Annotated in this window: 44 protein-coding genes; 15 read left to right on the top strand and 29 right to left on the bottom strand. The window is 67.9% G+C overall.

From position 1 onward, the window contains the following. The first annotated feature begins 203 nt into the window (after nt 1-203). From KRX52_RS10590 to KRX52_RS10580, 3 genes are read left to right on the top strand one after another with little or no spacing between them, the layout of a single operon-like run. Nucleotides 204-626, top strand: coding sequence for a nucleotidyltransferase substrate binding protein (locus KRX52_RS10590; protein WP_217681706.1), 423 nt, complete (start codon nt 204-206; stop codon nt 624-626). After that, the gene (locus tag KRX52_RS10585) at nt 623-946 is read left to right on the top strand and encodes a nucleotidyltransferase domain-containing protein (protein ID WP_217681705.1); all 324 of its coding nucleotides are present in this window, start codon (nt 623-625) and stop codon (nt 944-946) included. The genes KRX52_RS10590 and KRX52_RS10585 overlap by 4 nt, the downstream gene beginning before the upstream one ends. Before the next feature lie 22 nt (nt 947-968). Then, nucleotides 969-1,388: a secondary thiamine-phosphate synthase enzyme YjbQ gene (locus KRX52_RS10580; RefSeq protein ID WP_217681704.1), complete on the top strand. Its 420-nt coding sequence runs from the start codon at nt 969-971 to the stop codon at nt 1,386-1,388. Nucleotides 1,389-1,581: 193 nt separating this feature from the next. Here KRX52_RS10580 and KRX52_RS10575 read toward each other — a convergent pair whose 3' ends face one another. Both KRX52_RS10575 and KRX52_RS10570 read right to left on the bottom strand, forming a co-directional pair. Then, nucleotides 1,582-3,084 carry a calcium-binding protein gene (locus KRX52_RS10575; RefSeq protein WP_217681703.1) on the bottom strand — a complete coding sequence of 501 codons (1,503 nt, stop codon included), beginning with the start codon at nt 3,082-3,084 and terminating at the stop codon, nt 1,582-1,584. A 352-nt stretch (nt 3,085-3,436) separates the two neighbouring features. Beyond that, nucleotides 3,437-3,955 (bottom strand): CAP domain-containing protein, encoded by a 519-nt coding sequence (locus tag KRX52_RS10570; protein WP_217681702.1) that lies wholly within the window; start codon nt 3,953-3,955, stop codon nt 3,437-3,439. Between the two features lie 441 nt (nt 3,956-4,396). Here KRX52_RS10570 and KRX52_RS10565 point away from each other — a divergent pair, with 441 nt between their 5' ends. Next, the gene (locus KRX52_RS10565) at nt 4,397-5,155 is read left to right on the top strand and encodes an FRG domain-containing protein (protein WP_217681701.1); all 759 of its coding nucleotides are present in this window, start codon (nt 4,397-4,399) and stop codon (nt 5,153-5,155) included. Nucleotides 5,156-5,247: 92 nt separating this feature from the next. Then, a complete protein-coding gene (locus tag KRX52_RS10560; protein ID WP_217681700.1) occupies nt 5,248-6,336 on the top strand; it encodes an FUSC family protein in 1,089 nt (362 codons plus the stop codon). An 8-nt stretch (nt 6,337-6,344) separates the two neighbouring features. On the opposite strand, the gene KRX52_RS10555 is transcribed toward KRX52_RS10560, so the two are convergent. The 7 genes from KRX52_RS10555 to uvrD form a co-directional block, all read right to left on the bottom strand. Then, nucleotides 6,345-6,758: a hypothetical protein gene (locus tag KRX52_RS10555; protein ID WP_217681699.1), complete on the bottom strand. Its 414-nt coding sequence runs from the start codon at nt 6,756-6,758 to the stop codon at nt 6,345-6,347. A 76-nt stretch (nt 6,759-6,834) separates the two neighbouring features. Continuing rightward, entirely contained in the window at nt 6,835-7,689 is an 855-nt protein-coding gene (locus KRX52_RS10550) for an EamA family transporter (protein ID WP_217681698.1), read from the bottom strand. Between the two features lie 113 nt (nt 7,690-7,802). Further along, nucleotides 7,803-9,539 (bottom strand): cation:proton antiporter, encoded by a 1,737-nt coding sequence (locus tag KRX52_RS10545; protein ID WP_217681697.1) that lies wholly within the window; start codon nt 9,537-9,539, stop codon nt 7,803-7,805. 225 nt (nt 9,540-9,764) lie between these two features. Beyond that, a complete protein-coding gene (locus KRX52_RS10540) occupies nt 9,765-10,172 on the bottom strand; it encodes an SMI1/KNR4 family protein (protein WP_217681696.1) in 408 nt (135 codons plus the stop codon). 134 nt (nt 10,173-10,306) lie between these two features. Continuing rightward, nucleotides 10,307-11,197, bottom strand: coding sequence for a Tim44 domain-containing protein (locus KRX52_RS10535; protein WP_217681695.1), 891 nt, complete (start codon nt 11,195-11,197; stop codon nt 10,307-10,309). 109 nt (nt 11,198-11,306) lie between these two features. Next, the gene (locus KRX52_RS10530) at nt 11,307-12,410 is read right to left on the bottom strand and encodes a TRAP transporter substrate-binding protein (RefSeq protein WP_217681694.1); all 1,104 of its coding nucleotides are present in this window, start codon (nt 12,408-12,410) and stop codon (nt 11,307-11,309) included. A 68-nt stretch (nt 12,411-12,478) separates the two neighbouring features. Further along, a complete protein-coding gene (uvrD, locus tag KRX52_RS10525) occupies nt 12,479-14,656 on the bottom strand; it encodes a DNA helicase II (protein ID WP_217681693.1) in 2,178 nt (725 codons plus the stop codon). Between the two features lie 138 nt (nt 14,657-14,794). On the opposite strand from uvrD, the gene KRX52_RS10520 reads away from it, so the two are divergent. Continuing rightward, a complete protein-coding gene (locus KRX52_RS10520; RefSeq protein ID WP_217681692.1) occupies nt 14,795-16,936 on the top strand; it encodes a putative bifunctional diguanylate cyclase/phosphodiesterase in 2,142 nt (713 codons plus the stop codon). 164 nt (nt 16,937-17,100) lie between these two features. On the opposite strand, the gene trhP is transcribed toward KRX52_RS10520, so the two are convergent. Beyond that, complete coding sequence (gene trhP, locus KRX52_RS10515; RefSeq protein WP_217681691.1) at nt 17,101-18,477, bottom strand: prephenate-dependent tRNA uridine(34) hydroxylase TrhP; 1,377 nt, start codon at nt 18,475-18,477, stop codon at nt 17,101-17,103. A 163-nt stretch (nt 18,478-18,640) separates the two neighbouring features. Here trhP and KRX52_RS10510 point away from each other — a divergent pair, with 163 nt between their 5' ends. Then, on the top strand, nt 18,641-19,459 hold the full coding sequence (locus KRX52_RS10510; protein ID WP_217681690.1) for an endonuclease: 819 nt from the start codon (nt 18,641-18,643) through the stop codon (nt 19,457-19,459). A 151-nt stretch (nt 19,460-19,610) separates the two neighbouring features. Here the strand turns inward: KRX52_RS10510 and KRX52_RS10505 are convergent, their stop codons facing one another. The 9 genes from KRX52_RS10505 to zwf form a co-directional block, all read right to left on the bottom strand. Then, complete coding sequence (locus KRX52_RS10505; RefSeq protein WP_217681689.1) at nt 19,611-19,829, bottom strand: HP1242/YdcH family protein; 219 nt, start codon at nt 19,827-19,829, stop codon at nt 19,611-19,613. Between the two features lie 182 nt (nt 19,830-20,011). Continuing rightward, a complete protein-coding gene (locus KRX52_RS10500) occupies nt 20,012-20,506 on the bottom strand; it encodes a hypothetical protein (RefSeq protein ID WP_217681688.1) in 495 nt (164 codons plus the stop codon). Between the two features lie 156 nt (nt 20,507-20,662). Beyond that, a complete protein-coding gene (locus tag KRX52_RS10495; protein ID WP_217681687.1) occupies nt 20,663-21,208 on the bottom strand; it encodes a hypothetical protein in 546 nt (181 codons plus the stop codon). 56 nt (nt 21,209-21,264) lie between these two features. Beyond that, nucleotides 21,265-22,197, bottom strand: coding sequence for a phosphatidate cytidylyltransferase (locus KRX52_RS10490; protein ID WP_217681686.1), 933 nt, complete (start codon nt 22,195-22,197; stop codon nt 21,265-21,267). A 1-nt stretch (nt 22,198) separates the two neighbouring features. After that, nucleotides 22,199-22,891: a lysophospholipid acyltransferase family protein gene (locus KRX52_RS10485; RefSeq protein WP_437439698.1), complete on the bottom strand. Its 693-nt coding sequence runs from the start codon at nt 22,889-22,891 to the stop codon at nt 22,199-22,201. A 54-nt stretch (nt 22,892-22,945) separates the two neighbouring features. Then, nucleotides 22,946-23,569: a CDP-alcohol phosphatidyltransferase family protein gene (locus tag KRX52_RS10480; protein WP_217681685.1), complete on the bottom strand. Its 624-nt coding sequence runs from the start codon at nt 23,567-23,569 to the stop codon at nt 22,946-22,948. Nucleotides 23,570-23,664: 95 nt separating this feature from the next. After that, nucleotides 23,665-24,555 (bottom strand): universal stress protein, encoded by an 891-nt coding sequence (locus KRX52_RS10475; RefSeq protein WP_217681684.1) that lies wholly within the window; start codon nt 24,553-24,555, stop codon nt 23,665-23,667. Between the two features lie 112 nt (nt 24,556-24,667). Further along, complete coding sequence (locus KRX52_RS10470) at nt 24,668-26,098, bottom strand: aspartate kinase (RefSeq protein ID WP_217681683.1); 1,431 nt, start codon at nt 26,096-26,098, stop codon at nt 24,668-24,670. A 133-nt stretch (nt 26,099-26,231) separates the two neighbouring features. Continuing rightward, entirely contained in the window at nt 26,232-27,662 is a 1,431-nt protein-coding gene (gene zwf / locus KRX52_RS10465; protein ID WP_217681709.1) for a glucose-6-phosphate dehydrogenase, read from the bottom strand. Between the two features lie 137 nt (nt 27,663-27,799). Here zwf and hexR point away from each other — a divergent pair, with 137 nt between their 5' ends. Beyond that, nucleotides 27,800-28,669, top strand: coding sequence for a transcriptional regulator HexR (gene hexR, locus KRX52_RS10460; protein WP_217681682.1), 870 nt, complete (start codon nt 27,800-27,802; stop codon nt 28,667-28,669). Nucleotides 28,670-28,693: 24 nt separating this feature from the next. Here the strand turns inward: hexR and KRX52_RS10455 are convergent, their stop codons facing one another. Further along, nucleotides 28,694-29,686, bottom strand: coding sequence for a cytochrome-c peroxidase (locus KRX52_RS10455; protein ID WP_217681681.1), 993 nt, complete (start codon nt 29,684-29,686; stop codon nt 28,694-28,696). A gap of 115 nt (nt 29,687-29,801) precedes the next feature. Beyond that, on the bottom strand, nt 29,802-30,794 hold the full coding sequence (locus tag KRX52_RS10450; RefSeq protein WP_217681680.1) for a cytochrome-c peroxidase: 993 nt from the start codon (nt 30,792-30,794) through the stop codon (nt 29,802-29,804). A gap of 230 nt (nt 30,795-31,024) precedes the next feature. Between KRX52_RS10450 and KRX52_RS10445 the strand changes: the two genes are divergently transcribed. Further along, nucleotides 31,025-31,237 carry a PA3496 family putative envelope integrity protein gene (locus tag KRX52_RS10445; RefSeq protein WP_217681679.1) on the top strand — a complete coding sequence of 71 codons (213 nt, stop codon included), beginning with the start codon at nt 31,025-31,027 and terminating at the stop codon, nt 31,235-31,237. A gap of 76 nt (nt 31,238-31,313) precedes the next feature. On the opposite strand, the gene KRX52_RS10440 is transcribed toward KRX52_RS10445, so the two are convergent. Then, nucleotides 31,314-32,243 carry a LysR family transcriptional regulator gene (locus KRX52_RS10440; protein ID WP_302850366.1) on the bottom strand — a complete coding sequence of 310 codons (930 nt, stop codon included), beginning with the start codon at nt 32,241-32,243 and terminating at the stop codon, nt 31,314-31,316. A 158-nt stretch (nt 32,244-32,401) separates the two neighbouring features. Here KRX52_RS10440 and KRX52_RS10435 point away from each other — a divergent pair, with 158 nt between their 5' ends. The 4 genes from KRX52_RS10435 to acuI all read left to right on the top strand — a co-directional run bounded on the left by KRX52_RS10435 (nt 32,402) and on the right by acuI (nt 37,397). After that, a complete protein-coding gene (locus KRX52_RS10435) occupies nt 32,402-33,817 on the top strand; it encodes an acetyl-CoA carboxylase biotin carboxylase subunit (protein WP_217681678.1) in 1,416 nt (471 codons plus the stop codon). Nucleotides 33,818-33,826: 9 nt separating this feature from the next. Beyond that, on the top strand, nt 33,827-35,638 hold the full coding sequence (oadA, locus tag KRX52_RS10430; protein WP_217681677.1) for a sodium-extruding oxaloacetate decarboxylase subunit alpha: 1,812 nt from the start codon (nt 33,827-33,829) through the stop codon (nt 35,636-35,638). An 88-nt stretch (nt 35,639-35,726) separates the two neighbouring features. Beyond that, on the top strand, nt 35,727-36,359 hold the full coding sequence (gene acuR, locus KRX52_RS10425; protein WP_217681676.1) for an acrylate utilization transcriptional regulator AcuR: 633 nt from the start codon (nt 35,727-35,729) through the stop codon (nt 36,357-36,359). A 54-nt stretch (nt 36,360-36,413) separates the two neighbouring features. Continuing rightward, the gene (acuI, locus tag KRX52_RS10420; protein ID WP_217681675.1) at nt 36,414-37,397 is read left to right on the top strand and encodes an acrylyl-CoA reductase (NADPH); all 984 of its coding nucleotides are present in this window, start codon (nt 36,414-36,416) and stop codon (nt 37,395-37,397) included. Between the two features lie 180 nt (nt 37,398-37,577). Here acuI and KRX52_RS10415 read toward each other — a convergent pair whose 3' ends face one another. After that, the gene (locus KRX52_RS10415; RefSeq protein ID WP_217681674.1) at nt 37,578-38,123 is read right to left on the bottom strand and encodes a gamma carbonic anhydrase family protein; all 546 of its coding nucleotides are present in this window, start codon (nt 38,121-38,123) and stop codon (nt 37,578-37,580) included. A gap of 81 nt (nt 38,124-38,204) precedes the next feature. On the opposite strand from KRX52_RS10415, the gene prlC reads away from it, so the two are divergent. Further along, nucleotides 38,205-40,256, top strand: coding sequence for an oligopeptidase A (gene prlC, locus KRX52_RS10410; protein ID WP_217681673.1), 2,052 nt, complete (start codon nt 38,205-38,207; stop codon nt 40,254-40,256). Then, nucleotides 40,253-40,534: a YheV family putative zinc ribbon protein gene (locus tag KRX52_RS10405; RefSeq protein ID WP_217681672.1), complete on the top strand. Its 282-nt coding sequence runs from the start codon at nt 40,253-40,255 to the stop codon at nt 40,532-40,534. Before prlC ends, KRX52_RS10405 begins: the two co-directional genes overlap by 4 nt. A 137-nt stretch (nt 40,535-40,671) precedes the next feature. On the opposite strand, the gene KRX52_RS10400 is transcribed toward KRX52_RS10405, so the two are convergent. The 6 genes from KRX52_RS10400 to KRX52_RS10375 form a co-directional block, all read right to left on the bottom strand. Further along, nucleotides 40,672-41,577 (bottom strand): AEC family transporter, encoded by a 906-nt coding sequence (locus KRX52_RS10400; RefSeq protein ID WP_217681671.1) that lies wholly within the window; start codon nt 41,575-41,577, stop codon nt 40,672-40,674. Between the two features lie 93 nt (nt 41,578-41,670). Continuing rightward, nucleotides 41,671-43,653: a DUF7844 domain-containing protein gene (locus KRX52_RS10395; RefSeq protein ID WP_217681670.1), complete on the bottom strand. Its 1,983-nt coding sequence runs from the start codon at nt 43,651-43,653 to the stop codon at nt 41,671-41,673. Then, the gene (locus KRX52_RS10390) at nt 43,653-43,970 is read right to left on the bottom strand and encodes a DUF2388 domain-containing protein (protein WP_217681669.1); all 318 of its coding nucleotides are present in this window, start codon (nt 43,968-43,970) and stop codon (nt 43,653-43,655) included. Before KRX52_RS10390 ends, KRX52_RS10395 begins: the two co-directional genes overlap by 1 nt. Nucleotides 43,971-44,091: 121 nt before the next feature. After that, complete coding sequence (locus tag KRX52_RS10385; RefSeq protein WP_217681668.1) at nt 44,092-44,409, bottom strand: DUF2388 domain-containing protein; 318 nt, start codon at nt 44,407-44,409, stop codon at nt 44,092-44,094. A 210-nt stretch (nt 44,410-44,619) separates the two neighbouring features. Next, complete coding sequence (gene scpC / locus KRX52_RS10380; RefSeq protein WP_217681667.1) at nt 44,620-46,116, bottom strand: succinyl-CoA:acetate CoA-transferase ScpC; 1,497 nt, start codon at nt 46,114-46,116, stop codon at nt 44,620-44,622. Between the two features lie 188 nt (nt 46,117-46,304). Next, nucleotides 46,305-46,441 (bottom strand): NAD(P)(+) transhydrogenase (Re/Si-specific) subunit beta (locus KRX52_RS10375; RefSeq protein ID WP_217681707.1); only part of this gene is annotated, 137 nt, incomplete at its 5' end.

Below are 46,441 nucleotides of genomic sequence, written 5' to 3'. Positions count from 1 at the left end.
TTGCCAAATCGATGCCGATTCGCTTAAGTTTCATGGTGACTCCCTCCTCCGGTGACTGCTGTTTTCAGCAACTTCAGTCTGGCGCATTGACGCCGTTAGGAGGGGGGAGTCCATTTCATTGCCCTACGGTACTACCCGTGCGCGCAGGCCCGCCCACCCCCTTGCTACACTCCCGCCTCAGAGCAGACCTTGCGGAGAGCACCATGAGCGCACCGGACATTCGCTGGCAGCAGCGCCTGTACAACTTTCGCCGGGCACTGGCCCAGCTAGACGACGCCATGGCGCTGATGGCCGAGCGTCCACTGTCGAAGCTGGAAAAGCAGGGAGTAATCCAAGGCTTCGAGTACTGCTACGAGCTGGGCTGGAACACGCTGAAGGACTTTCTGGTCTGGCAGGGTATCGAGGGGCTGGTCGGCTCGCGCGATACCATCCGTGAAGGCTTCAGTCGTGGCCTGATCGCCGACGGCACCGGCTGGATGCAGATGCTCACCGACCGCAACCGCACCTCGCACACCTACAACGAGGAAACCGCCGAAGCGATCCTGAGCAACATCCAGCAGCAGCATCACCCGCTGCTGCGCGCGCTGGAGCAGGTGCTGGGCGTCCGCGAGGAGCCGCAGGCATGACCCCGGACTACGGCCTGCCGGCAGAGGCCCTGCAGGCGATCCGTCGGGTGCTGGCCGCCCACCCCGGCGTCTACGCGGCCATCCTCTACGGCTCCCGCGCCCTCGGTCGCGAACGCCCCGGTTCGGACATCGACCTCACCCTGCAGGGCGACGGTCTGCAGCACCGCGACCTGCTGGATATCGAGCTGGCGCTGGACGACCTGCTGCTGCCGTGGAAGATCGACCTGTCGCTGCTGGCGCATATCGACAACCCGGCGCTGCTGGAGCACATCCGGCGCGTGGGGCAGAAGCTCTACGAGCGCGAAGCGCCGACCCCGTGAATCCGAAAGGGAACACCGCCCCATGTGGCACCAATACCGCTTCCAGCTCAAACCCCGCCGTCGCGGCTTTCATCTGGTGACGGACGAGATCCTCTCCCACTGCCCGGCGATCCGCGAGATGCGCGTCGGGCTGATGCATGTGTTCATCCAGCACACCTCGGCCTCGCTGACCCTCAACGAGAACGCCGACCCCACGGTGCGCAGCGACTTCGCGGCCTGGTTCGACCGCGCCGTACGCGAGGACGAGCCGTACTACCAGCACACCCTGGAAGGCAGCGACGACTTGCCGGCGCACATCAAGAGCAGCCTGCTGGGCAACAGCCTGAGCCTGCCGGTCACTGACGGCCGGCCGAACATCGGCACCTGGCAGGGCATCTACCTGGGCGAGCATCGCGAGCACGGCGGGGCGCGGACGCTGGTGGTGACCTTGCACGGGGAATGAGCTGCGCAAATGGTGTCGAGCAAACGCAGCCTTATCCACCGATCTGTCTCGGCCGCAGGGCAATCACTAAGCGACCTACCCTCACTCGCAGATCCGCTGTGCAGATCGAGCAGCTCCTCGACAGCCGGACTGGAGCAGATCCGCCTGAAGTTGCTCACGCTCCTGCTCCAGCAGTGATCGCCACTTTCAGTCGCTAGGCGAACTGGAAGTCATCGAACGCAATCAGTTTGGCCCCTTCACCCTTGATGCCGGCGATCTGGATGGCCGCATCTGCTCCCGAACCGTCGGCGTCGTAGTACAGCGCGCCCGTGGCTGCGTTGTAGACGAGGTAGTCATCGCCATCCGCAGCGGCCGAGCCCAAGGTGAGGTTTTCCACGGCGGCACCGGCGAGCTGGGTGAAAACGCTGGTATCCAGCGCCAGGATGTCCCCCTTGGCGAAGTCCTGGATCCGGTCGATGCCGCCCACGGCCAGGTTGCTGAAGACGAAGATGTCGTTGTCACTGCCGCCGGAAAGCACGTCGGCACCCTCGCCGCCATCAATGCGGTCGGCACCAGCGCCAGCGACGACCTTGTCGTTTCCCGAGCCGGCGAGGATGTCATCGTCGCCGGCACCGGAATTGATCCGATCATTGCCGGCCCCGGCCAGGATGCTGTCATTGCCTGAGCCGGTGGTGATGTTGTCGTTCCCGGCGCCGGTATCGATGCTGTTGTCGCCATCACCAGCGACGATCTTGTCGTTGCCTGCCCCGGTGACGATCTCGTCGTGCCCGGCGCCGGTGGTAATCCTGGCATTGCCCTCAAGATCGGAGATGGTGTTATTGCCGGAAAGGTCGTTGATCTTGTCCTGGCCGGCGCCGCCATCAATGGTGTCGTTGCCATCACCACCGAACAGCTGGTCGTTGCCGGTGTTTCCGAAGATCGTGTCGTCGCCCGCTTCGCCGTAGATCTTGTCGTTACCGGCCCCGCCGTCAAGGAAATCGCCTCCGGCGGTTCCGGTGATCTTGTCGCTGCCCGTCGTGACAAACGGCATCAAGCCATCGAACCCCTGGCTATCCAGTGCCCCGCCCAGGGCCACAGCGTCGATATTGGCACCGGTAACTTTTCCGGAAACCACCGGATCGGCTAGTTGGCCATCGACAAAGTTGACCTGGCCCCACTCGACGCCTTTGATCTTGCCACCCCAGATGTCGCCCTGCGAGTTCATGGACACCTGTCCGGTGAACCTGACGTAATCGAACCCGCCCGGCCCGGAGCCATTCGCGGAGAGCATGTAGAACTCTTTTACACTGCCGGATATGCCGGTATCCGTAACCCCCAGTGACCCACGAAAATCGAGCTCATAGCCACCGACATCGCCTAGCCAGGCCTCCTTGACCGTGATCGGCGGGAAGCTCACCTGATCGGCCCTGAGGGTAAATCGTCCACGGAAGCCCAGATCGAGAGTGCCACTATCCAGATCGAACTCGCGGATGGTGATGCGATCCGGGCCTATGCTGCCGGCGAACCAGATGTTTGTTCCATCACTGAAGTTCAAGCTGTATCCACCAGCATACGGCTCGTAACTCGTGGGCTCGGGCAACTGGTCGAGCAGAGTGAGGGCCTGGCTACCGGAGCTTTCGATGCCCTGCCAGAAACTGGAAAAATCGAAGCCGGGATCGAAAACCCCGGTATTGGTAATGCCGATCAAGGTTGCCATGACGATTGCCTCGCAGTGACTGGCCAGCCGCTTCAACCCTTGCAGAAACGCTCATCCGATGTGTGCAACGGGATGACCGCTAGAGCGGCGATTTAGGGTCACCGATACCCGGCTCGGTACGACAACGAGCGACGGTCGGCACTAGTGCGCTTGATGGGAGGCTTGTTCCCGCTAAAGCCCCGCTGCATCAGAAAGCCCCATCGTCGCCGGACCGGCTGCCCACACCGCTTGGGTATCGCCAATTGACCTTGCTCAGCTTAGACCACCAGTGCACCCACGCCCGGCAAGCTCAGCAGCGGCATCCTTGCGGGCAGCCTGATACCGCCACGATAGTTCTCACCACACTTTTGCCTCAGTACGGCGCCCGGCCCAGATAGTTGCCCTTCGGCTCGTAGTTGCACACCACGATCATCTGGTCGTCGCACTCGCTGACGCCGCAGCCGAGGCGGCGGGTGTCGCCCCAGACCATCTGCGTGTAGTGGCCGCTGGGCGCCCAGTTGTGCGGGCGCAGCGGGCCGCCGCGGTACAGCCTGCGCTCCCGCGCCCAGGCTAGGGCGGCGTCTTCCACCTCGTAGTAGCTGGCGGTGCCGGTGTAGAGGTTTTCCCCGTAGCCCGAGCCGCGGCTGTGCTGCATGCGGCAGCTGCGGTCGGCGAGGTGGTCGGCCCAGCGCTGGGCGGTCTTGGCGACCTGCGGCGACCATTGCAGGGGTCGCACGCCGACATCCGCGCGCGCCCGGTTGTGTACGCGCAGCAGGTCTTTCACCGCCGCCGGGTGGAGGCGCGAGCCGTTCGCGCCGGGGGCGGCGGGGCAGGCGAGCAGCAACAGGGAGGCAACGCAGAGCGACAGGTAGCGGGCAGGGCGGCTAGGCATGGGGGAGTGCTTCGAGTGGGTGGTGATGATGGGAACGGATTTGTTGGCTGAGCGCAGACAGCAAGCAGCCCGCCGCGTTCCCGGCACTCCCCCCTGCGGCGCAAATACTTGCGCAACGCCGCCCGGGTCACGTTTGAGCGTCCGTGCCGCGCGCCAGCAGGCCCGCGTTACGCAGGCAGTGAGGAAAAGCCGCTGCTGGCGCGCGAAGACCATGGCTTTTTCATGCCTGGCACCGCCCCGCCCTGTGCCGCTGGGCTTAAAATGCGCCGAATACCTGCCCGCGTGCACCGGCCGCTATCCCGACGCTGGATGGTCGGCACGGGGGTTCGCGCAACAGCGCCATTTCGCTGCACATCACCGGGCATGACAACGCGGGGCGGATCACGACGTGTGTGGTTGTGACCGGCTCTCATGCCGCACTCAGAAGACAAGGGCTCGATCATGGGCGACGCAAATCAGCCGCGCTGGAAGTCCAGCAAGGTCAAGGACGGTATCGAGGAAATCCACATCAGGAAGTGGAATTACTTCATCGACTACATTCAGGAAGCCTTTTCGCCCGGGTCCGGCTGGGTCTATCGCGGGCACCGCAAGGACTACTACAAGCTCGAGTCGACCATCGACCGCAAGATCGTCGACAAATCGAAGACCACCCAGCTGCGCCAGGATCAGCTCAACCGCTTCAAGATGGCCATCCGCGGCAAGCGCGGGGCGAACCCGCCGCAGTACGACGAGCCGCTGGAGTGGTGGGCGCTCGGTCAGCACTTCGAGTTGCTGACGCCGCTGGTCGACTGGACCCATTCGCCCTATACCGCGGCGTTCTTTGCCTTCGCCAATACCGGTAAGGACGACACCCGCAAGCGGGTGATCATTGCGCTGAACAAGAGCGAAGTGGAAGGTCGTCCCGAGCTGGCCAGGATGGTGCGCTTCTACACGCCGTTCTCCGACGAGAATGCGCGGGTGCTCGGCCAGAACGGGCTGTTCTCCTATTCGGACTCCGGGGAGGAGCTGGAGGCGGTGATCGCCCACGAGTTTGCCGGCTCGAACGCTGCCATCATCAAGAAGATCCACCTGCCCAACGCCGAGCGGATCAGCGTGTTGCGCGGCCTCGAGCAGATGAACATCAACCACCTGACGCTGTTCCCCGACCTCAGTGGGGCGAGCAACTATGCCAACATGCAGTTCGAGCTTTACTCCAACTAGCCCCGTGGCGGGCCGGCGCGGCCTTGCCGCACGGCGGTAAGCGGGGCGCAGGATGGCAGGGCGGCTTGCGCTGCCGAGGATGGGGAGACGAGATGCACGGCAAATGGACTGAGCTGAATCGACTGCTGCAGGCCCAGTGGCGCCAGCTGCTGACCATCAACCCCAGCGACCGGCCCTGGCAGATGCCCTTCGCCGCGGCGCTGGCCACCGGGCTACCGCTGCTGGTCGGCGCCTGGTTCGACCGCCTGGACTACGGGCTGGTCTCCTCGCTCGGCGGGCTGGTGTTCCTCTACCTGCCCGGCACGCCGCTGTATCACCGCATGGTGACGCTGATGGCCTGCTCCTTCGCGATGATCGCCTGCTACACGCTGGGGGTGATGAGCCACTTCTTCCCGCTGCTGATGATGCCGGCGCTGGTGTTCGTCAGCATCCTGGTTAGCATGGTCTGCCGTTTCTACGGTCTGGGGATGCCCGGCAGTCTGTTCTTCATCATGGCCGCGTCGATCGGCGCCTATACCCCGCTGGACGTGTTGCAGGTGCCGCTGATGGTCGGGCTGATCTCCATGGGTAGCCTGCTGGCTTGCCTGATCGCCTTCTTCTACAGCCTCTACATCCTGCGCGTGCAGACACCCAAGCCGGTGCCGCCGCTGCCGGCGCCGACCTTCGACTTCGTGGTGTTCGACTCGGTGTGGATCGGCATCTTCGTCGGCGTTTCGCTGGCCGCCGCCCAGGCCCTGCAACTGGAGAAAGCCTACTGGGTGCCGGTCAGCTGCCTGGCGGTGATCCAGGGCGCGTCGCTGCAGGCGGTGTGGAACAAGCAGTTGCACCGCGTGCTGGGTACCGCCATCGGCCTGCTGGCGGCCTGGGGGTTCCTGTTGCTGCCGCTGGACAAGTGGAGCATCGCCCTGCTGATGATGCTGCTGTCCTTCGTGATCGAGGTCGCGGTGGTCAGGCACTACGCCTTCGCCGCCATCTTCATCACCCCGCTGACCATCCTGCTCGCCGAAGCTGCCACCCTGGGCCACGGCTCGGCCGGCGCGCTGATCGAGGCGCGCTTCTACGATACCGCGCTGGGCTGCTTGGTCGGCCTGATCGGAGGTATCTGCCTGCACAGCCCGCGCTTTCGCGCAGTGATGGGGCGGCAGATGCGCCGGCTGGTGCCGGCACGCTTCGGCGGCTAGGCGACGGGCTAGAGGAAGATGCCCAGCAGCTTGCTCGCCGCCCAGAGTCCATGCAGGCTCACGCACAGCCGCGCCAGCAGGGTCCAGAGCTTGCGTCCAGTGTTGTCCGCGCAGCGCCAGACCACCGGCAAGGAAAAGGCCACGAAGCCGAGGATCGGGGTCGCGATCAGCAGCACCAGAACCGTCTCGGTGCCGAGCCCGATCGCGCGCTTGAGAGCGATGGCGACATCCACAAACAGGGAGGTCCGCACACCGAAAGCCATCGCCAGCGAGAGTAGGAGCGAGCCCAGCACATAGACCAGCCAGAAGGCCTTCCACAGCGGCTGGCTGCCGTCCAGATAGCCGAGCAGTCCTTTCCTCGGGAGCGCTGCCGAGTCCAGTGCGCTGGCTGCGGGAGTGCGATAGGGTTCGTTGCTGATCATCGGGGCATCCTTGCCTGGCCTGGGAGTCATCGCGGCCGACACTATCCCATCGGCCGCCGCCCGGCCAGTCACCGCCTCACGCCAGGCGCCGCCCCAGGCGGTTGAGCCACAGCGAGGCGAGGATCACCGCGCCGCCGGCGGCCAGGCGCGGCAGGTCGGCGTCGCGGTTCCAGATCAGCAGGTTGACCAGCAGACCGGCCGGCACGTGCAGCTCGTTCAGCACCGCCAGGGTGCCAGCATTCACCCGCGTGCTGCCCTTGACCCACCAGAACATGCCCAGCGCGGTGGCGAACAAGCCCATCCACAGCAGCACGCCCCACTGCACTGCGGTGTGCGGCAGCTTGGCCGGGTTGCCGAACAGCAGGAACGAGGGCAGGGCGAGGACCAGCGCGCCGAGGAAAAAGTGGCCGAAGTAGCGCTGCAGCGGCTGCTCGACCGGATAGCGCGCCAGCAGCTGGCGGCACAGCACCTGGCCGGCGGCGAAGGTGGCGTTGGCCAGCTGCAGGAGCAGGAAGCCGAGCAGGTAGTCGCCCTCCAGCGGCTTGAAGCGGATGATCGCCCCGCCGCCCACCGCCACCACGGCGGCGAGCAGCGCCCAGGGGTTGAAGCGTCGCGCCAGGGCGTCGTCGAGCAGGGTCACGTAGATCGGCGTGAGCACGGTGAACAGCAGCACCTCGGGCACCGTCAGCACGCTGAAGCTGCGGTACAGGCACAGGTAGGTGACGCCGAACTGCAGCGCGCCGGCCAGCCAGAAGCCGGCCAGCAGCCGCCCCGGCAGGCCGCGCCAGACGGTGAACGGCAGGAACACCAGGGCGGCGATCACCACCCGCGCCAGCACGGCGAAGTCGCTGTCCACCTGGCCGGCCAGGTACTCGCCGATCAGGCTGAAGGAGAAGGCCCACAGCAGGGTGACGATCAACAGGTAGGGCATGGACTGCGCGCCTTGCGACGAAACGGGCGCGGATCATAGGCCGCGGTGGCAGGGAGCGTCGAGCCGGGCGTCGTCGCCGCACCCAGGTGGCGGCGACGATGCTGCCGGCCGGTTCAGGCGGCTGAACCGTGGCCGTTGCTGTCCGCCTGGGCGGCCTCGGCCGGCGCGAACTTGGAGAGGATGTGCGCCTGCATGCCGCGCGCCAGCTCCTCCTCGTCGAAGAACACCGTGCCGAGGTTGTCGCTGCGGAAGATCTCCACCGCCGCGGCGCTGTGGGTGCGGATCGCCACCTCGATGGCCGGGTTCAGCGTGCGGGCGATTTCCACCATGCGCTGCACATGCAGCGGGTCGGGGGTGGCGATCACCAGCATGGCGGCGGTGGCGATGTGCGCCTGGATCAGGGTCGCCGGGTCGATGGAGTCGCCACTCACCGCGGCGATGCCCTCGTGGCGCAACTGCTCGACGCGCTCGCGGTTCTGCTCGACCACCACGAAGGGAATCTGCCGCTCGGCCAGCGCACCGCTGATGCGCCGGCCGACGCGGCCGTAGCCGACCACCACCACCTGGCCGGCCAGGTAGTGCTGCGCGGTGCTGGTCGGCAGCACCGCCAGCGGGTCCTCGCGGTGCTCGAGGTGGCGGGCGACGGACGAACGACGCAGCGCCAGCTCCTTCAGCGGCTTCACCGCAGCGAACACGAAGGGGTTGAGGGCGATGGAGATCAGCGCGCCGGCCAGCACCAGACTGAGGCCTTCCTGCGGCAGCAGGCCGAGCGACAGGCCGAGGCCGGCGAGGATGAAGGAGAACTCGCCGATCTGCGCCAGGCTGGCGCCGACGGTCAGCGCGGTGTTCAGCGGGTAGCGGAACAGCAGCACCAGCGCCATCGCCGCCAGGGTCTTGCCGACCACGATGATGGCGACCACCGCCAGCACGTGCAGCGGCTCCTCGACCAGCACCTTGGGCTCGAACAGCATGCCGACCGAGACGAAGAACAGCACGGCGAAGGCGTCGCGCAGCGGCAGCGACTCCTCGGCGGCGCGGTGGCTGAGGTCGGACTCGCGCATCACCATGCCGGCGAAGAACGCGCCGAGGGCGAAGGACACGCTGAACAGCGCCGCGGCGCCGTAGGCGATGCCGATGGCCACGGCGATCACCGCCAGGGTGAACAGCTCGCGCGAGCCGGTGCGCGCCACTTGCAGCAGCAGCCAGGGCAGCACGCGGCGCCCGGCCACCAGCATCAGCGCGATGAAGGCGCCGACCTGCAGCAGGGTCTGGCCGATGGTCAGCCACAGCGGCCCGCTGGTCTGGTCGGCGGACGGCGTATCGCCGAGCACGCCGGCCAGCGGCGGCAGCAGGACCAGCAGCAGCACGGTGGCCAGATCCTCGACCACCAGCCAGCCGACGGCGATGCGCCCGTTCATCGAATCGAGGATGCCGCGTGCCTCCAGCGCCTTGAGCAGCACCACGGTGCTGGCGCAGGACAGCGACAGGCCGAAGACGAGGGCGGCACCCGTGCTCCAGCCCCACCAGGTGGCGACCCCCATGCCCAGCAGGGTGGCCACGGTCATCTGCACCACGGCGCCGGGCAGGGCGATCTTCTTCACCGCCAGCAGGTCGTCGAGGGAGAAGTGCAGACCGACGCCGAACATCAGCAGCATCACGCCGATCTCCGACAGCTGGGCGGCCAGCTCGACGTCGGCGACGAAGCCCGGCGTGGCCGGGCCGATGAGGATGCCGGCGAACAGGTAGCCCACCAGCGCCGGCAGTTTCAGCTTCTCGGCGAGGAAGCCGAAGATCAGCGCCAGGCCGAAGCCTCCGGCCAGGGTGGTGATCAGGGGTATGTTGTGTTCCATCCGCGCTCCTTCGACGCTGTGGCCTCCCGGCCAGAATTGAATGTCGGCAGGGTTACAGGATCGCGGCAGGATGGCCGAGGGTCGAGCGGAAATTGCCGGAAATTGGTACAGGATGTTAGGCGGGCGGAGGCTGTATGCAGAATGGTGGCCCCGCGCCGGGCAAGGGCTGCGGGCGGGGCGGCGGTGTTGCGGGCGGGGGCGTTTGTCGGCTTGGCGACAGGGCGCTCAGGCGCCTTCCAGCCAGACCTCGTCGATCCACTGCCACACCGAGTCCCACTGCTGGTCCTCGTTGATCTCGCCGTCTTCCCACAGCAGCACCTGGCCCTCCGGGTCGACCGCGTAGTAGCGCCCGCGGTCCTCGCACAGCGGCACCAGGTAGCGCGGCAGGCCTTCGTGCCAGGCGCGGGCGGTCACGTCGGGCAGGTAGGTGTGCGAGTGCGGGTCGCTGGCGGTCACCGGCTCCAGGTGGCCGTAGACTACGTCGCTGGCCTTGAGCAGGTACTCGCGCAGCTCGAAGGGCAGGTGGATGAGGATCTGCTCCTGGATCTCCACCAGCGTGTCCTCGTCCGGCAGCTCCAGCGGTACCGGCACCGGCTCGTTCAGCTCGCGCAGTCGGTCGATCACTTCTTCCACGGCAACAGCCCTCTTGTTGGAATCGGGGGAATGGCAAATTGGGGTGCTTTATAGCGCAACGGCGGGCCGCTCGCGACCGGCCGAAACGACAAGACCCGGGCGAGGCCCGGGTCTTGTCTGCACTGCGCTGCGGATCAGCCGTTCTGGCGGATGCCGGCGATCAGCCAGGGCTGGTTGTCGCCGTCGGCACGCTCCATGCGCCAGCTTTCGCTGAAGGCTTCGCCCTGGTCGAAACGCGAGCTCTTGGATATGCCGGCGAAGGTCAGGGTGGCGATGGTCTTGCCGCCCTGCGGTTCGATGCCGTCCAGCTGCACCTGCAGGTTGTCGACGTAGGTGGACTGGAAGCCGTCGCCCAGGCTGGCGCGCTCCTGCTTGAGGAACTCGAGCATCTGCGGGGTGACGAACTCGGCGATCTTGTCCATCTCCGCGGCGTCCCAGTGCTGCTGCAGGTTCATGAAGTGCTCGCGGGCGATGCCGACGAAGCGCTGCTCGTCGAACCAGGCCGGGGCCTGGAAGGTGCGCGCCGGCTGCGCGGCGCCGCCACCGAACACGGTGTTGGCGGCCGGCGCGTACTGCGGCTGGGCCGGTGCCTGGTAGGCCTGGGCGTTGCCCATGCCGGCGTAGGCCGGGGTGGCGCCCTGGGCCTGCAGCTTGCGGCGGGCGAAGGCGCGGAAGGCCATGAAGGCGAGCAGGACCAGGCCGCCGATCATCAGGAAGTCGAGCAGCTGGAAGCCTTCGAAGCCGTCACCCATGAACATCGAGGCGAGCAGGCCACCGGCGGCGATGCCGGCCAGCGGGCCGAGCCAGCGCGAGGCGCCGCTGGGCTTGGCCATGGCACCGGCGGCAGCGCCGGCGGTCGGTGCGCTGGGCACCGGGGCGGCCTGCTGGGTCTGGCGCTGCTGGGTCTGGTGCGTCGGGGTGGAGCCGAACGACTTGCCGCCGCCGAAGCGCTTGGCGGCGAAGGCGTCGATGCTGAGAGTCAGGCTGAGGCACAGGGCCATGGCCAGGCTGAGAAAACGTTGCATGGGAGAGTGCTCTCGATGAAGGTTCACGCGCGCCATCTTTGCCCAGTGGCGGGCAGGCGGCCAGTTGCAGATTGTATCGGACTGTTGCGCGAGGCGGGCGCGGCCGGGCTCAGCGTGCGTTGTACAGCTCCTTCTCGGCGACCTTGCTCATCTCGCCGGCCTGCTCGCGGAAGGCCTGCAGCGAGGCGCGGATGCGGCCGTTCAGCGCGTTCTGGCGGGCCAGCTGCTCGAGGACCTGCTCGGATTCGTGGTGCAGGGCCGCCAGCACCTGGTCGGGAAAGCGCTTGAGCACCACGCCCTGGCGGCGCAGCTCGGCCAGGGCGTGGGCGTTGTTGTAGGCGTATTCGTCGAGCATCAGCTGGGTCGAGCCGCGCGCGGCCTCCTCGACGATGGCCTTGAGGTCGGCCGGCAGCGCGTCCCACGCCTTACGGTTGATCAGCAGCTCGATGGCCGCCTGCGGCGCCTGCCAGCCGGGGTAGTAGTAGAAGCGCGCGAACTGGTGCAGGCCAGCGGCCAGGTCGTTGTAGGGGCCGCCGCCGTCGGTGGCGTCGATGGTGCCGTTGTACAGGGCGACCGGCACCTCGCTCTCGTCCAGGTTGACGGTGGTCGCGGCGAAGCGCTTGAGCACCTCGCCGCCGAGCCCCGGCATGCGCACCCGCAGGCCTTCGAAGTCCTGCAGGCTGTTGATCTCCTTGTTGAACCAGCCGCCCATGCGCATGCCGGTGTTGCCCACCAGCAGCGGCTTGATGCCGAACGGGGCGTAGGCCTCCTCCCACAGCGCCATGCCGCCGCCGTGCTGCAGCCAGGCGTGCATCTCCGTCGCGGACAGGCCGAAGGGGATGGCGGTGAAGAACGGCGCGGCGGCCGTCTTGCCCGACCAGAAGTAGGCGGCGCTGTGGCCGAGTTCGGCGCTGCCGCGCGACACCACGTCGAACACGCCCTGCGCCGGCACCCGCTCGCCGGCGGCCGAGACTTCGATGCTCAGCCGGCCGCCGCTCATGGCCTCGACCCGCTGGGCGAAGCTTACGGCGCCGCTGCCCAGGCCCGGATGGTCCTGCGGCCAGGCGGTGAGCATCGTCCAGGTGAAGCGCGGCTGCGGCGCGGGAGCCGGTTGGGCGGCGTCCTGCGGCGCGGCTGGCTCCGGCCGGCAGCCGGCCAGCCCCAAGGCGGCGAGCAGGGTGGTGGCAGCAGCGAACACTTGGCGACGATGCATCGACTGCTCTCCCTATCGCGCTGGGGCCGCAGGCGGCCGCGAGGGTGGTTCGGGCCGCGGTTGGCGCGCTACAGCGCTTCCAGCTTGGCGTAGGACAGCATCAGCCACTTGGTGCCTTCGCTGGCGAAGTTCACCTGCACCCGCGCCTGGGCGCCGGAGCCTTCGTAGTTGAGGATCACCCCTTCGCCAAACAGGCTGTGGCGAACCTGCTGGCCGAGGGCAAAGGCGGTTTCCGGCACGCTGGCGCCGGCGAACGGGCTGGCCACGCTGCGATTGCCGGTATACGGCCGGCTGACCGCGTTGGCCAGGCGCACCTCGTGGATCAGCCCCGGCGGGATCTCGCGGACGAAGCGCGACACCTTGTTGTAGGTCTCGCTGCCGTACAGGCGGCGGGTCTCGGCATAGGTCAGCACCAGGCGCTGCATGGCGCGGGTCAGGCCGACGTAGGCGAGGCGGCGCTCTTCCTCGAGGCGGCCGGGCTCCTCCATGCTCATCTTGTGGGGGAACAGGCCTTCCTCCATGCCGACCAGGAACACCAGCGGGAACTCCAGGCCCTTGGCGCTGTGCAGGGTCATCAGCTGCACGCTGTCCTCGTCGACGTCGGCCTGGGTGTCGCCGGCCTCCAGGGCGGCGTGGTCGATGAACGCGGCCAGCGGCGACAGCTCTTCCTCGGTGGTCTCGAACGCACGCGCGGCGCTGACCAGTTCCTCGAGGTTGTCGATGCGGGTCTGGCCCTTCTCGCCCTTTTCGGCGAGGTGGAAGGGAATCAGCCCGGACTGCTCGATCACCGTCTGGGTCTGCAGGTGCAGCGGCATGGCCTCGACGCGCAGGGCGAGGCTGTCGATCAGCTCGACGAAGGCGTTCAGCGCACTGGCGGCGCGGCCCGGCACCAGCTTGTTGCCGACCGCCTGGTGCAGCGCGCGCCACAGCGACAGGCTCTCGCTGCGGGCAATCTCGCGCAGCGTCTCCACGGTCTTCTCGCCGATGCCGCGCGGCGGCAGGTTGAGCACCCGCTCCAGCGCCGCGTCGTCCTCGCGCTCGCGCACCAGGCGCAGGTAGGCCATGGCGTTCTTGATCTCGGCGCGCTCGAAGAAGCGCTGGCCGCCGTAGATGCGGTAGGGCACCTTCTCGCGCAGCAGCGCCTCTTCCAGCACCCGCGACTGGGCGTTGGAGCGGTAGAGGATGGCGATCTCGCTGCGCTTGAGGCCGTCCTTGCGCACCGCATCCATGATGCTCTCGACCACGTAGCGCGCCTCGTCGTACTCGTTGAAGGCGGCGTACAGCGCCAGCGGATCGCCCTCGTGGCCCTCGGTCCACAGCTCCTTGCCCAGGCGCCCCTGGTTGTGGGCGATCAGCGCGTTGGCGGCCTTGAGGATGCGCGCGGTGGAGCGGTAGTTCTGCTCCAGGCGGATGGTCTGGGCGTCGGCGAAGTCGCGGCCGAACTGCTGGATGTTCTCGATCCGCGCGCCGCGCCAGCCGTAGATCGACTGGTCGTCGTCGCCGACCACCATCAGGCTGGCGCCGCCCTGGCCGAGCAGGCGCAGCCAGGCGTACTGCACGGCGTTGGTGTCCTGGAACTCGTCGACCAGGATGTGGCGGAAGCGCCGCTGGTAGTGCTCGAGCAGGCCGGGGTGGTCGCGCCACAGGTCCAGCGCGCGCAGCAGCAGCTCGGCGAAGTCGATCGCGCCGGCGCGCTTGCAGGCGGCCTCGTAGGCGCTGTAGATCTGCAGCATGGTGGCCAGGTAGTGGTCGCCGGCCGGCTGGATGTGCTGCGGGCGCAGGCCCTCGTCCTTCTGGCCGTTGATGAACCACTGCGCCTGGCGCGCCGGCCACTTGTTGTCGTCGAGGCCCAGCTCGCGGATCACCCGCTTGACCAGGCGCTGCTGGTCGTCGGAGTCGAGGATCTGGAAGTTCTCGGCGAGGCCGGCCTCCTGCCAGTGGGCGCGCAGCAGGCGGTGGGCGAGGCCGTGGAAGGTGCCCACCCACATGCCGGCCGGGCTGATGCCGAGCAGCTGCTCGATGCGCACGCGCATCTCGGCGGCGGCCTTGTTGGTGAAGGTCACCGAGAGGATCGAGTGGGCGCCGGCGCCCTCGACCTCGATCAGCCAGGCGATGCGATGCACCAGCACGCGGGTCTTGCCCGAGCCGGCGCCGGCCAGCACCAGCTGGCGGCCGAGCGGAGCGGCGACGGCCTGGCGTTGGGCATCGTTGAGAGTACTAAGCAGAAAGGATAGGTCTTCGCGCATCGCGGCATTCTAGCGGTCCGCGCCAAGACGCGGCAAACTCCGTGCGGCCGGGAGTACCGGCCCCGTATTAGTGCAGGGAGGCGACCACAGCATGTCTGGGACGACCATCAAAAAAGAACAACAAAAAAAGCAGCACACATGACCTTTCTGTTTTCGTCGGATGTCGCGCCGCCGGTGATCGAGCCGGATGCGGTGCGCCAGCACTATGCCGCGCAGATCGAGGCGGCGGTGACCCGCCAGCTGTACCGCGGCTCGCGCCTGCCCACCCTGCTGATGCTGCTGGGCAGCCTGAGCTGCGGCGGCCTGCTCTGGGGCGAGCGGGACCACGGCCTGCTGGCGGGCTTGCTGGCCTGGCTGAGCCTGCTGACCGGCCTGCGTCTGTGGCAGTGCGCGGCCTTCCTGCGGGCTCCGGCCGAGCGCCAGGCGGCGCCGATCTGGCGGCAGACCTTCCTGCTCGGCGCTGCCGCCTCGGGCATCACCCTGGCGCTGGTCGGCGTGCTGTTCGTCCCGCTGGCCGCACCGCTGCTGCAGGCGCTGATCTGCGGCCTGCTGGTGGCGGCGATCATCTCCGCCAGCGTGGTCTATGCCGCCAGCCTGCGCGCCTTTTTCGCCTTCGCCGTGCCCGGCCTGCTGCCGTTCAGCCTGTACCTGCTCGGTCACGACGCCGCCGCGCTGCAGGGCTGGGGCGTGTTCGGCCTGATCCTGCTGGCGGCGTTGCTGGTCAGCGCCTGGCAGATCAATCGCGGGGTGCGCAGCAACCTGCTGCAGCGGTTCCAGAACCAGTCGCTGCAGGATTTCCAGGAGCAGGCCCGGCGCGCCGCGGTCCGGCTGAACCGCGAGCTGGCCAGCGAGGTGCACCAGCGCCAGGCGGTCGAGGCGGAGCTGCGCGCCGCGCAGCGCGCCCTGGAGCAGCGGGTCAGCGAGGGCAGCCAGGCGCTCAGCGCCAGCGAGCGGGCGCGCCGGGAGGAAGAGGCGCAGCGCCTGTACCTGACCCATTACGATGCCCTGACCGGGCTGGCCAACCGCGGCCTGCTGCTCGAGCGCCTCGATGCCGTCGCCCGGCGCCGCGGCGCGCCGGGTCAGGAGCTGGCCATGCTGCACCTCGACCTGGACCGCTTCAACCGGGTCGGTGCCAGCCTCGGTCAGCACCTGGCCGACGCCATCCTCGTCGAGCTGGCGCAACGCCTGGTCCGCAGCGTGCCGCAGGCCGACACCATCGCGCGGATCGCGGTGGACGAGTTCGTCATCCTGCTCGACAGCAGTACCGGCGCCGACGAGCTGGAGTCTCTGGCGCGGCGCCTGCTGGCCGAGCTGCGCCAAGGGGTGACGGTCGACGGCCACGAAGTGGTGGTCAGCGCCTCGCTGGGCATCGCCCGGCTGTCCGCCGCTGCCGACGCCACCGCGCTGTTCGGCCAGGCGAGCGTCGCCATGCGCCACGCCAAGCAGCTGGGTGGCAACAACGTGCAGTTCTATCGCGACAGCCTGCAGGCCAGCAGCCGCGAACGCCTGCTGCTCGAGGCCCAGCTGGACAAGGCGCTCGACAAGGGCCAGCTGGAGGTGTTCTACCAGCCCAAGCTGACCCTCAGCTCGGATCGCCTGCTGGGTGTCGAGGCGCTGGTGCGCTGGCGCCACCCGCAGTTCGGCCTGGTGTCGCCGGCCAGCTTCATCGGCCTGGCCGAGGAAACCGGGCAGATCCGTGGCATCGGCGAGTTCGTCCTGCGCCAGGCCTGCGCCCAGGCACACGCCTGGCAGTCGGGCGGGCTGGCCGAGGTGCGCGTCTCGGTGAACATCGCCATGCAGCAGCTGCGCCAGGGCGACTTCGTCGCCCAGGTTGCCGCGGTACTGGCCGAGACCGGCCTGCCGGCCGCGCTGCTGGAGCTGGAGCTGACCGAGAGCCAGCTGTCGGACAACGTCGAGGATGTGGCGGAGGTGTTCCGCCAGCTGCGCGGGCTGGGCGTACGCCTGGCGATCGATGACTTCGGCACCGGCTATTCCTCGCTCGGCTACCTCAAGCACCTGCCGGTGGATGTGGTGAAGATCGACCAGACCTTCATCCGCGAGCTGGGCAGCAGCGAGACGGGCGGCGATGCGGCGATCACCCGGGCGATCATCGTCATGGCCCACAGTCTGGGGCTGGAGGTGGTGGCCGAGGGCGTCGAGGAGGTGGCGCAGCTGGACTTCCTGCGCGCCCACGGCTGCGACGAGATCCAGGGCTACCTGTTCAGCCGGCCGGTGGAGGCGCAGGCGATGACCGAGCTGTTGCGCGCGCGGGCGGCCTGAGGGCGGGGTTTGCGCCTGGATCTCAGGCTGTAAGGTGGGCAACTCGCGTAGCGATTGCCCACCACCAGGTGTCTGGCCGTGGCGCGGAGGGCAGGTAGAAAACCGCTGCGCGGGTTTTCTACCCTACGGCTCCACAGGTGCGCCAGGTTGCGGTGACAACGCCCTCAGCCGCGGGTGCTGCTGCCGTCCAAGTGGCGCATCAGCAGCGCCAGGTTGAGGTCGACCTCGGCCGGCACCGGCAGGTAGACGATGTGGCCGTCGCCCGGCGCCACCTCGGTGGCCTCGCCCTTCTTGTTGAGCAGCTGCTCGAGGCGGAAGTTGAGGTTGCCCTGCGGGGTCATCAGCTCGAGCAGGTCGCCGACCTGGAAGCGGTTCTTCACCGCCACCTCGGCCAGGCCGTCCTTGCGCACGCCGGTGAACTCGCCGACGAACTGCTGGCGCTCGGACAGCGAGTAGCCGTGCTGGTAGTTCTGGTACTCGTCATGGACGTGGCGGCGCAGGAAGCCCTCGGTGTAGCCGCGGTGGGCCAGCGATTCGAGGGTGTCCATCAGCGACATGTCGAACGGCCGCCCGGCCACCGCGTCGTCGATCGCCTTGCGGTACACCTGCGCGGTGCGCGCCACGTAGTAGTGGCTCTTGGTGCGGCCCTCGATCTTCAGCGAGTGCACGCCCATCTTGGTCAGGCGCTCGACGTGCTGCACGGCGCGCAGGTCCTTGGAGTTCATGATGTAGGTGCCGTGCTCGTCCTCGAACGCCTCCATGTACTCGCCGGGACGGTTGCTCTCTTCCAGCAGCATCACCTGGTCGGTGGGCGCGCCGGCACCCAGAGTCGGCTCCACCGCCGCATTGGGGTCGATCTGCATCACCGGGATCGGCTCGTGGACGTGGACCACGTTGCCCAGCTCGTCCTCCTTGCCCTCGTGCACCTTGTACTCCCAGCGGCAGGCGTTGGTGCAGGAGCCCTGGTTGGGGTCGCGCTTGTTGAGGTAGCCGGACAGCAGGCAGCGCCCGGAGTAGGCCATGCACAGCGCGCCGTGGACAAACACCTCCAGCTCGATGCTCGGCACCTGCTCGCGGATCTCGCCGATCTCCTCCAGCGACAGTTCGCGGGAGAGGATGATGCGGCTGACGCCGATGCGCCGCCAGAACTCCACCGACGCCCAGTTCACCGCGTTGGCCTGCACCGACAGGTGGATGACCTGCTGCGGGAAGTGGTCGCGCACCAGCATGATCAGCCCCGGGTCGGACATGATCAGCGCATCCGGGCCCATAGCCACCACCGGCTCGAGATCCTTGATGAAGGTCTTCAGCTTGGCGTTGTGCGGCGCGATGTTGACCACCACGTAGAACTTCTTGCCCTGCGCATGGGCTTCGTCGATGCCCAGCTTGAGGTTGGCGTGGTCGAACTCGTTGTTGCGCACCCGCAGGCTGTAGCGCGGCTGCCCGGCGTACACCGCGTCGGCGCCGTAGGCGAAGGCATAGCGCATGCTTTTCAGCGTGCCGGCGGGAGAGAGCAGTTCGGGACGGAAGGCGGTGGTCATGGCGCGGCGACTCGCAAGGCGTACACAAAGCGCGGGATTTTACTGCGCTTTGCCGAGGAATGCGCGACTGCTGGCCGGGTGGCATGGCGCCGCGCCAGCCTTGCCTTGGCGCAGTCCGGCGCATAGAGTCCCGCCCCCTTGATCGCCTACAGGGAACGCGTGGATGAGCAACTCGGCTGCAAAGAAGCTGCTGGCACTGGTTTCGCTGCTGGTTTCGGCCCTGCTCGCCATCGTCTTCAGCGATATCCGCCCCCCCGCCACCTTCCAGGAGGCCAAGCAGCTCGCCTGGGAAGTCCATGCCGACAACCCGCGCACCTTCTACTGCGGCTGCCGCTACCAGGGCAATCGGGTCGATCTGGCCAGCTGCGGCTATCAACCGCGCAAGAACCGCCAGCGCGCCAGCCGGGTCGAGTGGGAGCATGTGGTGCCGGCCTGGGTGATCGGCCACCAGCGCCAGTGCTGGAAGCAGGGCGGGCGCGACAATTGCAGCGCCAACGACCCGCTGTTCGCCCGCGCCGAGGCCGACCTGCACAACCTGATGCCGGCGATCGGCGAGGTCAACGGCGACCGCAGCAACTATGCGTTCGCCATGCTCAACGCCAAGCCCCACCAGTACGGCCAGTGCCAGGTGGTGGTCGACTTCGCGGCGCGCAAGGTCATGCCGCGCGAGGAGATCCGCGGCGTCATCGCGCGCACCTACCTGTACATGCACGAGCGCTACCAGCTGCGCATGTCCCGGCAGGACCAGCAGCTGTATGGCGCCTGGGATCGCATGTACCCGGTCACCGAGCAGGAGCGCCGGCGCAACCAGGCCATCGCCTGCCAGATGGGCTGGGGCAATCCGCACGTCGGCGCGGTCGACCTGCGGCAGTGCGGTATCGGCAGCCAGTTGCGCGGGGCGGTCACCGCTGCCCTGGGCAGGGCCAAGGGCCTGCCGCTGGAGCAGATGGGCGAGGTCGTGCTGGGGCTGTTCAGGCGCTGAGCCGCTGCTCGATCACTCGCGTGGCAAGGGCTTCGCTGCGCAGAAACGGCGGGTGACGGGTCAGGAGTTACAGGCGGTGACGAGCGGGGCGGATGGCCACGGCCATCCAGAGTCTCCCCGCCGGGCGGCGGGGAGTCGGGAAGACGGGCCGTCAGGCGGCGTCGGTTTCCTTGAGGATCACATAGAGCTGGTCTTTCAGATTCAGCTTCTCCTTCTTCAGGTTCTCGATTTCCTCATCGGTGGCCAGCTCGATGCGGGCCTCCAGGTTCTTGATGCGCTGGTCCAGCTCGTTGTGCTCGTCGAACAGGCGGGTGAAATGCGTGTTCTCGGTTTTCAGGCGGGAAATCAGGTCGCGGTATTCGGGAAACATGGATAACTCCTGGTCATGGGGACTGCAATGTGGCGGACCGCACGTTCGCGGCGGCACCGGGAAAACAGTGACTTGCGTCTTGATTTCAGTCTGGCACCGCGCGGCTCGGGGCAGTATTGACCGGGGTCATGTCGCCCTCATGAAGCGGCGCGCCGCCCCTCCAGCCAGCCGCATGGCCAGGCTCAGAGCTCGGGCCAGCCCACACCTGACGGCCAGCTGTCCCGCGCCTGCCCGGCAAACGGCAGCCAGTCGGCCGGATGGCCCAGCGGCGGCTGGCCGTTGGCGGCGAACACCGCGCTCCAGCGCTCCTCGCCGCAGGCCACGTAGAACACTTCGGTCAGGTTCTGATACTCGCGCTGCGCGGAATCACCGATGGCCAGGTGGCCCTGCTCGCTGCGCCGCACGTCGTGGGCCGCCTCCCGCAGCTCCCCGGCCAGGTCCACGCAGCGGGTGAAGTCGCGGTCGTCCATGCCGACCCAGGGCGACTCGCGGAGCTGCCACCACGCCACGCCCTTGATCGCCAGGGCGGCCAGGAACAGCGTCAGCACGCAGGCCAGCAGCATCCCGGCGACCGCCAGCATCGCGCCGACCTGCAGCAGCATGAGCTGGTCGCGCTGGTGCAGCTTGGACAGGTCGCCGAGCCAGGCGAAGGGGGATTTCGGGGGGTGGGCAGGCATCGGCTTCGTCCTTGATGCTGGTTCTGGCGGGCTATGGCGAAACGGAGATTGGTCACCCACCTTCCCGAACGCCTGTTTCGACTGTCTAGCAAATACTGCAAGGTTTTCAATAAGTTCAGAAAGGTGAGCTTGTGGCCAAAGCGGACACCCCTGCTCTTACCCGCTTCCTAGCCTGATGAAATACGCGATTACACCAAACGGCAGAAACAACCAAAGAGTCGTCGCAGTCAATCCGAAGGCAACTTCGACCCAGTACCCCAGCTCTTCTTTTTTTGTCCTTGGGTAAAGTTCCATATCCGCCACATCCCGATAAGTCAGGCCAGGGGAGTAACCCTGAGGGATGTATTTTGTCAGCGAACTCCTCATCAGAAATATAACTATCAGGATGGATAGATTCGCCATTGCCCAGCCGCTGAGCGAGGAAAAATCATGAAAAACGCGCGTCACGCCCGGGACACTGTCAATGACTGTGCGCCAGGGCCTCGAAATCGTCGGCAGAAGCACAACAATGAGCCCGACAAGTGCAAAGAAAGCTTGCAATCGAGATGACCATTTGGCGAGCAACATCGCGGCCGCTTCGTGTGATTTACGACGGGAAAGCACCGCCGGATCGGCCGGAATAGTCGGCTCCGGTATTCCATGGAATTTTCTTAACTGCTCCTTGCTCAGCGCCATAAAGTCTGCCTTATCAAACTCATGCATCCGACTTGCTGCCCGATATGCCGACCACTTCGCGCTCGGACTCTCAAAGTTGTTTCTCACGTCCACCCATAGCGCAACAGATGAAAGAAGATCGGCGCCGCGAAACACACCGAATCCAGCCGATCCAGCATGCCGCCGTGGCCCTCGATCATGTGCCCCCAGTCCTTCACGCCGCGGTCGCGCTTGATGGCGGACATCACCAGGCCGCCGAAGAAGCCGAGCAGGGTGACCACCAAGGCGATCAGCGCGGCCTGCCAGACGCTGAACGGGGTGATCCAGAACAGGCTGGCGCCGACCAGGGTGGCCAGCGCCACGCCGCCGGCGAAGCCTTCCACGGTCTTCGACGGCGACAGCTGCGGGGCGATCTTGCGCTTGCCCAGCAGCTTGCCGCAGACGTACTGCAGCACGTCGCTGATCTGCACCACCAGCACCAGCCAGGCGATCAGCAGCAGGTTGCGCCCCTCAAAGCCGGGGATGTCTAGGGTCAGCAGCGCCGGCACGTGGGAGATGCAGAACACCGCGATCATCATCCCCCACTGCACCTTGGCCGCCCGTTCGAGGAAGCCGGTGGTGTCGCCACTCAGCGAGGCGAGGATCGGCAGCAGCAGGAACACATAGACCGGGATGAAGATCGAGAACAGCCCGTACCAGTCGGAGGCGATCAGCAGGTACTGCACCGGCAGCACGCAGTAGAACGCGGCGACCAGCGCCGGGTAGTCGCCGCCGCGGGTCGGCGTCAGGGTGATGAATTCGCGCAGGGCGAAGAAGGAGATGGCGGCGAACAGCCCGATCACCGCGCCGTGGCCGAGCCAGAAGGCGCCGCCGAGCACGCCGACCATCACCCACCAGGCGTTGATCCGCGCGTTGAGGTTGTCGATCACCGGGCTGGCGGCGCCGCGGCTGCGCCACTTGAGGATGCCGCCGATCAGCGAGGCCAGCGCCAGCAGGGCGCCGATGCCGGCGAACAGGAAAAGGGTGTCACGGTCCATGTCAGTCGGCCTCCGCCGCCAGTTCGAGCAGGGCGTCGCGGGCGCGGGCGAGGAAGGCTTCCTTGCTCTCGCCGGCGTCGAGGGTCAGCGGCGTGCCGAAGCTCACCGTGCACAGCAGCGGTAGCGGCAGCACGCGGCCCTTGGGCATCACCCGGTTGAGGTTGGCGATCCACACCGGCACCAGCTCGACCTGCGGACAGGCCTGGGCCAGACGATAGATCCCGCTCTTGAACGGCAGCAGGCCGTCGGCGAGGTTGCGGGTGCCCTCGGGGAACAGGATCAGCGAGTCGCCGCCATGCAGGGCATCGAGCAGCGGCTGCAGCGGGTTGGCGGCGGAGCTGCGCTCGCGGTCGACCAGCACGCCGTGGAACACCTGATGGATGAGGAAGCGCCGCACGGCGTCGCGCTGCCAGTAGTCGGCGCCGGCCACCGGGCGGGTGCGCGGGCGCAGCGCCGGCGGCAGCGACGACCAGAGCAGCACGAAGTCGGCGTGGCTGCTGTGGTTGGCGAAGTAGATGCGCTGCTTCTTGTCCGGCGCACAGCCACGCCACAGGCTGCGCGCGCCGGTGAGCAGGCGGGCGAAGCCGATGATCAACCGGGCCAGCAGGCGCTGTGCCAGGCTGCCGTTGGGTCGCGGCGGCGGCGCGGCTGGCGGCAGGTCTTCTCCGCAGGGCGGGATCGCGGTGTCGTTCATCGTCGTGCTCCTTGCTGCGATGTCAGGTTGCCGCTGGGTTGTGGCGGCGGTGTGTCAGGCCGGCGGTTGCTGGCGCGCCACCTCGGCGATGCCCTGGCGCACGCGGTTGGCCAGGGTCCAGACCAGCAGCGCGGCGATCAGCATCAGCAGGCCATCGAGCCAGGCCTCGGGCAGCAGCCCGGTGGCCACGCCGGCGCCGAGCAGGCCGAAGACGAAGGCGCGGTCGCTCTTGCCCATCGGGCCGTCGTAGCGGCGCGCGGCGCCGACCAGCGGGCCCATCACCCCGGCGTATTCGACGAATACCGCCAGCAGGGTCACCAGCACTACCCACAGCGTCGACACCTCCGGCAGCACGGCGAAGGGCAGCAGCAGCGCGCTGTCGGCGATCACGTCGCACAGCTCGTTGAGGTAGGCGCCGAGCACGGACTGCTGGGCGAACTCGCGGGCGAGCATGCCGTCGATGGCGTTGAGGGCCATGCGCAGCAGCATCCACAGCGGGATCAGGGCGAACAGCCAGAGGTGGCCGGCGAAGGCGGCGACCAGCGCGCCGAGCAGCACCGAGACGGCGGCGGCGGCGAGGGTCACCTGGTTGGCGGTGACGCCGCGCGCGTGCAGGCGCTGCACCAGCGGGCGCAGCAGGTTCTGGAAGCGGGGCTTGAGCTGGTAGATCGAGGGCATGGCGGGTTCCGTTGCCGTGGGCGTCCTTGAGAATGGGGCCACGATAGCCGGCCTTCCGGGGCGGCGTCCACGGGGCGTGGTCGCCGCCGGCGAGCTCAGGCGTGGTCGATCACCAGCACGTCGCCGCGGGCCTGGGTGAGGATGTGCTTGGTCACGCTGCCCAGCAGCAGCTCCTCGAGCATGCCCAGGCCGCGCTTGCCGATGACGATCAGCTCGCAGCCCTGCAGCTGCTCCTGGTCGAGAATGTGCACGCTGGCCTCGCCATGCACCACGATCTGCTGCACCGCCTCGTCCTGCAGGCCGGCAGCGGCGATCAGCTCGGCCATCTGTGCGGTCGCTTCGCGGCGGGCGTTGGCGTGCAGGCTGGCCAGCGCCTCCTCGTTGACGCCGGAGTGGCGCAGCAGGCCCTCGAACGGCACCTCGAAGGCATGCAGCAGGGTGATCTCGGCCCGCGGTGCCAGCTCCAGGGTCATGCGAATGGCCTTGAGCGAGCGTGGCGAGAAGTCGACCGGGATCAGCACCCGGCGATAGCCGTGGCGGGCGCCCCGGCGCACCACCAGCAGCGGGCGGCGAGTCTTGCGCAGGACGCGCTCGGTGGTCGAGCCGATCATCAGGTCGCGCACCAGGCTGGCGCCGTGCGCGCCGAGTACCAGCAGGTCGGCATCCAGTGCATCGGCGTGACTGGCGATGTCCGCCAGCACCGAGCCGGCACTCAGGTGGATGTCCGCCGAGGCGACATGCGGCGCGCACAGTTCGGCGGCGAGCGCGTGGACCTCGTCGCGCGCCTCGTCGAGCAGGCGCTGCTGCAGGTCGTCGGGCTGGTCCGCGAACAGCTGGCGCAGGGCATCCAGCGCACCGCTGCTGACCACATGCTGCAGGGTCAGGCGGGCGCCGGTGTGCTGGGCGATCGACGCGGCGCGGACCACGGCGTTGCGCGCCGGCCCGGAGAGGTCGGTGGCGGCGAGTACGGTGCGGATCGGGGTCATCGGGCGGTCTCCTTGTTGCCACGTAGCTGTGGCGACCATAGCACGGAGACGCGCCGGGGCGCGGCGAGCGGGGCAGGCTGCCGGGCGCGGGCGCCCGGCAGTGGGGTGCGGATCAGGCCGCGGCGATCACGTCGCCGTGGTTCTCCGGCTCGATCAGCGCGCGGTGCAGGGCGGCCACGGCGGCGGCGTAGTCCTCCTCGTTGACCACGCACTGCATCTCCACCTGGCGCAGCGACTGGTGGATGGCCTGCACGCTGATGTTGGCTTCGGCCAGGGCGGTCACGGTGCGGGCGAGGATGCCCTTGACCTTGAGGTTGGAGCCGATCGCCGAGACCACGGCGACGTTGTGCAGGGTCACCTCGGCGGCCGGGTAGTGCTCCTCGATCAGCTTGGCGGCGCGGTTGATCAGCTTGCGCGAGCCGGTGACGTAGTAGGTGATGCTGTTGGCGTCGGAGTCCTTGTTGACCACGTACAGCTTGAGCTGCTTGAGCAGCTTGCTGATCTCGATGTCGTAGCCGAGGTCGCCGAGCATTTCCTGGTCGAACACCGCGATGCCGATGACGTCCTTGCGACCGGCGATGATCTCCACGCAGGGCTTGGCGCTGCAGTAGTCCTGGCTGATCAGGGTGCCGCCGTGCTCGGGCTCGAAGGCGTTCTTGATGCGCAGCTGGATGCCGGCGCGGCGCAGGGTGCGCGCGGCGCGCGGGTGGATCGCTTCCATGCCGAGGTTGGACAGCTGGTCGGCGACGTCGTAGTTGGTGCGGCCGATGGTCACCACCTTGTCGACGCCGACCAGGTTGGGATCGGCGCTGCTGAGGTGGAATTCCTTGTGGATGATCGCCTCGTGGGCGTGGGTGGTGGCGGCGATCTGCGCGAAGGTGATCTCGCTGTAGCCGCGGTCGAAGGTGTTCATCAGGCCTTCGGCACAGTGCGCGTAGCCGGTGGCGATGACCAGCTCGTGGCTGAGGTCGATGCCCTCGAAGCTCTGGCGGATCATTTCCTCGAACGGCAGCGGCGCGTCCTGCTGCCAGCCGCTGAGGTCGACCAGACGAGCGTTGATGCCGCGCTGCTGGAGCGCCAGCACGCTGTTGAAGGCGCTGTGCGCCTCGCCCAGCGAGGCGAGCATCTCGCGCACCTTCATCAGGTTCTCGCTGAGCTGGAAGTGGCCGTAGGCGCACAGGCGCTGCAGGCTGTCCATGCAGTCGCGGGAGTCGTTGATGCGCTCGTTGACGAACTGGTCGGCGGTCGCCAGCTCGGCAGTGCCGGTGAACAGCTCGGCGTTCTTCTCCAGCATGCGCTGGCGCACGGTTTCCAGCGCGGCGCGCCAGGCTTCCTCGTTGTGCGCCTCGGCAAAGCGCTGGTAGACGCCCGGCTCGCCGGTCTTCTTGTGCTCGAGCAGCAGGTTGGTCATGCCGCTGTAGGCCGAGACGACGAAGACCCGCTGGTACAGGGCGTCGCCCTTGCGGGTGCCGATGAAGATGTTGTCGAGCAGTTCGTCGAAGCGGCTCATGGAGGTGCCGCCGATCTTTTCTACGGTATGCATGGGCTTTCAGTACTGGCGTCGTGGGCGAGACGGCTGCGGACCGGCGCAACGCTCGCGGGAATGAATAAGGATTGTGCGGCGAAGAGTATCACGGCGCCGCCGCTGCGAGCCCGGCGGGCGCGACCTGCGGCACTCAATCGTGCCAGCGCCGGCCCTGCAGCTCCAGCAGGCTGTGCGCCTGTTCCGGGCCGGTCGAGCCGGCCGGGTAGGGGCGCGGCTTCTGGTAGCACTCGCGCCAGCCGTCGAGGATCGGGTTGACCCAGCGCCAGGCGGCTTCCACCTCGTCCTTGCGCATGAACAGGGTCGGATCGCCCTCGATCACGTCGAGCAGCAGGCGCTCGTAGGCCTCCCAGCGGCGCTGGCGGGAGAAGGCGGTGGCCAGGTTGAGGTCGAGTTCCACCGGCTCCAGGGTCATGCCCTTGCCCGGGGTCTTGGCCAGCAGCTGCAGGCTGATGCGCTCCTCCGGCTGCAGGCGGATCAGCAGGCGGTTGGCGTGCTCGGCGGCGCCGGGGAACAGGCGGTGCGGCACCGGCTTGAACTGGATGACGATCTCCGAGCACTTGCGCTGCAGGCGCTTGCCGGTGCGCAGGTAGAAGGGCACGCCGGCCCAGCGCCAGTTGTCGACCTCCACCTGCAGGGCGACGAAGGTCTCGGTATCGCTGTCGTTGTCGACGTTCTTCTCGAAGTAGTAGGCGGGGACTTCCTGGCCGCCGATGTGCCCGCTGGTGTACTGGCCGCGCACGGTCAGGTCGCGCACGTCGAGGCCGGCCAGCGGCTTGAGCGCCTGCAGCACCTTGACCTTCTCGTTGCGCACCGCCTCGGCGTCGAAGCGCACCGGCGCCTCCATGGCCACCAGGCAGAGCAGCTGCAGCAGGTGGTTCTGCAGCATGTCGCGCATGGCGCCGGCCTGGTCGTAGTAGCCGCCGCGGTTTTCCACGCCGAGGGTCTCGCAGACGCTGATCTGCACGTGGTCGATGTGCGCGCCGCGCCACACCGGCTCGAACAGGGCGTTGGCGAAGCGCAGCGCCATCAGGTTCTGCACCGTCTCCTTGCCCAGGTAGTGGTCGATGCGAAACACCTGCGACTCGTCGAACACCTTGCCGATCGCCTGGGTGATCGCCAGCGCCGAGGCCAGCGAGTGGCCGATGGGCTTCTCGAGGACGATGCGGGTGTTGGCGCCGGCCAGGCCGGCGATGGCCAGGTGCGCGGCGATGGGCGCGAACAGCTGCGGCGCGGTGGCCAGGTAGTAGATCCGCGCGCGGCTGCAGCCCTTGCCGAGATGCTGGGCCAGGCGGCCGAATTCGGCGCTCTGCGCGGCGTCCATGGCGAAGTAGTCGAGGCGCGCGGCAAAGCTGTGCCAGGTGTCGGCGGTGAAGTCGCCGCGGGCGACCTGCGCCCGGCAGTGGCGTTCGGCCAGCGCCCGGTAGCCGTCGCTGTCCAGCGGTTTGCGTGCCAGGGCGAGGATCCGCAGGTCGGCGGGCAGGCGCTGCTCGCGATGCAGGTGATAGAGTGCCGGCAGCAGCTTGTGCAGGGTCAGATCGCCGGTGCCGCCGAACACCAGCATGTCGCAGGGAAGAGCAGGAGAAGGGGACGGCACGGGGAATTCTCCGACGTAGATTGCCTGGGCGCTGGCGCATAACTTGTAGTATAACTACAAAGTTACTACATCCGGCTTTTGCCGATCATAACCGAGTCCGCGCCGTGAATCTGTTGCAACACATTGCTCAATCCCATGCCCTGCTGCGCAAGTCCGAGCTCAAGGTCGCCGAGTACGTGCTGAACGATCCGGCCGCCGTCATGCACAGCTCGATGGCCGACCTGGCCCACGGGGTGGGCGTCAGCGAGCCGACCATCGTGCGCTTCTGCCGCGCCATCGGCTGCAGCGGTTTCCAGGATCTCAAGCTCAAGCTGGCGCAGAGCCTGGCTGCCGGCGCCAGCTTCGGCCAGTTCGCCATCCACGAGGAAGACTCGCTGGCCGACTTCAGCCTGAAGATCTTCGACACCACCCTGCACACCCTGATGGAAGTGCGCGAGCACCTGAACATGCAGGCGCTGGAGCGCGCGGTGAATGCCGTCGCCAACGCCCCGCGCGTCGAGTTCTACGGCTTCGGTGCCTCCGGCGCGGTGGCCGCCGACGCCCAGCACAAGTTCTTCCGCCTGCTGCTGACCGCCGCGGCCTACTCCGACCCGCACATGCAGGCGATGTCGGCGGTGACCCTCAAGCCCGGCGACGTGGCCATCTGCATCTCGCAGTCCGGGCGCTCCAAGGACCTGCTGACCACCGCCAACCTGGTGCGCGAGAGCGGCGCCACGCTGATCACCCTGTGCCCGAGCCAGACCCCACTGGCCGACCTGGCCACGGTCAACCTGGCCATCGACGTGCAGGAAGACACCGAGATCTACACCCCGCTGACCTCGCGGATCGCCCACCTGGTGGTGATCGACGTGCTGGCGATGGGCGTGGCCATGGCCCGCGGCCCGGACCTGGTCAACCACCTGAAGAGCGTCAAGCGCAGCCTGCGCAGCCTGCGCCTGTCGCCGAAGACGGTGAAGCCGACCGACGACGACTGAGGTCTGCCGGCCGGCGTGTGCCGGTCAGTGGAACGGTTGCGGCAGGGGAGTGTCGGCTGTCGAGGGCGGCAGGAGCGGCAGCGCGAAGCTCGGCTGTTCGCCGGTCAGGGTCTTGAGGAAGGCGACGATCTTGCCGGTCTCGTCGGCGCTCAGCTGGCGACCGAGCTGCAGGCGCGCCATCACGTCCACCGCCTCCTCCAGCTTCCAGTAGGCGCCATCGTGGAAGTAGGGGTAGGTCAGCTCGACGTTGCGCAGGGTCGGCACCTTGAACTTGAAGCGGTCGACGTCCTTGCCGGTCAGCCCGGCAACGCCCTGGGCGGGGTTTTCGGTCTTGTAGGCTTCCACCTGGCCCATCTTCTGGAACGAGTTGCCGCCGACGGCCGGGCCGTTGTGGCAGGCCACGCAGCCCGTTTCCTTGAACAGCTGGTAGCCGTCCTGCTCGGTCTGGGTCAGCGCCTGCTGGTCGCCCTTCAGCCAGCGGTCGAAGCGCGAGTTGGGCGTGGCCAGGGTCTTCTCGAACGCGGCGATGGCGTCGGTGATCGCGTCGATGGTCACCTTGTCGGTCTTGTAGGCCTTCTGGATCGCCTCACGGTATTGCGGGATCGAGCTGACCACGGCCACCGCCTGCTGGTGGGAGAAGGCCATTTCCTTCGGGTTGGCGATCGGGCCGCCGGCCTGCTCCTTGAGGTCGTGGGCGCGGCCGTCCCAGAACTGGGCGATGTTCATTCGCGAGTTGAGCACGGTCGGCGAATTGATCGGCCCTTCCTGCCAGTTGTGGCCGATGGACGTTTGCAGGTTGTCGCTGCCGCCGCGGCTCAGGTTGTGGCAGGAGTTGCAGGAGATGATGCCGGACTTCGACAGGCGCGGGTCGAAGAACAGCTGCTTGCCCAGTTCGACCTTGGCGGGGTTGGCGACCTTGGCGGGGGGGATCGGCTGGATCGGCTCGTTGTTCGGCGCGGCAGCCCAAGCGTTGCAGCCCAGCAGCAGGCCGGCAGTCAGTACCAGTGAGTGGCGCATCGATGCTTTCCTCTCGTGTTGGGGTTGCCGACGGATGTCGGCACCAATGACGAATTGAGGGTAGTCAACGAACTGCGCCGAGGGCGACTGAAGTCCGCCGGCCGCTGTAGCCCGGTCAGTTGAACGGCTGCGGTCGCGACGTGTCGTTGCTCGACGGCGGCAGGATCGGTAGCGGGAAGCTGGGCTGCTCGCCGGTCAGGGTCTTGAGGAAGGCGGTGATCTTGCCGATCTCGTCCGGGCGCAGCTGGCGACCGAGCTGCAGGCGCGCCATCACGTCCACCGCTTCTTCCAGCTTCCAGTAGGCGCCGTCGTGGAAGTAGGGATAGGTCAGCTCGACGTTGCGCAGGGTCGGCACCTTGAACTTGAAGCGGTCGACGTCCTTGCCGGTCAGCCCGGCGACGCCCTCGGCCGGGTTGTCGGTCTTGTAGGGCGCCACCTGGCCCATCTTCTGGAACGAGTTGCCGCCGACGGCCGGGCCGTTGTGGCAGGCGGTGCAGCCGGTGTCCTTGAACAGGCGGTAGCCGTCCAGTTCGGTTGGGCTCAGCGCCTGCTGGTCGCCCTTCAGCCACCGGTCGAAGCGCGAGTTGGGGGTGACCAGGGTTTTCTCGAACGCGGCGATGGCGTCGGTGATGGCGGCGACGGTGATCGTGTCGTTTTTGTAGACCTTCCTGAACGCCTCGCGGTACTGCGGGATCGAGGCGACCACGGCCACTGCCTGTTCGTGGGAGAAGCCCATTTCCTTCGGGTTGGCGATCGGGCCGCCGGCCTGTTCCTGCAGATCCTTGGCGCGGCCGTCCCAGAACTGGGCGACGTTCATGCTCGAGTTGAGCACGGTCGGCGAGTTGATCGGGCCCTGCTGCCAGTTGTGGCCGACGGAGGTCGGCAGGTTGTCGCTGCCGCCCATGCTCAGGTTGTGGCAGGAGTTGCAGGAGATGACGCCGGACTTCGACAGGCGCGGGTCGAAGAACAGCTGCTTGCCCAGCTCGACCTTGGCGGCGTCGCTGACGGTGGCCGGCTCGATCGGCTGGATCGGTTCGTTGCCGGACCTCATGGCCCAGGCGTTGCCGGCCAGCAGCAGGCCGGCGGCGAGGATCAGGGATTGGTGCATCGGGGTGTTCTCCTCCGTTGAGTACAAGGCGGCCAGCGACTGCCGGCGCCTCCCAGTGCGGCGCAGGGTAGCGGCCCGGTCTGGCCCGGGCAAGCTCGCGGTTGTCGCAGGGAAGGCTCTATTCCGCGGGTTTTGCCCTGTCACGGCGGTGTCATTGGGTTGCCGTCAAGGCGTCACGTCGGCTGCGGCATGCTGGAGCTCCCTGAAATACTCGAGATGGGAGATACGCCATGCCCCGCCACAGCGCTGTCACTACCCCCCACCTGGACGCCAAGACCCGCCGCAAGCTGGAAGACCAGCGTCGCATGGCGTTCCGCCGGGCCATCGAGCACTACAACGACGAGCGTCAGCTCAATCAGGCCATCGACGATTATCCCGAGCTGATCGCCATCAATTACGTGCGCTTGCTGCGCAGCGAGGCGCGCCGCCAGCCCGCCGCGTAGGGTGCGCCGCGCGCACCATTCGGCTGGAATGCCGCCAGTGGTGCGCATGGCGCACCCTGCGAAACGGCGCGGCGCGCTACAGGCTGAGGTTCAGCGCGTTGATCTGTGCCCGGTTGTTGCGGATGAACTCGAGGAAACTCAGGGCCACCGGACTCAGGCGGCGGTCGCGCGGATGCACCACGCACCAGCTGTGCTGCAGCGGCAGCTCGCTCACCGGCAGCTCGCGCAGGCGGCCGCTGGCCAGCTCCGAACTCACCGCGTGGCGGGGCAGCAGGGCCAGGCCGAGGCCGGCCAGCACGCCGGCGCGCTGCGCCTCTTGGGAGCCGAGCTGCAGGGTCTGGGCGAAGTGCGCGCGCTTGTCGTGGCAGAACGCCTCGCAGGCCTGGCGGGTGCCGGAGCCCGGCTCGCGCACCAGCAGCGGCCAGGCGGTCAGCTCCTGCAGGCCGAGGCGCTCGTGCTGGCACAGCGGGTGCCCGGCCGGGGCCACGGCGACGATGTGGTTGGTGAGGAACGGATTGAATTCCAGGTTCATGCCGGTGGGCACCTGGGAGAGGATCATCAGTTCGTCGCGGCTGACGCCGAGGCGGCGCAGCGCCTGGGCATGGCTGGTGACGGTGAGCTGCAGGCCGACTTCGGGGTGCTGCTGGCGAAACGCGGCGAACAGGTGGGGGACGAAGTATTCGGCGCTGGATTCCACGGTCAGGCTGAGCTGGCCCTGCAGCGAGCCGCGCAGGTCGGAGAGCTGCATGTCGAGGCTTTCCAGGCGGCCGAAGATGTCCGCGCCGGCGCGGCGCAGCGCCTCGGCGGCATCGGTGAGGTAGAGCTTCTTGCCGACGTACTCGAACAAAGGCTGGTCGAGCAGCTCCTCGAGCTGGCGGATCTGCTGGCTGACCGCCGGCTGGGTCAGCGCCATTTCCTCGGCGGCGCGGCTGTAGGAGCGGGTTTCGCACACGGCGCGGAACACCTGCAGCTGGCGCAGGGTCAGGCGCATCAGGTACTTGCGCATGGCGGAAGGCCTCTATGGCGGGCTTTTCGAGAAGTATAAGTTAATACTTATGCTCATCCCAATAATTATTCATTTTTAGTAATCCATCTCTCGGCGCTAGGGTATTTGCACCTGCGGCCTGACCGGCCGGTCAGCCAGCCCAGCCGAGGGAGACCTCCGTGATAAGAAAAATCCTCATCGCCAACCGTGGCGAGATTGCCGTGCGAATCGTGCGTGCCTGTGCCGAGATGGGCATCCGCTCGGTGGCCGTGTATTCCGAAGCCGACCGCCACGCGCTGCACGTCAAGCGCGCCGACGAAGCCCACAACCTCGGCGACGAGCCGCTGGCCGGCTACCTGAACCCGCGCAAGCTGGTCAACCTGGCCGTCGAGACCGGTTGCGACGCCCTGCACCCGGGCTACGGCTTCCTCTCCGAGAACGCCGAACTGGCGGAGATCTGCGCCGAGCGCGGGATCAAGTTCATCGGTCCGTCGGCCGAGGTCATCCGCCGCATGGGCGACAAGACCGAGGCGCGTCGCTCGATGATCGCCGCCGGCGTGCCGGTTACCCCCGGCACCGAAGGCAACGTCGCCGATCTGGAAGAAGCGCTGCGCGAAGCCGGCCGCATCGGCTACCCGGTGATGCTCAAGGCCACCTCCGGCGGCGGCGGCCGCGGCATTCGCCGCTGCAACTCGCAGGAAGAACTGGAACAGGCCTACCCGCGGGTGATCTCCGAGGCCACCAAGGCCTTCGGCAGCGCCGAGGTGTTCCTCGAGAAGTGCATCGTCAACCCCAAGCACATCGAGGCACAGATCCTCGCCGACAGCTTCGGCAACACCGTGCACCTGTTCGAGCGCGACTGCTCGATCCAGCGCCGCAACCAGAAGCTGATCGAGATCGCCCCCAGCCCGCAGCTGACCCCCGAGCAGCGCGCCTACATCGGCGAGCAAGCGGTCAAGGCGGCCAAGGCGGTCGGCTACGAGAACGCCGGCACCGTGGAGTTCCTGCTCGCCGAAGGCGAGGTGTACTTCATGGAGATGAACACCCGGGTGCAGGTGGAACACACCATCACCGAGGAAATCACCGGGATCGACATCGTCCGCGAGCAGATCCGCATCGCCGCGGGCCTGCCGCTGTCGGTCAAGCAGGAAGACATCATCCACCGCGGCTACGCGATCCAGTTCCGGATCAACGCCGAGGACCCGAAGAACAACTTCCTGCCGTCCTTCGGCAAGATCACTCGCTACTACGCGCCCGGCGGTCCCGGCGTGCGCACCGACACGGCGATCTACACCGGCTACACCATTCCGCCGTACTACGACTCGATGTGCCTGAAGCTGATCGTCTGGGCACTGACCTGGGAAGAGGCGCTGGACCGCGGCCTGCGCGCGCTGGACGACATGCGCGTGCTGGGGGTGAAGACCACCGCGCTCTACTACCAGGAAATCCTCCGCAATCCGGAGTTCCGCAGCGGCGTGTTCAACACCAGCTTCGTCGAAGCCCACCCGGAACTGATCAACTACTCGGTCAAGCGCAAGCCCGAAGAGCTGGCCCTGGCCATCGCCGCCGCCATTGCCGCCCACGCCGGCCTGTGAGGAATTGAGATGAACAAGAAGATCACCGTCACCGATACCATCCTGCGCGACGCCCACCAGTCGCTGCTGGCCACCCGCATGCGCCTCGAGGACATGCTGCCGATCTGCGCCAAGCTCGACCAGGTCGGCTACTGGTCGCTGGAAGTCTGGGGCGGCGCCACCTTCGACGCCTGCGTGCGCTTCCTCAAGGAAGACCCGTGGGAGCGCCTGCGCCAGCTCAAGGCCGCGCTGCCCAACACCCGCCTGCAGATGCTGCTGCGCGGCCAGAACCTGCTCGGCTACCGCCACTACAGCGACGACGTGGTCAAGGCCTTCGTCGCCAAGGCCGCGGTCAATGGCATCGACGTGTTCCGCATCTTCGACGCGATGAACGACGTGCGCAACCTGCGTACCGCCATCGAGGCGGTCAAGGCCGCCGGCAAGCACGCCCAGGGCACCATCAGCTACACCACCAGCCCGGTGCACACCGTCGCCTCGTTCGTCGAGCTGGGCAAGCGCATGCAGGAGAAGGGCGTCGACTCGATCGCCATCAAGGACATGGCCGGCCTGCTGACCCCCTACGCCACCGCCGAACTGGTGCAGGCGCTGAAGGCCGAGATCGACCTGCCGATCTTCGTCCACTCCCACGACACCGCCGGCATGGGCGCCATGTGCCAGCTCAAGGCCATCGAGGCCGGTGCCGACCACATCGACACCGCCATCTCCAGCTTCGCCTGGGGCACCAGCCACCCGGGCACCGAGTCGATGGTCGCCGCGCTGCGCGGCACCCCGTACGACACCGGTCTGGACCTCGAGCTGCTGCAGGAGATCGGCCTGTACTTCTACGGCGTGCGCAAGAAGTACCACCAGTTCGAGAGCGAGTTCACTTCGGTGGACACCCGCGTGCAGGTCAACCAGGTGCCGGGCGGCATGATGTCCAACCTGGCCAACCAGCTGAAGGAGCAGGGCGCCCTGCACCGCATCAACGAAGTGTTCGCGGAAATCCCGCGCGTGCGCGAAGACCTCGGCTTCCCGCCGCTGGTCACCCCGACCTCGCAGATCGTCGGCACCCAGGCGGTGTTCAACGTGCTGGCCGGCGAGCGCTACAAGACCATCACCAACGAGGTGAAGCTGTACCTGCAGGGCCGCTACGGCCGCGCGCCGGGCAAGGTCAACGAGCACCTGCGCTTCCAGGCCATCGGCAGCGAGGAAGTCATCGACGTGCGTCCGGCCGACCTGATCAAGCCGGAAATGGCCCGCCTGCGCGAGGAAATCGGCAGCCTGGCCAAGTCCGAGGAAGACGTGCTGACCTTCGCCATGTTCCCGGACATCGGCCGCAAGTTCCTCGAGGAGCGCGCCGCCGGCACCCTCAAGCCGGAAGCGCTGCTGCCGCAACCGGACGCGGCCGGCCGCCCCGCCGCGGCCCAGGAAGGCGTGCCTACCGAATTCGTGGTCGACGTGCACGGCGAGAGCTACCGCATCGACATCACCGGCGTCAGCGTCAAGACCGACGGCAAGCGCCACTTCTACCTGGCCATCGACGGCATGCCGGAAGAGGTGGTGTTCGAACCGCTCAACGCCTTCGTCGGCGGCGCCGCCAGCGGCAAGCGCAAGCAGACCGCGGCACCGGGCGACGTCAGCACCACCATGCCGGGCAACATCGTCGACGTGCTGGTGAAGGAAGGTGATGTGGTCAAGGCCGGCCAGCCGGTGCTGATCACCGAAGCAATGAAGATGGAGACCGAGGTACAGGCGCCGATCGCCGGCACCGTCACGGCCATCCATGTGGTTAAGGGCGACAGGGTCAATCCCGGTGAAGTACTCATCGAGATTGGAAGTTAAGTCCTGAAGGGGGAGCCGAATGGCTCCCCTTTTTTTATTCCGTCAGCGCCGATTGATTTTCCGAGACGACCGGTCCAATAATCGGCGCATGACCCAGCCCATCCCCCAGCCGCGCCGCGGCCGCCCGCCCAAGCTCGACCGCGACAACCGCGAGACCCGCGAGGCGTTGCTGCACGCCGGCATGGTCCTGCTCACCGAGCAGGGCTTCCTCAGCACCGGCCTCGACACGCTGCTCAAGCAGGTCGGCGTGCCCAAGGGCTCCTTCTATCACTACTTCGCCAGCAAGGAGGCCTTCGGCCGCGCCGTGCTGGAGCGCTACGCCGCCTGGTTCGCCGCCAAGCTGGATCGCTGGCTGCTCGACGCCCGCCGCCCGCCGCTGGCGCGCCTGGAGGATTTCGTCGCCGATGCCTGTGCCGGCATGGCCCGCCACGCCTGGCGGCGCGGCTGCCTGGTCGGCAACCTCGGCCAGGAGGTGACCCAGCTGCCGGAGGGCTTTCGCGAGCAGCTGGAAGCCGTACTGGGCGACTGGCAGGCGCGCCTGGCCGCCTGCCTGCGCGACGCCCAGCAAGGCGGCAGCCTGGCAGCGACGGTAGATTGCGACGAGCTGGCGGCGTTCTTCTGGATCGGCTGGGAAGGCGCCGTGCTGCGCGCCCGCCTGGTGCAGAGCGATGCGCCGTTGCAGACCTTCATCCGCGGGTTTCTGGCCCTGCTGCCGCGCTGAGTTTTTTATCGCCCATTTCTAGACGATCGGTCTAAAACCTGAGAGGTGTGATCCATGTTCCGCGCCATCCTGATCGACAAGGACGACCACGGCTACCGTGCCAGCGTGCAGACACTCGACGAGGCGCAGCTGCCGCAAGGCGATGTGCGGGTGCGCGTCAGCCACAGCACGCTGAACTACAAGGACGCCCTGGCCATCACCGGCCGCGGGCCGGTGGTGCGCCAGTTCCCCATGGTGCCGGGCATCGACCTGGCCGGCGTGGTCGAAGACAGCAGCCACCCGGACTACCGCGCCGGCGATGCGGTGCTGCTCAACGGCTGGGGCGTCGGCGAGAGCCACTGGGGCGGCCTGGCCCAGGTTGCACGTCTCAAGGGCGACTGGCTGATCCCGCTGCCGGCCGGCTTCAGCGCCGCCGAGGCGATGGCGGTGGGCACCGCCGGCTACACCGCGATGCTCGCGGTGCTGGCCCTGGAGCGCAACGGGGTCACGCCGCCGCAGGGCGAGGTGCTGGTCACCGGCGCCAACGGCGGGGTGGGCAGCTTTGCCATCGCCCTGCTGGCACGCCTCGGCTACCGGGTGGTGGCGTCCACCGGCCGCCCGCAGGAAGCCGACTACCTCAAGGCTCTCGGCGCTGCCGAGATCATCGAGCGCGCCGCGCTGGCCGAGCCGGGCCGGCCGCTGGCGCGCGAACGCTGGGCCGGCGCGGTCGACTCGGTGGGCAGCCACACCCTGGCCAACGTCTGCGCCGGCACCCGCTACGGCGGCACCGTGACCGCCTGCGGCCTGGCCCAGGGCATGGAGTTCCCGGCCACGGTGGCGCCGTTCATCCTGCGCGGGGTGACTCTGGCCGGCATCGACAGCGTGATGCGCCCGCGCGCCGACCGCCTGCAGGCCTGGCAGCGCCTGGCCCGCGATCTGGACAAGGGCCTGCTGGCGTCGATGAGCCGCGAGATCGGCCTGGAAGAAGCCATCCCCGCCGCCGGCGAACTGCTCGCCGGCCGGGTGCGCGGACGGGTGGTGGTGGACGTCAACCGCTGAGACAGCGCTGGCGTACGGCTCGCCGGTGGGAAATGCCTACGGCAGTTTCCCACCCTACGCCAGTCGTCCAGATCGTAGGGTGGAAAACTCGCGCAGCGATTTTCCACGGGGTGGCCATCCACCACCCTCGGTGCGCTAATGGCGGAAAAGACCTGCGGTCGTTTTCCACCCTACATCTCATCACTCCGCCGGGTAGCCTTCGGCCAGGTGCTGGTCCTTGAGCTTCACGTAGTTGGCCGCGCTGTAGGTGAAGAAGGCGCGCTCCTTGTCGCTCAGCGGCCGCGCCTGCTTCACCGGGCTGCCGACGTACAGGTAGCCGCTTTCCAGACGCTTGCCCGGTGGCACCAGGCTGCCGGCGCCGATCACCACCTCGTCCTCGACCACCGCGCCGTCCATGACGATGGCGCCCATGCCGACCAGCACGCGGCTGCCGATGCGGCAGCCGTGCAGGGTCACCTTGTGGCCGACGGTGACGTCGTCGCCGATCTCCAGCGGGTAGCCGTCCGGGTTGAACGGCCCGGCGTGGGTGATGTGCAGCACGCTGCCGTCCTGGATGCTGGTGCGCGCGCCGATGCGGATGCGGTGCATGTCGCCGCGGATCACCGCCAGCGGCCATACCGAGCAGTCGTCGCCGAGCACCACGTCGCCGAGCACCACGGCGCTGGGATCGACAAAGGCCCGCGCGCCGAGCTGCGGGCTGTGGCCCTGAAAGGTTCTGATGGTCACGATAGAAATTTCCTGAGCTGCGTTGACGGGCAATTCTAATTAACATGACCGGGTGAATCTTCCGACTCAAGGTCCAATGCCGTGACTGCAACCAATCCCCTGCTGCAAGCCTTCGACCTGCCGCCCTATTCCGCCATTCGCCCGGAGCATGTCGAGCCGGCCGTCGACCAGATCCTCGCCGACAACCGCGCCGCCATCGCCGCGATCCTCGCGCAACAGGGCAGCACGCCCGACTGGAACGGCCTGGTGCTGGCGCTGGACGAGCTGAACGCGCGCCTGGGCCGCGCCTGGAGCCCGGTCAGCCACCTCAACGCGGTGTGCAACAGCGCCGAGCTGCGCGCCGCCTACGAGGCCTGCCTGCCCAAGCTGTCGACCTACTACACCGAGCTGGGCCAGAACCGCGCGCTGTACCAGGCCTGGCACGCGCTGGCCGCCAGCCCGGCGGCGGCCGGCTTCGAGCAGGCGCAGCAGACCATCCTCAAGCACACCCTGCGCGACTTCCACCTGAGCGGCATCGACCTGCCGGAAGCCGAGCAGCAGCGCTACGGCGCGATCCAGATGAAGCTCTCCGAGCTGTCCAGCCGGTTCTCCAACCAGGTGCTCGACGCCACCCAGGCGTGGACCAAGCAGATCGCCGACGAAGCCGCGCTGGCCGGTCTGCCGGACTCGGCCAGGGCGCAGATGCAACAGGCCGCCCAGGCCAAGGGCCTGGATGGCTGGCTGGTGACCCTGGAGTTCCCCAGCTACTACGCGGTGATGACCTACGCCGACGACCGCGCCCTGCGCCAGGAGCTGTACACCGCCTACGCCACCCGCGCCTCCGACCAAGGCCCCAACGCCGGCCAGCACGACAACGGCCCGCTGATGGCCGAGCTGCTCGACCTGCGCCAGGAGCTGGCCCGCTTGCTCGGCTTCAAGCACTACGCCGAGCTGTCGCTGGCCACCAAGATGGCCGAGTCCACCGAGCAAGTGCTGGGCTTCCTCCGGGATCTGGCGGTGCGCGGCAAGCCGTTCGCCGAGCAGGACCTGGCCGAGCTGCGCGCCTTCGCCGCCGAGCGCGGCGTCAGTGATCTGGCCAGCTGGGACGTCGGCTACTTCAGCGAGAAGCTGCGCCACCAGCGCTACGAGATTTCCCAGGAGCAGGTGCGCGCCTGGTTCCCGATCGACAAGGTGCTGTCCGGGCTGTTCGCCATCGTCGAGCGTTTGTACGGCATCCAGATCGAGGAACTCAAGGACTTCGACACCTGGCACCCGGACGTGCGCCTGTTCGAAATCCGCGAGAACGGCGCGCACGTCGGGCGCTTCTTCTTCGACCTCTACGCCCGCGCCAACAAGCGCGGCGGAGCGTGGATGGACGGCGCCCGCGACCACTGGCGCAACAGCGCCGGCGAACGCATCAGCCCGGTGGCCAACCTGGTGTGCAACTTCACCCCCGCCGCACCCGGCAAGCCGGCGCTGCTGACCCACGACGAGGTCACCACCCTGTTCCACGAGTTCGGCCACGGCCTGCACCACCTGCTGACCCGCGTCGACTATGCCGGCGTTTCCGGCATCAACGGCGTGGCCTGGGATGCGGTGGAGCTGCCCAGCCAGTTCATGGAGAACTGGTGCTGGGAGCCGGAAGGCCTGGCGCTGATCTCCGGCCACTTCGAGAGCGGCGAGCCGCTGCCACAGGAGCTGCTGGACAAGATGCTGGCGGCGAAGAACTTCCAGTCAGGCCTGATGCTGCTGCGCCAGCTGGAATTCTCGCTGTTCGACTTCGAGCTGCACGCCACCCATGGCGACGGGCGCAGCGTGCTCGAGGTGCTGCAGGCGATCCGCGACGAGGTGTCGGTGATGCAACCGCCGGCCTGGAACCGCTTCGCCAACAGCTTCGCGCACATCTTCGCCGGCGGTTACGCGGCCGGCTACTACAGCTACAAGTGGGCCGAGGTGCTGTCGGCCGATGCCTTCTCCAAGTTCGAGGAAGAGGGCGTACTCAACCCGGCCACCGGCCGCGCCTTCCGCGAGGCGATCCTCGCCCGCGGCGGTTCGCTGGAGCCGATGCAGCTGTTCGTCGACTTCCGCGGCCGCGAGCCGTCGATCGACGCGCTGCTGCGCCACAGCGGCCTGAGCGAGGAGGTGGCAGCATGAGCGAGGAAATCCTGCAAAAACCCCGGCGCTTCATCGCCGGCGCGGTGTGCCCGGCCTGCGAGGCGATGGACACCATCCAGATGTGGGACGAGGACGGCACGCCCAATCGCCACTGCGTGACCTGCGGCTACGCCGACACCCTCGACGCCCGTGGCAACTCGGTGCCCAAGGAGCTGCCGACCCGGGTCAACGTCAGTGCGCTGAAACCGAAGGTGGCCGACCCCAAGGTGCAGACCGTGCAGTTCTTCCCCAATCCGAAGCTGAAGAAGCCGGAGTAGGGGCGGAGCCAGTCCGCGTAGGGTGCGCCTGCACCAGCGCCGCTGCTGTGGCATATGGGTGCGCATGGCGCACCCTACGGGGCTGGCCGAGAGCAAGGCGCCCACCGCAAGGTCGGCGCCTTTTTCGTGCCTGCGCTTCAGCCCAGCCCGCCGAGCAGCAGCGGCAGGCTGAGGGCGGCGAGCAGGGTCTGCAGGGTGATGATGCCGGCCATCAGGTGGCCGTCGCCGCCGAGCTGGCGGCTCAGGGTGTAGGCGGAGGGCGCGGTGGGCAGGGCGAAGAACAGCATCAGCAGAGTGCTTTCCAGGCTCGGCAGGGCCAGCGCACGGGCCACGGCGAAGGCCAGCAACGGCATCAGCAGCAGGCGCGCCAGGCTGTTGCCGAGCAGCGTCGGGCCTTCGCCGCGCAGCTCCTGCGGACGCAGGGCGGCGCCGACGCAAAGCAGGCCGAGCGGCAGGCTGGCGGCGGCGAGCAGGCCGAGCAGGCGCTCCGTGCCGGCGGGCAGGCCGAGGCCGGTCAGGTTGAGCAGCACGCCGCCGAGGCAGGCAAGGATCAGTGGGTTCCTGGCGATCGGCAGCAGCAGGCCGCGCGCGCTGATCCCGCGCTCGGCGCTCAGCGCCCACACCGACAGCACGTTCACCGCCGGCACCAGCAGCGCCAGCAGCAGCGCCGCCAGGGTCAGCCCCGCCTGGCCGTACAGGCTGCCCACGGTGGCCAGGCCCAGGTAGGTGTTGAAGCGCAGCGTGCCCTGGACCAGGGCGCCGAAGCGCGCCGCCGGCCAGCCGCGCAGGCGGCGCAGCGCCAGCAGGCCCAGCCAGCCGAGGCCGAGGGCCAGCAGCACCGCCAGCGCCAGGCGCGGCAGCGCCGGGTTGTCCAGCGGCGCGCGGGCCAGGCTGCTGAGCAGCAGGGCGGGGAACAGCAGGAAGTAGTTGAGGCGCTCGGCGCCGGGCCAGAAGGCTTCGCCGGGAAAGTCGCTGCGGCGCAGCAGATGGCCGGCGACGATCAGGGCGAACAATGGCCAGAGGGCGAGCAGTAGGGCGGACATGGCAGCTCCGTGGCAGGGCGGGGCGCGCTGCGCCAGCGGTGGTGGGGGCGTCGCCCGGCAGTCTAGCGGCAAACACGACCGGCGGTCGTGTCCTCAGGGCAGCAGCAGGCCGCCGCCGGCCCGGTGCAGTGCGCGCAGCTGGTCGCCGATCTGTTTGACATTGGCCTCGCCGTCGTCCAGTTCGCGGCGCCGTTCGGGCTTGAGCAGGGTCAGCAGCTGGCTGTCGAGCTGGTCGCTGAGCTGGCGCAGCTGGCTCTGGCGCTGGCTGCTCTCGTGCTCCAGGCGCTGCCATTCGCCGGGTTGCGGCAGGCCGTAGCCGCCGTCGAGCAGTTCCGCCGGGCGACTGAGGAAGCCGCTGTTGGCCAGCAGCTGTTCGAGGGTGTGGTCGGCTGAGGCGTTGCTGCCACCGCGCGCGCGGCGGCCGAGGTAGTCCTGCTTGAGGTCGTCCTGGGCCAGCTGCAGCTGGCGGCGCCGGGCGGCCTGCTCGAGCAGCAGCAGGGCGGCGCTGGCGCGCAGGTCGGCGCCGGCAAAGTGGCGACGGCGCTCGGCGGCGGGCTGCGCCAGCCAGTCCTCCACGCTGCTCTGCGGCAGCGCCAGGCGCTCGCGGGCGATGGCGAACATGGCCTGGTAACGCTCGCGGAAGGAGTCGAAGCGGTAGCCCAGGCGCAGCGCCTCGCGCGGGTCGTCGAGCACGTGGGTGTCGGCCAGGCCGCGGCCTTCGAGCAGCTGCAGCAGGCCGCTGGGGGTGATGCTGTCGAGGTCGGCGAGACGCGGATCGCCAGTGCCGCTCCTGAGCAGCTTGAGGGTTTCCACCGCGCAGTTGTTGCTGAGGAACCAGTAGTCGCCGTCGTGGCTCCAGTGCAGTTCGGCGGCGTGCTCGGCCAGGGCCGCGATCTGCGCGCGCGACAGGCGCAGCGGCAGCGAGGCCAGGCTGCGCAGCTCAGTCTTGGTGTATTCGTCGATCACCTGGCCGAGCGGCAGGACGAACAGGCGCGAGGGATAGGCGCCGGTCAGGCCGTCCCAGCTGGACAGCTGCACGTCGCCGACGAAGGCGCGGTAGGACAGCACCAGGTGCTGGTCGAGGTCCAGCCGGCAGTCCGGGCCGCGCGGACGACCGGGGGCGCATACCACCAGGCGCAGCATGCTGTGGCCCCAGCGGCTGACCCACTGGTCGTTGGCTTCGGCGAACAGGTAGTCCACCGCGTAGATGCGCGCGGGGTCGAGGCGGCCGAGCGGCTGGCGGGCGAAGTCGCTGCCGGCGTTGAGGTAGGCCAGTTCGCTGGCGCACTCGGCGCTGCCCGGCGGACTCCAGGCGAAGTGCTCGCGCAGGTAGCGCTGCAGCGCCGGCCGCCGGCAGGCGTAGCTCGGGTCGAGCAGGAAGTACTCCAGGTTGACCGCGACGAACTCGCGGGGATTGCTCAGCTCGTAGCTGTCCGGGCTGCGCAGCCACTGCGGGTTGTCCGTCTCGCGGGCACCGCGCTGGCCGACGCGCTCGGCCCAGCCGGCCAGGTCGAGCAGGCGCGGGTCGTCGGAGAGGGTGAAGCGCCGCGCGCTCTGCCCGCGGCATTCGCTCGGCAGGCCGACGGCACCGAGGCTGGCGGCCTGCTGGCGGCAGCGACGGATCAATCGCGCCTCGTCCGCCGGCCAGGCGCGGGCGCGGTCGTAGAGATGGGTCAGCTCGTGCAGCAGGGTGGCCAGCAGCTCGCGGCGTTGGGTGGCGTGCGGGCGGCCGGTGGCCTGGGTGGCTGCGCTGCCGTCGGTGAGTGCCGGCAGCAGGCGGGCGTTGAGTTCGAAGGCGTCGAGGCGGGTCAGGCGGCCGTAGACCTTGGCCGGCAGCGCGTCGCTCCAGCGCACCGCCACCGTGCGCGGCAGCTGCTGGCGCAGGCGCGGCGGCAGGGCGGCCAGCGCCTCGTCGAGCAGGGCCTGGCTGGCCTGGCGCTGGGCCGGGCTCAGGCCCTGTTCGTGCAACTGCAGGCGCAGGCCGGCAGGTGCGGCATGGGCGGGAGGCGCCAGGCTGGTCTGGACCAGAACGCCCAGCAGCAGGGCGAGACCGCCCAGCGCCGCCCGTCCATTCATCACAGGGCGAGCAGGGCCTGCGCCAGTTCGGCGTCGCTGGCCTGGCGGGCTTCGGGCACGCGCTCGCGCACCACGTGCAGGGCGGCTTCCAGCTGGGCGCCGCGGATGCTGCCCTCGCTGGCGACGAAGCTGGCGGCGTCGTCGCGGGCGGCCTGCACCAGCTTCATGTCGCGGACCGAGGTGGTGGTATCAGAGGTGAAGTCGAAGCTGCGCTCGAGGGCGCGGACGATGATGTTGCTGGTGGCGACCAGGGTCTGGGCCTGGGCGCTGCCGGCGGCGAGCAGGACGAGGGTGGCGGCGAGCAGGGAACGGCGCATGGCGAATCTCCGGTGAAGGTGGACGAGGCGCGTAATGTATTGATTCGCATGCGTCCGTGCCAGTCGCGCGGGGTCTGGCTGTGACCGGGGCGGCGTCTGGCGCCGCCGCCGGCAGCCCTCATCAGAGGGCGAGGATCGCCCGGGCCAGCTGCTGGTCATCGGCCTGCACCTGCGGCGCCTGCTGGCGGATGTGGCGCAGCGCGGCCTCGAGCTGGGCGCCGCGGATGGCGCCGTTGCTGGCCACGAAGCTGGCGGCATCGTCGCGGGCGGCGCGGACGATCTTGTCGTCGTCGAACGAGGAGGAGATGTCGCTGGTGCTTTCGCTGGCGTTGGCGGTCAGGCCGCCCAGGGTGTCGGTGGTGGCGACGAAGCTGGTGGCGGAGGCGCTGGTGGCGAGCGCCAGCAGGGCGGCGCCGGCAAGAAGCGGGAAGCGAGTCATGAGGTGAAATCCTGTTCGGGTTGATTCGATAGTTGAGACCGCGCGCAGGGCGCGGGGTTCGCCGGGATCGGCGCTGGGCGGCGCGGTGACGGCGCTGGCCTGCGGCGCAAACACCGACGGTCCATTGTCAGTCGATGTGGCGGCCGGAAACAACTGCGCCGCCCGAAGGCGGCGCAGTGGTGCAGCGGTCAGTGAATCAGCCGCGGCGGATTACTTCTTGACCAGCATGCTGCCGGTTTCTTCCAGATTGATGTGCCACTGCAGGGCTTCGCGCAGGATGTGCGGAGTGTGACCGCCCTTGGCGCAGGCGCGCTCGAAGTAGTCGTTCAGCTCGTCGCGGAAGTCCGGGTGTACGCAGTTGTCGATGATCGCACGGGCGCGCTCGCGCGGAGCCAGGCCACGCAGGTCGGCCAGGCCGATCTCGGTGACCAGCACGTCGACGTCATGCTCGTTGTGGTCGACGTGGCTGACCATCGGCACGACGCTGGAGATGGCGCCGCCCTTGGCGATGGACTTGGTCACGAAGATGGCGGTGTGGGCGTTGCGGGCGAAGTCACCCGAACCACCGATGCCGTTCATCATCTTGGTGCCGCCCACGTGGGTGGAGTTGACGTTGCCGTAGATGTCGAATTCCAGCGCGGTGTTGATGCCGATGATGCCGAGGCGACGGACGATTTCCGGCAGGTTGGAGATTTCCTGCGGACGCAGTACCAGCTTGTCCTTGTACTTCTCCATGTTGCCGAACACGCGCTCGCCGCAGCCGCTGGACAGGGTCATCGAGCAGCCGGACGCGAAGGTCATCTTGCCGGCGTCGATCAGCTCGAAGGTCGAGTCCTGCAGTACTTCGGAGTACATGGTCAGGTCATGGAACGGCGAGTTGATCAGGCCGCACATCACGGCGTTGGCGATGCTGCCGATACCGGCTTGCAGCGGCAGCAGGCTGTTGGTCAGGCGTCCGGCTTCCACTTCCTTCTTGAAGAAGGCGATCAGGTTGTCGGCGATGGCCTGGGTCTCGTGATCCGGCGGGGTCACGGTGGACGGCGAGTCCGGGGTTTCGCTGATGACGATGGCGACGATCTTCGCCGGGTCGATCTGGATGTAGGGGGTGCCGATGCGGTCATCGACGTTGATCAGCGGAACCGGACCGCGGTGCGGACGGTTGGCCGGGATGTAGATGTCGTGCAGGCCTTCCAGGTTGGCGTTGTGCGCCATGTTGATCTCGATGATCACTTCCGGGGCCTGGGTGGCGAAGCTGGCGGAGTTGCCGACCGAGGTCGACGGCACGATGTAGCCTTCTTCGGTGATGGCGACCGCTTCGATGATCGCGATGTCCGGCACCTTGATCTGGTGGCTGCGCATCTGCTCGACGGTTTCCGACAGGTGCTGGTCGATGAACATGACCTTGCCGTCGTTGATGGCCTTGCGCAGGGTGTTGTCGACCTGGAACGGCATGCGGCGAGCCAGTGCGCCGGATTCGGTCAGCTGCTTGTCGAGGTCGTTGCCCAGGCTGGCACCGGTGACCAGGGAGATCTTGCGCGGGGAGGTCTTGGCCAGTTCGGCCAGGGCCTTCGGCACCGCCTTGGCTTCACCGGCGCGGGTGAAACCGCTCATGCCGACGGTCATGCCGTCCTTGATCAGCTTGGCAGCTTCGGCTGCGGTGGTGACTTTTTCGAGCAGATAGGACAGGCGGATACGATCACGGTACATGGACGGTTCCTTTATATACGGCGTATGACGAACACAGTCCGTCGAGTCTAAGGATTCGCCATCGCTACGCCTTTAATACTAAGGTCGTAATGCGCCGAACGGTTTTTTGCCCTAATCGCGACCTTTTGTCGCAGAAAAAAGCCGCCTCCGCAGGGCGGAGACGGCTTTTTCGCGGCTTTTCGGCGCAGTTACTCGACGGCCTTGAGCATGTCCTCAATGACCTTCTTGGCGTCGCCGAACACCATCATCGACTTGTCCATGTAGAACAATTCGTTGTCCAGGCCGGCGTAGCCGCTGGCCATCGAGCGCTTGTTGACGATCACGG

The sequence above is a fragment of the Geopseudomonas aromaticivorans genome (assembly GCF_019097855.1).
GTDB lineage: Bacteria > Pseudomonadota > Gammaproteobacteria > Pseudomonadales > Pseudomonadaceae > Geopseudomonas > Geopseudomonas aromaticivorans.
This window is presented reverse-complemented; position numbering and strand designations above follow the sequence as displayed.

Coding starts and splice junctions, on each gene's coding strand:
- zwf (WP_217681709.1), bottom strand. CDS start 27,662: ATGCTGGTGTTCGGCGGCACCGGCGATCTGACCCTGCACAAGCTGCTG.
- KRX52_RS10485 (WP_437439698.1), bottom strand. CDS start 22,891: ATGAACGACACCGCGATCCCGCCCTGCGGAGAAGACCTGCCGCCAGCC.
- KRX52_RS10545 (WP_217681697.1), bottom strand. CDS start 9,539: ATGGAACACAACATACCCCTGATCACCACCCTGGCCGGAGGCTTCGGC.
- uvrD (WP_217681693.1), bottom strand. CDS start 14,656: ATGCGCGAAGACCTATCCTTTCTGCTTAGTACTCTCAACGATGCCCAA.
- KRX52_RS10500 (WP_217681688.1), bottom strand. CDS start 20,506: ATGCCTGCCCACCCCCCGAAATCCCCCTTCGCCTGGCTCGGCGACCTG.
- KRX52_RS10470 (WP_217681683.1), bottom strand. CDS start 26,098: ATGCATACCGTAGAAAAGATCGGCGGCACCTCCATGAGCCGCTTCGAC.
- KRX52_RS10560 (WP_217681700.1), top strand. CDS start 5,248: ATGCACGGCAAATGGACTGAGCTGAATCGACTGCTGCAGGCCCAGTGG.
- KRX52_RS10520 (WP_217681692.1), top strand. CDS start 14,795: ATGACCTTTCTGTTTTCGTCGGATGTCGCGCCGCCGGTGATCGAGCCG.
- KRX52_RS10390 (WP_217681669.1), bottom strand. CDS start 43,970: ATGCGCCGTTCCCTGCTCGCCGCCACCCTCGTCCTGCTCGCCGCCGGC.
- KRX52_RS10495 (WP_217681687.1), bottom strand. CDS start 21,208: ATGCATGAGTTTGATAAGGCAGACTTTATGGCGCTGAGCAAGGAGCAG.
- KRX52_RS10490 (WP_217681686.1), bottom strand. CDS start 22,197: ATGGACCGTGACACCCTTTTCCTGTTCGCCGGCATCGGCGCCCTGCTG.
- acuR (WP_217681676.1), top strand. CDS start 35,727: ATGACCCAGCCCATCCCCCAGCCGCGCCGCGGCCGCCCGCCCAAGCTC.
- KRX52_RS10550 (WP_217681698.1), bottom strand. CDS start 7,689: ATGCCCTACCTGTTGATCGTCACCCTGCTGTGGGCCTTCTCCTTCAGC.
- oadA (WP_217681677.1), top strand. CDS start 33,827: ATGAACAAGAAGATCACCGTCACCGATACCATCCTGCGCGACGCCCAC.
- KRX52_RS10480 (WP_217681685.1), bottom strand. CDS start 23,569: ATGCCCTCGATCTACCAGCTCAAGCCCCGCTTCCAGAACCTGCTGCGC.
- KRX52_RS10580 (WP_217681704.1), top strand. CDS start 969: ATGTGGCACCAATACCGCTTCCAGCTCAAACCCCGCCGTCGCGGCTTT.
- KRX52_RS10505 (WP_217681689.1), bottom strand. CDS start 19,829: ATGTTTCCCGAATACCGCGACCTGATTTCCCGCCTGAAAACCGAGAAC.
- KRX52_RS10385 (WP_217681668.1), bottom strand. CDS start 44,409: ATGACTCGCTTCCCGCTTCTTGCCGGCGCCGCCCTGCTGGCGCTCGCC.
- KRX52_RS10510 (WP_217681690.1), top strand. CDS start 18,641: ATGAGCAACTCGGCTGCAAAGAAGCTGCTGGCACTGGTTTCGCTGCTG.
- KRX52_RS10575 (WP_217681703.1), bottom strand. CDS start 3,084: ATGGCAACCTTGATCGGCATTACCAATACCGGGGTTTTCGATCCCGGC.
- KRX52_RS10530 (WP_217681694.1), bottom strand. CDS start 12,410: ATGCATCGTCGCCAAGTGTTCGCTGCTGCCACCACCCTGCTCGCCGCC.
- KRX52_RS10535 (WP_217681695.1), bottom strand. CDS start 11,197: ATGCAACGTTTTCTCAGCCTGGCCATGGCCCTGTGCCTCAGCCTGACT.
- KRX52_RS10450 (WP_217681680.1), bottom strand. CDS start 30,794: ATGCACCAATCCCTGATCCTCGCCGCCGGCCTGCTGCTGGCCGGCAAC.
- KRX52_RS10590 (WP_217681706.1), top strand. CDS start 204: ATGAGCGCACCGGACATTCGCTGGCAGCAGCGCCTGTACAACTTTCGC.
- trhP (WP_217681691.1), bottom strand. CDS start 18,477: ATGACCACCGCCTTCCGTCCCGAACTGCTCTCTCCCGCCGGCACGCTG.
- KRX52_RS10405 (WP_217681672.1), top strand. CDS start 40,253: ATGAGCGAGGAAATCCTGCAAAAACCCCGGCGCTTCATCGCCGGCGCG.
- KRX52_RS10555 (WP_217681699.1), bottom strand. CDS start 6,758: ATGATCAGCAACGAACCCTATCGCACTCCCGCAGCCAGCGCACTGGAC.
- KRX52_RS10400 (WP_217681671.1), bottom strand. CDS start 41,577: ATGTCCGCCCTACTGCTCGCCCTCTGGCCATTGTTCGCCCTGATCGTC.
- KRX52_RS10395 (WP_217681670.1), bottom strand. CDS start 43,653: ATGAATGGACGGGCGGCGCTGGGCGGTCTCGCCCTGCTGCTGGGCGTT.
- KRX52_RS10440 (WP_302850366.1), bottom strand. CDS start 32,243: ATGCGCAAGTACCTGATGCGCCTGACCCTGCGCCAGCTGCAGGTGTTC.
- KRX52_RS10565 (WP_217681701.1), top strand. CDS start 4,397: ATGGGCGACGCAAATCAGCCGCGCTGGAAGTCCAGCAAGGTCAAGGAC.
- acuI (WP_217681675.1), top strand. CDS start 36,414: ATGTTCCGCGCCATCCTGATCGACAAGGACGACCACGGCTACCGTGCC.
- KRX52_RS10570 (WP_217681702.1), bottom strand. CDS start 3,955: ATGCCTAGCCGCCCTGCCCGCTACCTGTCGCTCTGCGTTGCCTCCCTG.
- KRX52_RS10475 (WP_217681684.1), bottom strand. CDS start 24,555: ATGACCCCGATCCGCACCGTACTCGCCGCCACCGACCTCTCCGGGCCG.
- KRX52_RS10445 (WP_217681679.1), top strand. CDS start 31,025: ATGCCCCGCCACAGCGCTGTCACTACCCCCCACCTGGACGCCAAGACC.
- KRX52_RS10455 (WP_217681681.1), bottom strand. CDS start 29,686: ATGCGCCACTCACTGGTACTGACTGCCGGCCTGCTGCTGGGCTGCAAC.
- scpC (WP_217681667.1), bottom strand. CDS start 46,116: ATGTACCGTGATCGTATCCGCCTGTCCTATCTGCTCGAAAAAGTCACC.
- KRX52_RS10585 (WP_217681705.1), top strand. CDS start 623: ATGACCCCGGACTACGGCCTGCCGGCAGAGGCCCTGCAGGCGATCCGT.